41 protein-coding genes and 3 tRNA genes are annotated in these 47,680 nt (G+C 33.1%); 34 read left to right on the top strand and 10 right to left on the bottom strand.

What is annotated here, in order from left to right; genetic code table 11:
- The 3 genes from ACWIUX_RS00700 to fbp form a co-directional block, all read left to right on the top strand.
- Positions 1-879, top strand: an 879-nt coding sequence (locus tag ACWIUX_RS00700; protein WP_448588797.1) for a polymer-forming cytoskeletal protein, incomplete at its 5' end; no start/stop codon positions are given.
- Positions 880-956: 77 nt separating this feature from the next.
- Entirely contained in the window at positions 957-2,372 is a 1,416-nt protein-coding gene (locus ACWIUX_RS00695; protein ID WP_448588796.1) for a class II fructose-bisphosphate aldolase, read from the top strand.
- Positions 2,373-2,383: 11 nt separating this feature from the next.
- Positions 2,384-3,349, top strand: coding sequence for a class 1 fructose-bisphosphatase (fbp, locus tag ACWIUX_RS00690; RefSeq protein ID WP_448588799.1), 966 nt, complete (start codon positions 2,384-2,386; stop codon positions 3,347-3,349).
- Positions 3,350-3,437: 88 nt separating this feature from the next.
- On the opposite strand, the gene fsa is transcribed toward fbp, so the two are convergent.
- Complete coding sequence (gene fsa, locus ACWIUX_RS00685) at positions 3,438-4,091, bottom strand: fructose-6-phosphate aldolase (protein ID WP_448588795.1); 654 nt, start codon at positions 4,089-4,091, stop codon at positions 3,438-3,440.
- A gap of 146 nt (positions 4,092-4,237) precedes the next feature.
- Between fsa and ACWIUX_RS00680 the strand changes: the two genes are divergently transcribed.
- On the top strand, positions 4,238-5,185 hold the full coding sequence (locus tag ACWIUX_RS00680) for a PfkB family carbohydrate kinase (protein ID WP_448588794.1): 948 nt from the start codon (positions 4,238-4,240) through the stop codon (positions 5,183-5,185).
- Here ACWIUX_RS00680 and ACWIUX_RS00675 read toward each other — a convergent pair.
- Positions 5,163-5,603, bottom strand: a complete 441-nt coding sequence (locus tag ACWIUX_RS00675; protein ID WP_448588793.1) for a hypothetical protein — start codon at positions 5,601-5,603, stop codon at positions 5,163-5,165. The two genes, ACWIUX_RS00680 and ACWIUX_RS00675, sit on opposite strands and share 23 nt — an antisense overlap.
- Positions 5,604-5,732: 129 nt before the next feature.
- Between ACWIUX_RS00675 and aroF the strand changes: the two genes are divergently transcribed.
- From aroF to aroA, 3 genes are read left to right on the top strand one after another with little or no spacing between them, the layout of a single operon-like run.
- Complete coding sequence (gene aroF, locus ACWIUX_RS00670) at positions 5,733-6,743, top strand: 3-deoxy-7-phosphoheptulonate synthase (protein WP_448588792.1); 1,011 nt, start codon at positions 5,733-5,735, stop codon at positions 6,741-6,743.
- Between the two features lie 5 nt (positions 6,744-6,748).
- Positions 6,749-7,597 (top strand): prephenate dehydrogenase, encoded by an 849-nt coding sequence (locus ACWIUX_RS00665; RefSeq protein ID WP_448588791.1) that lies wholly within the window; start codon positions 6,749-6,751, stop codon positions 7,595-7,597.
- A 3-nt stretch (positions 7,598-7,600) separates the two neighbouring features.
- Positions 7,601-8,887 (top strand): 3-phosphoshikimate 1-carboxyvinyltransferase, encoded by a 1,287-nt coding sequence (gene aroA / locus ACWIUX_RS00660; protein WP_448588790.1) that lies wholly within the window; start codon positions 7,601-7,603, stop codon positions 8,885-8,887.
- A 6-nt stretch (positions 8,888-8,893) separates the two neighbouring features.
- Here the strand turns inward: aroA and ACWIUX_RS00655 are convergent, their stop codons facing one another.
- The 3 genes from ACWIUX_RS00655 to ACWIUX_RS00645 form a co-directional block, all read right to left on the bottom strand.
- On the bottom strand, positions 8,894-10,246 hold the full coding sequence (locus ACWIUX_RS00655; RefSeq protein ID WP_448588789.1) for a CCA tRNA nucleotidyltransferase: 1,353 nt from the start codon (positions 10,244-10,246) through the stop codon (positions 8,894-8,896).
- Between the two features lie 166 nt (positions 10,247-10,412).
- Positions 10,413-10,781, bottom strand: coding sequence for a helix-turn-helix domain-containing protein (locus ACWIUX_RS00650; protein WP_448588788.1), 369 nt, complete (start codon positions 10,779-10,781; stop codon positions 10,413-10,415).
- 19 nt (positions 10,782-10,800) lie between these two features.
- Positions 10,801-12,498, bottom strand: coding sequence for an FAD-dependent oxidoreductase (locus ACWIUX_RS00645; protein ID WP_448588787.1), 1,698 nt, complete (start codon positions 12,496-12,498; stop codon positions 10,801-10,803).
- 133 nt (positions 12,499-12,631) lie between these two features.
- Between ACWIUX_RS00645 and ACWIUX_RS00640 the strand changes: the two genes are divergently transcribed.
- From ACWIUX_RS00640 to ACWIUX_RS00595, 10 genes are all read left to right on the top strand, one after another.
- Positions 12,632-14,956 carry an endonuclease MutS2 gene (locus ACWIUX_RS00640; protein WP_448588786.1) on the top strand — a complete coding sequence of 775 codons (2,325 nt, stop codon included), beginning with the start codon at positions 12,632-12,634 and terminating at the stop codon, positions 14,954-14,956.
- The gene (locus ACWIUX_RS00635) at positions 14,940-15,584 is read left to right on the top strand and encodes a hypothetical protein (protein WP_448588785.1); all 645 of its coding nucleotides are present in this window, start codon (positions 14,940-14,942) and stop codon (positions 15,582-15,584) included. Before ACWIUX_RS00640 ends, ACWIUX_RS00635 begins: the two co-directional genes overlap by 17 nt.
- Positions 15,585-15,650: 66 nt before the next feature.
- Positions 15,651-16,130 (top strand): transcription elongation factor GreA, encoded by a 480-nt coding sequence (gene greA / locus ACWIUX_RS00630; RefSeq protein ID WP_448588784.1) that lies wholly within the window; start codon positions 15,651-15,653, stop codon positions 16,128-16,130.
- The gene (gene lysS, locus ACWIUX_RS00625; RefSeq protein ID WP_448588783.1) at positions 16,117-17,619 is read left to right on the top strand and encodes a lysine--tRNA ligase; all 1,503 of its coding nucleotides are present in this window, start codon (positions 16,117-16,119) and stop codon (positions 17,617-17,619) included. Before greA ends, lysS begins: the two co-directional genes overlap by 14 nt.
- A gap of 20 nt (positions 17,620-17,639) precedes the next feature.
- Complete coding sequence (locus tag ACWIUX_RS00620; RefSeq protein ID WP_448588782.1) at positions 17,640-19,202, top strand: R3H domain-containing nucleic acid-binding protein; 1,563 nt, start codon at positions 17,640-17,642, stop codon at positions 19,200-19,202.
- The gene (gene tmk, locus ACWIUX_RS00615; RefSeq protein WP_448588781.1) at positions 19,192-19,812 is read left to right on the top strand and encodes a dTMP kinase; all 621 of its coding nucleotides are present in this window, start codon (positions 19,192-19,194) and stop codon (positions 19,810-19,812) included. Before ACWIUX_RS00620 ends, tmk begins: the two co-directional genes overlap by 11 nt.
- A 4-nt stretch (positions 19,813-19,816) precedes the next feature.
- The gene (locus tag ACWIUX_RS00610; RefSeq protein ID WP_448588780.1) at positions 19,817-20,707 is read left to right on the top strand and encodes a hypothetical protein; all 891 of its coding nucleotides are present in this window, start codon (positions 19,817-19,819) and stop codon (positions 20,705-20,707) included.
- Positions 20,704-21,510, top strand: coding sequence for a PSP1 domain-containing protein (locus ACWIUX_RS00605; protein WP_448588779.1), 807 nt, complete (start codon positions 20,704-20,706; stop codon positions 21,508-21,510). The genes ACWIUX_RS00610 and ACWIUX_RS00605 overlap by 4 nt, the downstream gene beginning before the upstream one ends.
- The gene (locus ACWIUX_RS00600; protein ID WP_448588778.1) at positions 21,497-22,234 is read left to right on the top strand and encodes a M48 family metallopeptidase; all 738 of its coding nucleotides are present in this window, start codon (positions 21,497-21,499) and stop codon (positions 22,232-22,234) included. Before ACWIUX_RS00605 ends, ACWIUX_RS00600 begins: the two co-directional genes overlap by 14 nt.
- A gap of 32 nt (positions 22,235-22,266) precedes the next feature.
- A complete protein-coding gene (locus ACWIUX_RS00595; RefSeq protein ID WP_448588777.1) occupies positions 22,267-23,316 on the top strand; it encodes an SIS domain-containing protein in 1,050 nt (349 codons plus the stop codon).
- Here ACWIUX_RS00595 and ACWIUX_RS00590 read toward each other — a convergent pair.
- Entirely contained in the window at positions 23,282-23,941 is a 660-nt protein-coding gene (locus ACWIUX_RS00590) for an endonuclease III domain-containing protein (RefSeq protein ID WP_448588776.1), read from the bottom strand. The two genes, ACWIUX_RS00595 and ACWIUX_RS00590, sit on opposite strands and share 35 nt — an antisense overlap.
- Positions 23,942-24,003: 62 nt before the next feature.
- On the opposite strand from ACWIUX_RS00590, the gene ACWIUX_RS00585 reads away from it, so the two are divergent.
- From ACWIUX_RS00585 to ACWIUX_RS00530, 12 genes are all read left to right on the top strand, one after another.
- A tRNA-Ser gene (locus ACWIUX_RS00585) sits at positions 24,004-24,094 on the top strand.
- A gap of 114 nt (positions 24,095-24,208) precedes the next feature.
- A tRNA-Leu gene (locus ACWIUX_RS00580) sits at positions 24,209-24,295 on the top strand.
- 147 nt (positions 24,296-24,442) lie between these two features.
- Positions 24,443-24,649 carry a cold-shock protein gene (locus tag ACWIUX_RS00575; protein WP_013756123.1) on the top strand — a complete coding sequence of 69 codons (207 nt, stop codon included), beginning with the start codon at positions 24,443-24,445 and terminating at the stop codon, positions 24,647-24,649.
- A gap of 174 nt (positions 24,650-24,823) precedes the next feature.
- Positions 24,824-25,372, top strand: a complete 549-nt coding sequence (gene hpf / locus ACWIUX_RS00570; RefSeq protein WP_448588775.1) for a ribosome hibernation-promoting factor, HPF/YfiA family — start codon at positions 24,824-24,826, stop codon at positions 25,370-25,372.
- Positions 25,373-25,387: 15 nt separating this feature from the next.
- Positions 25,388-27,904 (top strand): preprotein translocase subunit SecA, encoded by a 2,517-nt coding sequence (secA, locus tag ACWIUX_RS00565; protein WP_448588774.1) that lies wholly within the window; start codon positions 25,388-25,390, stop codon positions 27,902-27,904.
- Positions 27,901-28,993, top strand: a protein-coding gene (gene prfB / locus ACWIUX_RS00560) for a peptide chain release factor 2 (protein ID WP_448588773.1) whose coding sequence is annotated in 2 segments (ribosomal slippage) — positions 27,901-27,960 and positions 27,962-28,993 — 1,092 coding nt in all. Because the reading frame shifts where the segments join, the coding sequence is not laid out codon by codon here. The genes secA and prfB overlap by 4 nt, the downstream gene beginning before the upstream one ends.
- Positions 28,994-30,919, top strand: coding sequence for a DUF5693 family protein (locus ACWIUX_RS00555; protein WP_448588772.1), 1,926 nt, complete (start codon positions 28,994-28,996; stop codon positions 30,917-30,919).
- Positions 30,916-31,578: a (d)CMP kinase gene (gene cmk / locus ACWIUX_RS00550; protein ID WP_448588771.1), complete on the top strand. Its 663-nt coding sequence runs from the start codon at positions 30,916-30,918 to the stop codon at positions 31,576-31,578. The genes ACWIUX_RS00555 and cmk overlap by 4 nt, the downstream gene beginning before the upstream one ends.
- 38 nt (positions 31,579-31,616) lie before the next feature.
- A complete protein-coding gene (locus ACWIUX_RS00545) occupies positions 31,617-32,447 on the top strand; it encodes a transketolase (RefSeq protein ID WP_448588770.1) in 831 nt (276 codons plus the stop codon).
- Positions 32,444-33,364 carry a transketolase family protein gene (locus ACWIUX_RS00540; protein ID WP_448588769.1) on the top strand — a complete coding sequence of 307 codons (921 nt, stop codon included), beginning with the start codon at positions 32,444-32,446 and terminating at the stop codon, positions 33,362-33,364. The genes ACWIUX_RS00545 and ACWIUX_RS00540 overlap by 4 nt, the downstream gene beginning before the upstream one ends.
- A 1-nt stretch (position 33,365) precedes the next feature.
- Positions 33,366-34,061 (top strand): cell division ATP-binding protein FtsE, encoded by a 696-nt coding sequence (gene ftsE / locus ACWIUX_RS00535; protein WP_448588768.1) that lies wholly within the window; start codon positions 33,366-33,368, stop codon positions 34,059-34,061.
- A gap of 52 nt (positions 34,062-34,113) precedes the next feature.
- Complete coding sequence (locus ACWIUX_RS00530) at positions 34,114-34,950, top strand: cell division protein FtsX (RefSeq protein ID WP_448588767.1); 837 nt, start codon at positions 34,114-34,116, stop codon at positions 34,948-34,950.
- On the opposite strand, the gene ACWIUX_RS00525 is transcribed toward ACWIUX_RS00530, so the two are convergent.
- Complete coding sequence (locus tag ACWIUX_RS00525) at positions 34,947-35,582, bottom strand: uracil-DNA glycosylase (RefSeq protein WP_448588766.1); 636 nt, start codon at positions 35,580-35,582, stop codon at positions 34,947-34,949. The two genes, ACWIUX_RS00530 and ACWIUX_RS00525, sit on opposite strands and share 4 nt — an antisense overlap.
- 135 nt (positions 35,583-35,717) lie before the next feature.
- Here ACWIUX_RS00525 and ACWIUX_RS00520 point away from each other — a divergent pair, with 135 nt between their 5' ends.
- Together ACWIUX_RS00520 and rfbB are read left to right on the top strand one after the other, a co-directional pair.
- The gene (locus ACWIUX_RS00520) at positions 35,718-36,200 is read left to right on the top strand and encodes a methyltransferase family protein (protein WP_448588765.1); all 483 of its coding nucleotides are present in this window, start codon (positions 35,718-35,720) and stop codon (positions 36,198-36,200) included.
- Positions 36,201-36,217: 17 nt separating this feature from the next.
- Positions 36,218-37,213 (top strand): dTDP-glucose 4,6-dehydratase, encoded by a 996-nt coding sequence (gene rfbB, locus ACWIUX_RS00515; RefSeq protein WP_448588764.1) that lies wholly within the window; start codon positions 36,218-36,220, stop codon positions 37,211-37,213.
- Here the strand turns inward: rfbB and ACWIUX_RS00510 are convergent.
- From ACWIUX_RS00510 to ACWIUX_RS00500, 3 genes are all read right to left on the bottom strand, one after another.
- Complete coding sequence (locus ACWIUX_RS00510) at positions 37,195-38,142, bottom strand: RluA family pseudouridine synthase (protein ID WP_448588763.1); 948 nt, start codon at positions 38,140-38,142, stop codon at positions 37,195-37,197. The two genes, rfbB and ACWIUX_RS00510, sit on opposite strands and share 19 nt — an antisense overlap.
- Before the next feature lie 11 nt (positions 38,143-38,153).
- On the bottom strand, positions 38,154-39,614 hold the full coding sequence (locus ACWIUX_RS00505) for an NFACT RNA binding domain-containing protein (protein WP_448588798.1): 1,461 nt from the start codon (positions 39,612-39,614) through the stop codon (positions 38,154-38,156).
- Between the two features lie 67 nt (positions 39,615-39,681).
- Positions 39,682-40,461 (bottom strand): sulfide-dependent adenosine diphosphate thiazole synthase, encoded by a 780-nt coding sequence (locus tag ACWIUX_RS00500; protein WP_448588762.1) that lies wholly within the window; start codon positions 40,459-40,461, stop codon positions 39,682-39,684.
- Between the two features lie 130 nt (positions 40,462-40,591).
- Between ACWIUX_RS00500 and ACWIUX_RS00495 the strand changes: the two genes are divergently transcribed.
- From ACWIUX_RS00495 to ACWIUX_RS00485, 3 genes are all read left to right on the top strand, one after another.
- Positions 40,592-40,667 (top strand) — tRNA-Ala (locus ACWIUX_RS00495).
- A 298-nt stretch (positions 40,668-40,965) separates the two neighbouring features.
- Positions 40,966-44,319 carry a helicase-related protein gene (locus ACWIUX_RS00490; protein WP_448588761.1) on the top strand — a complete coding sequence of 1,118 codons (3,354 nt, stop codon included), beginning with the start codon at positions 40,966-40,968 and terminating at the stop codon, positions 44,317-44,319.
- 3 nt (positions 44,320-44,322) lie between these two features.
- The gene (locus tag ACWIUX_RS00485; protein ID WP_448588760.1) at positions 44,323-47,559 is read left to right on the top strand and encodes an Eco57I restriction-modification methylase domain-containing protein; all 3,237 of its coding nucleotides are present in this window, start codon (positions 44,323-44,325) and stop codon (positions 47,557-47,559) included.
- Positions 47,560-47,680: the final 121 nt, after the last annotated feature.

Here is a 47,680-nt window from a genome sequence, read left to right as displayed (position 1 = left end):
ACACTATTTTTTTTGTTAAATTCTTATCTTTATGTAAAGAACCAAAATTTTGTATGGTCACAGTCAAGAGAAGGATTTGGTCATTCTTATAAAGGTGAAAAATCTTTAAAAAATTATGACATAAAAAAAGAAATAACTATTGAGCAAGGACAAGTAATAAACGGCGATTTTATAGTACATGATACGTTACTAACTGTTAGTGGTACGATAAACGGCGATCTAATTGCTTATCGATCTGATGTAATTTTGAAAGATTCTGCTGTAATAACAGGAAAGGTAATCATACACAATGGTTCTTTGAAAAAAGATAGTGGAGCTCAAACAGGTGAAATAGTTGAAATTTTATCAAAGAAAACTCCTCCGCCATTTTTAAATGTGAGGCCGTTATTTGGCAAAAATGTTGACGGCGCATTAGTGGTTGATTTTAGAACTCTTATAAACAATTTTGAAGCTAAAATATTCTTTTCAGTATTGATATTTTTCATGTGTTTTATTTATTTTCTGCTTTTTAAAAATGTTGTAATAGAAAAATATAATCTTGTTTACAAATTCTCTTTAAAGGCAATATTTTTTGCATTTTTTATATTCTTATCTGTTCCAAGCATATTTTGGTTTTCAAGGGAAGAGCCATTAATTGCGATAATCATATTAACTATTATGTCAATTTTTAGTATACCAGGTACATCATTCTTTATATTTTCAATTTTTAAAAATTTATTCTATTTGATTTTAAAAAGGGATGTACCCTACTTTCTTTATGTCTTGCTTTCCTGCATGTTTCTATCTTTAACAGTTCTAGTTTTTAATGGAAGTCTGTTTTATTTGATTTGGTTATCTCTTGGGCTTTCTTATACTGTTTTGCTATACAAGAACTCTTAAAGATTTGATATTTTTATGCTTTTGTTATATATTTGTTAAAAATGTAATTTGATAATGTTAAGGAAGGGGAGATTAGGTTGTTTAGGACAAAAGAAGAAATTACAAAGATTTTTAGAGAAAATGGGTTATTAGTTAACGGAGAGATAACTTTAAACAAAGATAAACTTAGAAAGAATGTTATTGATAATCTTATTAGAACTGCTGTTTTTACTCAAGATTCTGAAATAAAAAATTATTGCTATTTTCTTATAAGAAAATTTGCAAATATGATGGGCGTTATTTCTTCTTCAATTCATGATTTATATATTGCAAAGGGAAGAGGAGAAGCGCTAGAATTTACTGTTCCAGCGATAAATATTAGGTGTTTGACATATGACTTTGCAAGAAGGATTTTTAAAGTTGCTCTAAAGAAAAATGTGGGAGCTATGATATTTGAAATAGCGAAATCTGAGATTGAATATACATTTCAAAGGCCTATTGAGTATATTTCCTGCGTCTTAGCTGCAGCCATTAAGGAAGGTTATGAAGGAGCTGTTTTTGTTCAGGGGGATCACTTTCAGTTCAGTTCAAAAAATTATTTCTCAAATCAAGAATTAGAATTAGAGAATATAAAAAATATTACAAAAGAGGCAATAGAAGCAGGTTTTTATAATATAGATATTGACCCGTCAACTTTGGTGGACTATACAAAGCCAACTTTAATTGAGCAACAATATCATAATTATATAAACACTGCAAAAATGACTGATTTTATAAGATCGATTCAGCCAGATGGAATAAACATTTCGGTTGGAGCAGAGATCGGACATATAGGTGGTAAAAATTCAACTGTTGAAGAATTTGAGGCCTTTATGGGTGGATTTTTATCAAATTTAAAATCAAATCCTGGGATTTCTAAAATAAGTGTCCAAACAGGTACTGCCCACGGGGGCATTCCTTTACCTGATGGTAGAGTAGCTAGCGTGAAGCTAGATTTTAACGTTTTGGATTCTATTGGAAAATGTGCAAGGGAAAAGTATCATATAGCAGGTGCTGTTCAACATGGGGCTTCAACACTACCTGATGAATTGTTTAACAACTTTCCAAAACATAAAACTGCTGAAATACATTTGGCTACAGGATTTCAAAATATTATGTTTGATTATGCGCCTGAAGAATTCAGGGAATATAATTTTAAATTCATTGAGGATAACTTTAAATCAGAATGGAAAGAAAATATGACTAGAGAACAGTTTATCTATAAAACAAGAAAAAAGGTATTTGGACCATTAAAAGAAAAATGGTGGAATTTGTCAGAAAGTGATAAAAATAGAATTCTTGATGCTTTAGAAGCAAAAATTGAATTTCTCTTCTCTCAGTTAAACGTTTTTGAAACCAAATCTTACATTGATAAGTATATTAATTTGGTAAAGGTAGAATATAAAAATAATATTGTTTTAAATAATAAAAATGTAGATTTCCGCTCTTTGAAGTTTGAAGAAGGAGCTGATTAATAGTGTCTAAGATTGAAATTGGAATAGATCTTAACCGCTTCATTCTTGAAGAAGAAAGACAATTTCCTCAGGCTACGGGGTCATTGAGTCTTGCATTGATGTCTATTGAAAATGCTACAAAAATAATATCATCAAGAATTAGAAAGGCTGGACTTGCAGATGTATTGGGTAAAGTAGGAAAGATAAATATTCAGGGGGAAGAAGTTCAAAAACTAGATCAACTGTCAAATAATTGGTTAATTGAACACCTTTCTGATTCTGGACAATTTTATGCTTTAGCTTCGGAAGAACTTGATGATGCTATTTTTCCTGAAAAAGGAAAAGATGGTAAATACGTAATTGCTTTGGATCCCCTGGATGGTTCATCAAACATAGATGTAAATGTAAATGTAGGGACAATATTTTCTATATACAGAAAGTGTTGTGAGGGTGTAGAAAATTTCTTCCAGGAAGGTTATAAGCAGGTTGCTGCTGGATATGTAGTTTATGGTTCTTCTACTATGCTAATGTATACTACAAAAAACGGTACTCACGGATTTACTCTAGACCCATCAATAGGCTCATATCTTTTGTCTCATCCCAATCTGAAGATGCCCTCAAGAGGAAAGATCTATTCTATTAATGAGGGATATTCTCAAAAATGGGATGAATCACTTAAAAAATACATTGAAAATATAAAGTCCAAGAATTATTCTTCGAGGTATATTGGTTCTATGGTAGCTGATGTTCACAGAACCTTACTTAAAGGGGGTATTTTTGCATATCCTGGAGACAAAAAAAATCCTCAGGGGAAGTTGAGGCTCCTTTACGAAGTTGCCCCAATGAGTTTGCTCATAGAACAAGCAGGAGGTAGGGCAACTGATGGCAAAAATGAAATATTGAACATAAAGGCTACCAATCTACACCAAAGGACTCCAGTCTTTATGGGGAGTAAAGAAGATATAGACGAACTTATGGAATATATCAATTTAACCTGAGGGTCTTCAAAGTAACGCGTGCATCCTGTTCGAGAATAGTGCTTTTAAATTCCAAAAATTCCCCACTCCTCTTGGGGGGGATTTTATGTTATTTTACTATAGATAAACCCTTTGAATCTTTGAGGAATTTTTCTAGTCCAATGTCGGTCAAAGGATGTTGTACGAGCTGTTTTAATGTTTTAAATGGAACGGTTGCAATATGAGCCCCCGCTTTTGCTGCTTCTACAACGTGTAGCGGATGCCTTATGCTTGCTGCAATTATTTTTGACTTTGAACCAGTTATCTTCAGAATTTCAGATATTGATCTGACTAGGTTCATCCCATTATATGAAATGTCATCTAATCTGCCTATAAATGGGCTTATATATACTGCCCCAACAATAGATGCTAAAATGGCTTGAGATTCTGAAAATACAAGTGTCATATTAACAGGGATATTTTCCTTGGATAATATCTTTGTAGCTTTTAGACCATCTTCGGTTATAGGAATCTTGATAACTATATTCTCTGCAATTTTAGCTATTTTTAGGCCTTCTGAAACCATATCCTTAAAATTTGTTGATACTACTTCCGCACTTACTGGGCCATTTACAATACTGCAAATCTTTTTTAAGTGATCAATAGGAGCTGATGGATTTGCTTTTGCAAGTAGCGATGGATTGGTTGTTACACCTGAAATTATACCGAGTTCTACTCCTTCTTCTATTTCTTCAATCTTTGCAGTATCTAAATATAATTCCAAGATTTACACTCTCCTTGATTTTTTCATCTATTATAAATTAATTGCTTTCAAAAATCTATAGTACAGCTTTATCATGTAAATTTGATAGTTATCTATCTAATGATATAATCTAAGCTTGGTTGTATATTTTTTAAACTGGAGGAAGAATGATTTTTTGTGTTGGAACAATAGTATTTGATACCATTCTTGTTGTAAAAAAACTAGCCATGGTAAACGATGCGGTTTTGGCTGAGGAATATAAAAGAACTTTTGGTGGAGCTGCTGCGAATTGTGCTGTTACTATAAAAAAGCTCTCTGTTGAATCAGGTCTTATTTCAGCTGTAGGAGATAATGATTTTCACCATGGATACGAAAAATATCTTAAGGATTTAATGATAGATACAAGATTTATATTTAAAATACCAAATGGGTATTCTCCAAGAAGTATTTTAATTACAAGAGTGCCTGACGGTGCTCAACAAATTTATTTTTACGAAGATAAAATAAATTATGAAAAAATTTTAGAATCGAATATTCAGCACATTTTAAATAGTTTAAGTCTTTGTAAAATACTTCACTTTACTACTGGGTATTATGATTTTTATAAAAAATTACTTATGCAACTGAAAGAGACTAACAAAGATATAAAAATAAGCTTTGATCCAGGACAACAGACGTTAACTCAGCCAGAAAAAGTAATTGAAATATTACCTTATGTTGATTTCTTATTTATGAACGAGTTTGAAAATAAAAAATTGTGTGAAACTTTAAATGTAAAAAATATTATGGAATATAAGGAATTTGAGCTTTTATGTGTCACTTATGGCGAAAAAGGTTCTAAAATCTTTTATGATGGCTTTAATTATAAGATTCCAGCTATTCCACCTGAAAGGTTTATTGATTCCACTGGTGCTGGAGATAGTCACAGAGGTGCATTTTTAGCTTCATATCTTCTGGGGTTTGAATTTATTGATTGTGCCTATATAGGCGCCTCGGTGGCTTCTTTTGTATTAGAAAAGGATGGCGCTCAAACCAACTTGCCTAATCTCGATATGGCTATTGAAAGAGCTAAAAAGTATGTAAACTCAAATTTCACAGTTTCACGTCAATCATAGCTGAGACGCCAACTCCCAAAACTCTGCTAAATTTCAATGGATTAAGGGAGTCAGACGGTATTAAAGCCTTAATTCTAAATTTGTTATCACTGAAATTAAGCTCTAACTGCATAACAGCTTGTACAGTTTGAACTCTTTCGGCTGGTCCTGAAACTTGAGCTGCGCCCACATATGTTCCATTACCTATTGAGATGATAGGCACGACCTTTGTCATTTCTTGAGTTGATATATTTCTGTTCATCAGGGCAGTATTAATAAAATCATTTATTTGTCTACCAAAAATTTTAACTGCTATTGCTATTCCTCCACCTTCTAAGATACTACCGAGATTGAAAGCATAAAGCTTTGCAGGCGATAGAAAAAATAGACTGCAAATAAGAAGCGCTACAGTAACCCTTTGAAAAATAAATTTTTTCATAGATTAATACCTCCTTCTATTTTTCTAAAGATTATAACTTAAGTTAGTTATAAATAAATTAAATTTTTGACAAAACTATAAATTTTTTATACTATTTTCTAAATTAGTTTTATATTGGAGGTACCTTTGATGATTATTGTGATGAAACCGTCAGCAAGTGAAGAAGAGATTAATAGGGTAGTTGAGAAGTTGAAAAGCTTAGGTTTTGGAGTTCATCTTTCAAAGGGAGAGGTTCATACTATAATAGGTGCAATTGGAGACAAAAGATTACTAGTCGAGCCCCTTGAAGTTTTGCCAGGAGTTTCTGAGGTTATTCCAGTAAGAAAACCGTATAAAAGAGCAAGCAGGGAATTTCATCCTTTGGATACTGTAATAGATATGAAGGATTTAAAAATTGGCAGCAGGCAACTAGTAATTATGGCTGGACCATGTGCTGTTGAAAGCAGGGAACTATCTTTTGAGGTCGCAAAAGCTATTAAAAATCTGGGAGCGAGTATTTTAAGGGGTGGAGCTTTTAAACCAAGATCTAGTCCTTATTCTTTTCAGGGACTAGGCGAAGAGGGATTAAAGTATCTTAGAGAAGCCGCTGATGAATATAAATTGAAGGTTGTTACAGAAGTAATGGATACTAGAGATGTAGAGTTAGTCGCTTCTTATGCTGATATACTTCAAATTGGGACAAGAAATATGCAAAATTTCCCCTTACTAAGGGAAGTAGGCAGTTGCTCTAAACCTGTTTTGTTAAAGAGAGGTCTTTCCTCATCGATTGAAGAATGGCTGTTGGCTGCTGAGTATATCTTAGCTGAGGGTAACGAAAATGTTATTCTTTGTGAAAGGGGAATAAGAACTTTTGAGAAATATACAAGAAATACCCTTGATCTAAGCGCGGTGCCTTTAATAAAGCAGCTTAGTCATCTTCCTATAGTTGTTGATCCTAGCCATGCTACTGGCAAAAGGTCTCTCGTGGCACCAATGGCAAGAGCGGCTATAGCTTCTGGGGCTGATGGATTGATGATAGAGGTCCATCCAAGACCAGAGGAAGCTTTATCGGATGGTCCTCAATCTCTAAATTTAACTGAATTTGAAATTCTAATGAAAGAAATTCGTCCTATTGCAGAAGTTTTAAATAGAACGCTATAAACACAATGAATTTTAAAAATATTTGTATTGTAGGGCTTGGTCTGATAGGTGGGTCGCTTTCTAAGGCCTTTGCTTCCAAGGGATATAGCGTTTATGGATTTGATTACGATATAGAAACTATTAATATTGCCAAATCTGAAGGGATTTTTTCGCATTTAAGTAATGAAATTGATTCTAACGTTTCTAATTGTGATCTTGTATTTGTTTGTGTAAGTATTGAGAAAACTTTAGATGCCTTTAAGGCAATTATTCCATATCTTAAAGAAAATTGCATAGTATGTGACGTGGCGAGTGTAAAATCGCACTTTTTTAATGAAGTTATTAAGATAATCCCTAAAAAGGTTAATTTTATAAGTACTCACCCAATGGCTGGTACTCAGTATAGTGGATACAAAAATTCGTTTAAAGAAATTTTTATCGACAGGCCATTTCTAATAATTAAAAATGAAAAGGCTAGGCATTTAGTTGATGAACTTTCTAATTTTTTGAAAACAAATCTTTGTGTTAATGTTTACTTAATTAATAGTGTCCATGAACACGATACTCTTGTATCATTGATTAGTCATTTACCCATGTTTATAGCAGTATCCCTATCAAATACATTAAAGAAATACAATCAAGACTTTCCTTATCTAAATTTGGTTGCTGGTCCTGGTTTTAAAGATACCTCTAGACTAGCCCTCCAAAATCCAAATTTCACTTATTCCATATTTAAATTAAATAAAGAAGAAATTTCAAAAGTTGTTGACTCATATTTTGATACCTTAGCCTCTCTTAGAGAGTTTCTTGAGGAAGACTTAGAAGCATTAAGATCAGAAATTGTAGCAGCTAGAGAATTTAGAGGGAGGTTTTAAATTATGAAAATTTCGGGAAAAATTAAAAGTTTTTCTTCAGAGATTTATGTTCCTTCTGATAAGTCTATTACTCATAGACTTTTTATTTTTGCACTATCAAGCAAAGGTACCTCTATTATTAGAAATCCCTTGTTAGGAGCTGATACCTTATCTACTCTATCAATTGTAGAGCAACTAGGAGGAAGAATAGAAAGACTTGAAAATTCAATTGTAATTAAGGGAAAAGGACTAAGGGATTTGGATGAACCATCAGATGTGTTAAATTGTGGAAATTCTGGTACAACAATAAGACTTTTTTCTGGGTTGCTTGCTGCTGAAAAAAGGGGTTTCTATGTTTTGACGGGTGACAGTTCCCTAAGAAATAGGCCTATGGGAAGAATAGTTAAGCCCTTATCCATTATGGGCGCAAATATATTTTCAAGACAAAATTTTCTTGCTCCATTAGCAATTGTTGGGAATAAAAATGGTCTTGATGGAATCAATTATAATATGCCAATTTCAAGTGCACAACTAAAGTCTTGTTTGATTTTAGCAGGTCTTAAGGCAAATTCAAATAGTATTATTACCGAACCATTTCCTTCAAGAGATCACACTGAACTTATTCTTTCTTTTTTGGGAATAAACATAAAAAAAATTGAGAATTCAGTTTATGTTTATCCTTCACAGGAATTGGCACCATTCGAACTAACTGTTCCTGGAGATCCTTCATCTGCGGCATTTTTTGTAGTCCTTGCGACATTAGTATCAAAGTCTAGGCTAATAGTAAAGGACGTATGCCTTAATCCATTAAGGATAGGATATATTGATGTTCTCAAAAGAATGGGTGCAAAAATAGCTCTTGAATATATTTCTTCTGATCCTGAACCAATTGGCAATATTCTTGTAGAAGGGGTAGAGAAGTTGGTGGCTACAGACATCGTTCCCGCGGAAGTTCCTAAAATTATAGATGAAATACCTATAATTTCGATTGCAATGGCTTTAGCTGAAGGTAAAAGTGAAATATCCGGTGCCTTTGATTTAAGAAAGAAGGAAAGCGATAGAATAAGTGCAATTTGTTTTAATTTAAAAAATATGGGTGTAGATATTATAGAGAAAGAGGATGGCTTTATTTTAAATGGTATAAATGAGCTTAAATCTACAAATATTAAAACTTTTGATGATCACCGAATAGCAATGGCTTTTAGTATTGCTGCACTTTTAGCAAAAGGAGAAAGCACAATAGACAACCCTTCTTGTTGTTCAATTTCTTTTCCAGATTTTTATGATAGACTTTTCAGGTTATGCACGTAAAGGGCTTTATTTTTTTATTTTTAGGTTATTGAATTTCTCAAGGAGGAAAGCCTTTGCGTCTTCTTCGTCTTTAACTTCTCCTCTAATCATAGCTCCTTTGAGCATTTTTAAGGCTATACCTACAGCTGGACCTGGTTCTAGGTTTAGCAGATTCATTATTTCTTTTCCGTTCAATGGAAGCCTTTTTGGAGGTTCATAATATAAAGCTGTTTTAATTATTTTTTTGTATAGTCTGTATCGCTCTAATATGTAAGATAAAGTAATTTTTTGGCCTCTACTTGATAATCTATCTGCTAGGCTAAGAAGAGTGATATTAACGGTATAAGGATAAGTTTTGCTCAAGAATTTTAATATATGTGCTTCAGGATTTTCTATAGGTATGAAAATTGGTTGCATATGATTCTTAACAAGGTGTTTTAGTTCCTTTATTTCTGATTTTGAAAGTCTCATCCTTCTTGCAATTTTTTCAACAATTATTGCTCCTTCATGATCGTGATTTAGATAACTTATCTTATTTGAGTCAAATTTCATAGTTATTGGTTTTCCAACGTCATGTAAAAGAGTAGCCAATTTCAACAGCTGTATATTTTTCCTTCCTCCACCAATTATATGATTTAGATAGAAGGTAAGTTTTTCTGAAATGTCTTGCCAAATAGGTGATTTTAAAAGCAAAATTCTTTCAAGGCATCTTAAGGCTTCAAAGGAGTGTTCAAGTCCGTTTAAGTGATGAAATCTTTGAGGTTCTGCACTTACTCTTTCTAGCAATGTCAATTCTGGAAAAATTACTTTTAAAATTCCTACTTTATATAGATTATAAAGAACGTTGCTTGAGTTTTTTAAGTTTAATATCTTAAAAATTTCATCTCGCACCCTTTCTGACGGAACCTGAGAAATTAAAGGTGCTTGTTCCATAATTAAAATACTTGTTCTTTCATCCAACTGGAAATTCATTTCGGCTACAAATCTATAAGCTCTAATTAATCTGACAGGATCTTTAATAAAAGCAAGGTCACTAGTTAATCTAATTTTTTTATTGATTAAATCTCTGATTCCTTCGGCAGAATCAAAGAGAGCTCCGTCACTCATTCTGATGGCCATCGAGTTTATTGTGAAATCCCTTTCTAAGAGATCTTCTTGTAAATTGCTTCCTTTTGGTTCAGAAATATCTATTTGTAAACCCTCTTTTATTATACGAATAGTTTTGGCAGTGTAATTAGCACCTTTTAGAAAAAAGAACTTGCCACCTAAATTGTTTACTAATAACTTTGCTACATCCGCTACCGAGCCCTCAGAGACAAGGAAATCATAATCGCTTATTTCTCTGCCGACTAGTAGGTCCCTAACTGCTCCTCCTACCAAAAAAACATCCTCAAACGCATTTTCATCTAAAAGGATGTGAATTTTGTTGAGCAAATCATTTTTTTCTATTAATTCTTTTAAAGAAGTTATTTTTGCTCCCCCTCTTTTATCAAAATTATTTTAAGATCAATCAATAGGTTAATTATAAATCATCATGATGAAAAAATCAATTTTTCTCTTTATCTGCCTTTTCCCAATTTTCTAGTTTAAGTTTTACAAAATCTAGTATGTTTTTTTGCTCCTCTTTTGATAAAACTTTTAAGGCATAAAACATCATGCTAAATTCTGGCTCTTCGGAAAACTTCTTTGTTAGGTCTTCAGTAATATAACCTGCTCTTAAATATAACTCCAACTCATCTAATCCGAGTACAGCAGCTATATTTTTTAAAACCTTCGGAGATGGAGGAGGCATTTTGCCTGATTCAAGTTTATTGACATAACCAGGATCTATACCCGATAACAAAGCAAGCCTTCTTTGATTTATACCCTTTTTTATTCTTGCCTCTTTTAAAAATTTACCGAATTCATTTTCCAAATTCGTTCACCTCTTAGTTTTAATAAAAACCACTCAAACCTGCTTCTAAGTTGTACACTTCTTCAAATCCTTTGCTTTTAAGCATAATTGATGCCTGGTATGATCTTGAACCAGTTCCGCAAAATATAATAATTTTTTTATTTTTAATATATTCTAAATCAGAACTATATAAAAAATCAATAGGAATATTGATAGCATTCTTGAAGGGCGAAGGAACTCTTTTAAATTCATCTTTCGATCTTACGTCCAATAATACTATGTCCTCGCTTTCTTTGTTTCTTTCTAAAATTTCTTTTACTTCTTCAAAGGAAATGGCTTTGTACATCTTGTTCTTTTTATTTTCATATATTTGAAAGCCTTGAACTAGGATGTCTACGGAATTTGAAAAAGGTGGTGAATAAGATAAATCTAGAGTTAGTGCTTTATAGTATGGAATTTTATTCTGAATTATTGTTGCAGCAACATCAATTGTTTTGTCAACACTAGCCTTGTTGCCAATACATTGAGCGCCAATTAAATTATCAGTTTTTTTGTCGAAAATCAACTTAATATTCATTTTATTACTTCCAGGCATATAGTGTGGCTTGTCAAAGCCAGAGTAATATATCGTTTCAAAGTCTATACCCGATTCCTTGGCCTCTCTTTCACTTAAGCCAGTCCTTGCAACGTTTATTTCCAATATTTTAACAATAGCAGTGCCAATTGCTCCCTCAAAGGCTTGAGAGTTGTTTTGCATTATATTGTTAGCTACAAGCCTGCCCAATCTATTAGCATAAGTCGCCATGGGGGAGTAGAAAGTTTTATTTGTAATTAAATTTTTTATTTCAATACAATCTCCAACTGCATAAATATCTGGATTTGAAGTTTGTAAAAACTCATTTGTAATTATTGATCCTCTCGGAGACAACTTAAGCCCAGCTCTTTTTGCTATTTCGGTATTTGGTTTTACGCCAGAACATATCAAAAACATATCTGCTTCTACTTCTCTTTTGTTAGAAACAGCTTTGATTGTTTTGTTGTTTTCTGAGATAAATTTTATTATTTTTTCGCTTGTATATACTTCCATTCCATTATTAAACATCTGTTTTTTTAAATATAACCCTATCTCTTTATCAATAAGCGCAGCAAGTGGCCAATCAAAAATTTCAAAAATTGAAACGTCTATATTTAAGTTAAATAAGGATGACGCAATTTCACAACCTATTAAACCTGCGCCTAAAATACAGACTTTATTAACCTCATTTTTATCTAAATATGATTTGACTTTTATAGAATCTGTGGGATCTTTTAAGGTAAATACATTTTCATCTTCAATTGAAAGTCCTTCTATAGGGGGAATAATAGCTTTTGAACCAGTAGCTATTACTAATTTATCGTATTGAAATCTGGTTTCTTTGTTATCTAACATGTTTAAGGTTGAGATAGTTTTTGAATCAGGATTAATTTCAGTAACTAAATAATTTAGCAATAAATCTATATTTCCATAATTTTTAAAATAATTTTCGTTTCTTAACGATTCAAATGACGTTTTTCGTAAATCGTCGAAGTCTTTGACTAAACCTTCTAAGTAAAATGGCATTCCGCATGCTGCAAAGGATGGATATGAACTTTTATCTATGACCAGGATCTTTTGTTTGAAGTCTAATCTCCTTAATCTCATTGCGGTTTTAAGACCCGCTGGTCCTGCTCCGATTATAATTACGTTAAACTTGTCCAAGATTGTGCCTCCTAATCTCAATTTTACATATCAGTTTAAATATTTTATTACAATTTTTTAATTCTATTACAATTTTTTTAATTTTGCAAATTATTTTCTTTCCTTAAGCAAATTATAATTTATAATATATTTTATGTCCTTTAAATTTGATACAAATGATCTAGATTATAAGGAAATTTTAAAAAAAATTGGTAAACATGCTTTTTTACCTTATATTAGGGATAAGATTTTAGCTATTGCACCGCTTGAAAGTCAAGAAATAAAAGTAAGACAAGCGTATATCGCTGATGCAATTGAAATCTTGTGGAAATATTGTGATCCTAGAGAAAAATTGTCTGAAGTCGCTATTGAGTCTCTTATCAATTACAAAAATCACTATTCTTTTTCTTTTAGGAATTATTTTGGTTTTTTGCAATTTTTAAAGGCAGTTAAGGTTTCTAAGGAGTTTTTTTTGAAAACAGGACTTGATTATAACTTCTTTTATAAATACTCTTTAGAATTAAACTTTCCAAAAAACCTCTTTAATATTCTTGAAGGTGTTTTTGATGATGAGGGCAACATAAAAGATAATGCGAGCGAAAAGCTATATGAAATAAGAAGAAGCATAAAGAAACTTGAAATAGAACTCAGTAACTTATTGGATAATTATGTTAAGGGAGAGAATAGAAAATATTTTCAAGAAAGTATTGTTCTTGAAAGAAATGGATTTTATTTGCTTCCTGTAAAAATTGAATATTTAGATAAAATTCCAGGTACGATTAGAGATACCTCAGCTTCAGGACTAACAGCTTATGTTGAACCGAATATTTCTGCACAAATGGTTAGTAAAATTAGGCTGAAAAAAGAAGAAGAAATGAATGAATTAAAACAGATATTAAAAAATTTAGATAAAAATTTCTATAATAATAAGGAAGTAATTCAAGAAAGTATTAATTATTATGAAACTGTGGATTTTTTGTTCTCTATAGGCAATTATTCAAAAGAAAATAATTGTATAAGACCTGAATTTGTTGATGAATTGATACTAGATTTTAAAAATGCAAAGCACCCACTTTTGAATAATGCTGTAGGACAAGACTTTTTCTTTAATAAAAATTCAAGAGGTTTTATATTAACAGGAGCAAACGGTGGTGGTAAATCTGTTGCGCTAAAGAATTTACAGTTAAACGTGTTTTTGGCTTTTTGTGGTCTTTTTGTTCATGCAAGTGACGCTAAAATTGGTGCTTTTAAAGGTTTGTATTCAGATTTGTGTGATATTCAAGATTTAAATTTGGGATTAAGCTCCTTTACTTATCATGTAAACAGGTTAAAGTTTTTTTTAAAGAATGATCTAGCAGATTCAATAATTTTAATAGATGAATTGGGAAGTGGAACAGATCCCAAAGAAGGTTTTGCTCTGGCAAAATCAATTATTAAATATTTTTTGAAGAAGGGTGCTTTTGTTGGTATTACTACACATATTTCTGAGTTAAAATTAACTAATATCAATGGATTTAAAATAACTTTGGGAGCGATGGAATATGACAAAAATTCAAATCTCCCTACTTATAGACTTTTATGGAATTCAGTTGGGAATAGTCACGCTTTAGATGTTGCGAAACAAATGGGTTTACCTTCTGAAATTATTAATGATGCAATGGAATATCTTCTTAACGATAAGGTTTACAATGAAATGGTGAAATTACAAGAACTTACCGACTTTTATAATAAAAAGATTGAAGAGTTAAAGATTAAGGAAATAAAATTATTAGAGGAAAGAAATGCTTTAAAAAATGAATTTATTCAACTTAAAAGTAATTTGAAAAACCAATATGAAGAAAAGATTTCTCAGCTAGAGAAAATGATATTATCTGCAGACTTGATTGTTAAAGATCTAAAGAAAAGTTTAAACCAATCAAAAAGAGAATCTATATTAGAGAGTATAAAGAGGTGGGAAGACCTAAAGACCTTAATTAAGGAGAAGATATCTAAGAAAGAAGAAAATCTTAAAGATCATATTAAGATAAATATTGGCGATTATGTTAGTATATCAACAATGAATATCTCTGGTAGGGTTATAAAAAAACAAGGCAATAGAAGTTTAGTTCAGACAGGACAATCTAAAGTCTGGGTTGAAGATTCTGTATTAGTCCCTGACGAAGAAAAGAGTGATATGAAGATGATAAGGGATCGCTCAAATACATATAAAATTTTAAGCGATCTTAAAGGTAAAGGCCCTAATTTTGAAATAAGCGTAAGAGGCTTGAGGGCAGAAGAGGCAATACAAAAGGTTGAAAAATTCATTGATAAGTCTTTAGTATCTAATGTGCCTTATGTGAGAATCGTTCACGGTAAAGGTGAGGGTATCTTAAGGAAAATTATTCATGAAATATTAGAAAAGCACCCGCAAGTAGAAAGTTTTAGCTTGGCTGATCCTAATGAAGGAGGTGCTGGAGTAACAATTGTATATTTTAAATAGATCTTTTTTGAAAGAATTTTTTGTTATTTCTTTGTTTTTATTTTTTGTTGCTATATTTTCTGGAACTGCTTGTGCGCAAGATCTAATTTTTACTCCTTCTCCATGGCAGCTAGCAAAACTTCCTTTAAATAGCAGCCTTAATTTAGACTTTTCTTCGGGTGAATTTATTCCAGGACAGCAAAATTCGATTCAAAGAGTGTCAATTATAGTATTGAGCAATGATAACCCTTTTTGGGATTCCGATAAGGCATCTGTCTACTTGACTGAAGAAGAGAGGGAGAAATACTATTCTCCTATTCCGGGCAGTTTTTTTGGCCCTCCTCAGTCGAGATGGTTTTTTATTACATTTTCTAGATTAGCCTCCTTTTCTAGTTGTACAATAAAGGTAATTTTGAAAGGTGCGATTGTGCCAACTGCTAATTTGTATTTTTATACCAGCAATGGAATTTACAAAAACACTAAAATAGGATTTGGATATTATGATACAGTTAGTTATACTTTCAATTTAGGGCAGCCTGGAGATAGTGTTACATTAGTAATATTAAATTCACCATCCGATTCTGGCCCCAATATGGTATCTAATTGGAGAAGTTTAGACTATAAAATAGAGGTTTCAGGGAACCCTTAGTGTTTACAATATTCATTCTAGTAACTATAATACATAGGAATTTTAGTACAGGAGTAGGAGGGTCATATGAAGGAAATAATTAATTTGACTCAAGAGGGCTACGATAAATTAAAAAATGAGCTTGAATATCTTAGAGATATTAAACTAAAAGAAATATCCGAAAGAATTCAAGAAGCAAAAGATTTTGCAGAGGACTTTGGCAATCTTGAATATGAAGAGGCAAAAAATGAACAGGCTATGGTTCTTGCAAGGATCAATGAGCTAGAAGCTCAACTTTCAAATGCAAGGATAATAGATAAAGACAAGATAGAACTATCAAGAGTAGGTATTGGGTGTAAAGTTGTTGTAAAGGATCTTAACAAAAAAACAATAAAGGAATATACTATTTTAGAACCTATTGAGGCGGATCCTATAAATGGAAAAATATCATTTCAGTCTCCTGTTGGTAAGGCTTTGTATGGGAAACAGGTTGGAGATGAAGTAAACGTTCATACGCCAGGAGGTCAGACTTTAAGATTAAAGGTGATAAGCATTGAAAGAGCATGAAGAAGAGCCTTTTTTAAGTGATAAAGCTTTAGAAGATGAATATTATAAGCAAAGGCTTTTGAAAGTAAATGCCCTAAGGGAAATGAAGGTTGATCCATATCCTGTTAAGTCAAATTTCGTTGATTATATTTCTAATATAAAACGTAATTTTGAAGATAACAAGATAACCGATAAAGAGGATATAGTCGTAGTAGGTCGTCTTTTTTCTAAGAGACTTCATGGGAAAATGAGTTTTGCAGATATAATTGATTTTACTGGAAAAATTCAGATACAACTAAAGAAAGATATTTTAGGTGAGCAATATGATTTTTTCAAAAATTATATTGATATTGGAGATTTTATTCAAGTTTCTGGGAACATCTTTAGAACTAAAACAGGTGAAATTACAGTTCTAGTTAAAGAGTTAAAGATATTATCGAAGGCGTTAAGATCGCTACCTGAAAAATGGCACGGTTTAAAAAATGTAGAACTCAGATATAGGTTTAGGTATTTAGATCTTATATCAAATCAAAAAACAAGAGATATATTTGTTAAGAGGAGTAAAATAATAAGTTTTATTAGAAAGTTTTTTGAAAGTAAAGGGTTTTTAGAAGTTGAAACACCTATGTTACATTTGATCCCAGGTGGAGCTTCTGCAAAACCATTTGTAACTTATCATAATGTTTTGGAAAAAAGTTTATTTTTAAGAATTGCACCGGAGTTGTATTTAAAAAGACTTTTAATTGGTAATTTTCATAAAATTTTTGAAATAAACAGGTCTTTTAGAAACGAAGGAGTTTCAGTAAAACACAATCCAGAATTCACAATGCTTGAAGCTTATCAAGCTTATTCTGACTTAGACGGTATGATGCTTCTTACAGAAGAGCTTTTAGTTTACCTTTGTGAGAACGTTTTAGGAACTACCGATGTGGTTTATCAAGGAAAGACGTATAGTTTTAAGCCTCCTTTAAGAAGAATTGATTTTGATGAATCTATAAAGGAATACGTTGGCCTAACTGACGAACAACTCAAAAACAAAGCTTTTTTGCAGTCTTTTGTAAAGGATTTAGGATGTCAGTTTAGCAGTGAGTGGGGAATTGGAAGATTAAAGCTTGAAATATTTGAGCATCTTGTAGAAAAAAAGATTGAAGAGCCTACCTTTGTATTTGGTTATCCTGCAGAAGTTTCACCATTGGCAAAAAGAGATCCTTCAAATCCTGAAAAGGCACATAGATTTGAACTAATTGTGGCTGGTAGGGAGATAGGGAATGCACATAGCGAATTAAATGATCCTGTTTATCAGAGAAATATGTTTTTAGAACAAGCAAAGCTTAAAGAAAGTGGCGATGAAGAGGCTCAGATGATGGATGACGATTTTATTTTTGCACTTGAACACGGAATGCCACCAGCCGGTGGATTAGGTTTAGGGATTGATAGAATAGTTATGCTCCTGACTGATTCTCCTTCGATAAGAGATGTTATATTCTTTCCTCATTTAAAGCCAAATTAAATTATGGAAGGTGAATTTATTTGGGACTAAATGAAACTATTGATGATTTAAGATGTCTTATTGACATTTTGCCCGATGATTTTAAATGTTGTGTATTAGAACTTAAAGATCTTAATGATATTGTTGAAATTGTCTTAGATCTTGGCAGATATCCTGAAGTTAGATTTCCTGACGATGTGTTTGAAGTAAATACCAGACAGGTAACAAGAGAAGATCTACAGAATGTTACGAAAAAAGTTGGCGCTTTTTCGGGCGATAACAGGGCTGGAATAGAAAGAACATTACACAGAATTTCTTGTATAAGAAATAGATCTGGCGAAATTGTCGGTTTAACTCTTAGAGTTGGCAGAGCTGTTTTTGGCACTATTGATATAATAAAGGATATAGTTGAAAGTAAAGAGAACATCCTTTTAATGGGTCCTCCTGGCATAGGAAAGACTACTAAATTGAGAGAGATTGCTAGAGTTTTATCTGTAGACATGAAAAGAAGAGTTATTGTAATAGACACTTCTAACGAAATAGGCGGGGATGGTGATATCCCTCACCCTGCAATAGGAAAATCAAGGAGGATGCAAGTTCCTACTCCTGAAAAACAACATGCTGTTATGATTGAAGCTGTTGAAAACCATATGCCACAAGTTATAATCGTTGATGAGATTGGGACAGAATTGGAAGCTCAAGCAGCAAGAACTATTGCAGAAAGAGGGGTTCAACTTATTGCAACTGCCCATGGTAATAGTTTAGTAAATCTAATTATGAACCCAACCCTGAGCGATCTTGTGGGAGGTGTTCAAGTTGTTACTTTGTCAGATGAAGAAGCTAAGAGAAGAAGAACTCAAAAAACAATTCAAGAAAGAAAAACCCAACCAACTTTTAATGTAGTTATAGAACTTTTAGACAGAGAAAAGATGGTTATACACAAAAACGTAGATAAAGTTGTTGATCAGTTGCTAAGGGGAGAACAAATAAGGCCAGAAGTACGCTCAAAATCTAGTGACGGTAAAGTAATAATTGAAGAGCAACGTATGGAACTAAAAAAAGAAAGGCTTCCTAATAGAGATTCTTATGGCAACTTTGAAACAAAAAAGAATCTTGATGTAAATGTTTCTAAAGAATTTTTAAATATCTTTTCTTTTGGTGTAAGTAAAGATATTTTGGAAAGGGTTTCAAATGAGTTAAGGATTTCAATAAATATAGTTAAAGATCTAGACATTGCGGATGTTGTTATAACATTAAAGGGTTTTTTGAAGGCAAGAGGCAAGTTTTTTGATGAGGTTGAAGAAAAAAATCTTCCGATATATGTTATGAGAAGTAACACTATAACACAAGCAAGAAAGATTTTGTCTGAAATTGCTCAGCTTAGATCTGTTAATTTTGAAGATATAGATTTTGAGAAATTTGAAGCCTTAAGGGAAGCAGAAGAAGCTATCCAAAAGGTTTTAAGAGATAAAGTTTCAGTCGAGCTTAGTCCGAGAAATGCCTATTTTAGAAGGTTACAGCATCAATTGGCTGAAAAATACAATTTGTTCTCTGAAAGTTTGGATGAAGAACCTAGAAGAAGAGTGAAAATATTTGCAAAATAAAAAGAAGGGTCTTTTTATTACTTTCGAAGGAATTGAAAAAAGTGGTAAAACAACTCAATCAAGATTGCTTTACGATAAATTAATAGCCTTAGGGAAGGATGCAATTTATTTAAAGGATCCTGGGATCACTGAGCTTGGAGAACATATCAGAAAAGCATTGTTATTTGGAAAAAATATTTCTGTCGAAGCTGAGGTATTTTTATTTGCCGCTTGTAGGGCTCAATTAGTTAACGAGTACATTTTTCCAGCATTGAAAGAGGACAAAATTGTTATTTGTGATAGATTTTCTGATTCAACCTTTGCTTATCAAGGGTATGGAAGAAGTGTTAATCTTTCATTTTTAAAAAAGATTGACGAGTTTGCAACAAAAGGGATTAAACCTGATTTGACTTTTCTCTTTGACTTTTCCTTTTTGGAAGCAAGCGAGAGGTTTTCGGAGGATAAAGATAGGATGGAAAACGAGAATATAAATTTTCACAATAGGGTAAGAGCAGGCTATCTTTATCTTGCATCTATGGAACCCAATAGATTTTTTTTATTGCATCCAAAATTTGATAAAGATAAACTTCATAAAATTGTTTTACAAAAGGTCTTAGAGAGAAATATTTAATAAAATGTTTGAAAAAAGATTTGAATTTTTTGATAGGTTGTTTGAAAATATTGAAGAACTAAATATAAAGTCATTTATGATATGGGGTCAAAAAGGGTGTTTGAAAAAACAAATAGTAAGAAGTCTTTTAGAAAGGATTTATGGTTATAAGTTTGACTCTCTATACCAGAACAAACCAAACTTTTTCTCATTTGTTTTTGGTAAACAAGTTCAAAATGAGCAATTATCTGATAGAAGTTTTTTGAGGGAGCTTTTAAACGACATCTTGTGGCAGAAGAGGATTAACGATGAAATTGTTACTGTATATGTTGAATTTGGGAATGATCCTCAAAGAATGAGAGATGTTGTTGAAGTTCCTGATTTCTTTTTAAAAATAGTAGAGGAGCCACCAGCTAATACATATTTTATATTTTTATCTGATTTCCAGTTGATGTCTACTTTGAAATCAAGATGTATTGAAATTTATGTTCCTTTATTTTCAGACAAAGAAAGTACAAAGCTACTTATTGATATGAATAGATATTTTCAAGATAACAAAGAATTTGGCGATCTCATCTATGGATGTCCTGGCTTGCTAGATGGCAAAGACGAAGTAATATTGGAAAATATGAGAGAAAGATTTCAGTTAATGGTAAATTTTATTAAATCTGAAAGATCTAATAAACAAAATTATTCGTTCGATGATGTCTATAAAGATCCAGAACCTTATCTTTCTCTGTTTTTTTTTAAATCTCAACTGTTAAAACTATTTAAAAATAGAGAGATAACTGCTGTCAAATATCTTGAAGCTTTAGGTAAAATAAAGTTAGCGAACGAATTTTATTTAAACAGAGTTAATCCTTCATCAATATTTTTAATTACAAATTTCTTGTTAGATTCAAAGGAGCTAGAATGAACTATTATTTTGTAAAGGTTTTGCCATTAAGAAGATTTGGATATTTTTCGTCTGAGGAAATTTTTTCAAAGGGCGATTGCGTTGTTGTTGAAGGTAATTTCGGAATAGAAATGGGAATTATTGATTCGATTGTAGATGGAACACCTGATAATATTGAAAAGGTTAAAAAGATTATTAAACTAGCAAGCAAAGAAGATATTAGTGGAATTCAAGAAAGAGAAGAAAAAGCGAAAGAAATTCTTTTACTCTCGAAAGAACTGGCTAGAGAACTAAATCTTGAAATGAAATTTCTCAAAGCTGTGTATAACTCAGATGGTTCTAAAATTACAATTTACTTTACAGCTGATGGGCGAGTTGACTTTAGAGAATTAATTAAAGAGATCACAAAAAGAGTAAAAAAAACTAGGGTTGAATTATTTCAAGTTGGCTCAAGAGATGCTGTAAAGTTATTGGGTGCAATAGGAAGCTGCGGAAGAGAGGTTTGTTGTGCCACATTTTTAGATGAAATTGACACAATATCAGTGAAAATGGTTAAGGATCAGGGTTTGCAATTGAACCCTACAAAGATATCAGGCGTATGTGGAAGACTTTTATGCTGTATGTCATATGAGTATCCATTTTATAGCTGCTGCAAATCTTTGTTTCCAAACATAGATGATTTAGTTAGAACTTCAAGGGGTATAGGAAGGGTTATTGAAAATAGATATCTGAAAAACTCATTTGTTATAATGTATGAGGATGGATTAAAGGAAGAAATTTCTATAGATCAGTGGCACAGAGAAAATGGTGATGAAACGGCGTAGTTTTTTGGTGCTTTTTTTTACATTAACTTCTTCTATGATTTTGCCTAAAAGTGCTAGTGCATCTTTAATTTCTACACAAGAAGAGATAAAAATAGGTCGAGACGCCTCTAAAAGTTTTGAAAAGAAATATGGATTGTATTATGATCAGTATTGGAACGAAAAGGTTTCAAGTATCGGTGCAAGATTGGTGTCAGTTTGCGATAGAAAAGATTTACCTTATAGCTTTAAGATCGTTAACATAAATCAGATCAACGCTGTCTCATTTCCGGGGGGATTCATTTATGTATACAAGGGATTGTTAAATTTTGTTAAGTCGGATGATGAGCTTGCATGTGTCTTGGGACACGAAATTGGTCATGTATGTAGAAGACATGTTGTAAAAAATATTGAAAGGGAATTCTATGCAAATTTATTGCTACAGCTCTTTTTAGCAAGAAGTTCAACTTTAATTCAATATGCGGCTGGAATAACAGAGAATCTAGTGATGTTAGGTTATAGCCGTGAGGAAGAATACGAAGCAGATCACTATGGTACAATCTATGCTTATAGGGCTGGTTATAATCCCTGTGCAATGATCACCTTTATGGAAAGGCTCAAAACTGTAGACAAGGAAAATTTTGGTAAAGCATATGAAATATTTTCTGATCATCCTTCTACAGACAACAGAATAAAACGTCTTCAGGAGTTAGACCAAGAATTAGGGGTTCAATGTAACGTAACTTAATAAATTATTGTTTATAAGGAGGAAAAGGGACAATGGACAAAAAACTAATGGACGTATATGTTTCTGATATTGCTCACCATATGAAAGACTTTTACCAAGATCTAACTTTTTATAAAGATGGCAAAGTAGACATGCTTGATATAGAAAATATAATCTTTCTTGGAATAGGTGGTTCTGCCATATCACCTAAAATATTTACTGAAATTATGAACGTTAATAAAAAAGTCTATTTCTTTTCTATTTTGAATGGAAGTGAAAATTTGCCAGATCCTGCTAAGAGCTTTGTTTTTGCTTTTAGTTATTCTGGTAATACTGTTGAAACATTAAAGAGTGTTGAGATGATATCCAAAAATGGTTTTAAAGGCGTGGGCATCTCATCTGGGGGGAAAATGATTGAGTTGTGTGAAAATCTAAATTGGCAACACATTAGTGTGCCTTCTGGTAGAGCACCAAGAGCTGCCATGCCTTTTACCCTTTCTATTTTATTTAAATATGCGTTAGTAAATAATTGGACTGAATATGATGAAAGCGATATTTGGGGCGAAATAGTTAGGCGTTCGAATATTAAAAATAAATACTTGCCTGAAGTTGATTTTGAAGATAACATTTCAAAAAGAATTGCATTTAAGCTTGCTAATAAGAAAAATATTATACTTTGGGGGGTAGAGTCGATTAGTAAAAACATTGCTTATAGATTTAAATCTCAACTTGAAGAGAATGCAAAACAACTATCTTATTATTCCTTTTTACCAGAGGCTTCGCATAATCAAATTGTTCCAATTTCTCTAGTTGATAATAAAGAGGATTATATTGTTTTGATTTTTAGGATTCCAGAAAGGGAATCGGTTTTATTATCTACTATCATAAGTACCGTAAAGACATTTTTAAATTCTGAGGGGATTGAAGTAATGGACGTATTTGGTTTTGGGGAAAATCATGTTTTGGCAGGGCTTGACCTTATATATGCAACTGATTTTGCTAGTTATTACCTTGCATTGCTTAAAGGGATTGAACCTGAGCCAATTGAACCAATTGGCAGGATGAAAGTTATTTTGAACGATAATCTTCGCAAAGTTCTCTGATAGGACATACTTGGCAATCTTGTTTTCTTGATCCACAAATATTTCTACCTAATTCGATTAAATATAAATGAAGGGCTTTTAGTTTCTCTCGATCTTTAATAGAGTTTTCTATTTCCAACTGAATGTTTTTTTTGCTTATTTTTTTATTTCTAATCTTCTGAACAATTCTAGAAATATGGGTGTCAACAGGAAAGGAACTCTTTTTTAAACCAAATAATATTGCACAGGAAATAGTCTTTAAACCTATTCCGTCAATGGCAAGAAATGTATTGATAATTTCAGAAACTTCTAATTTTCTGATTCTTTTTTCTGCTTCTAAGTATTCTTGATTTAAAAAAAATTTTTTACCAAGAGCAAATAATGTTTTGGTTTTTTGATTGGTAAGTCCAGCGATCTTAATAGATTCTTTGACTTTGGTGTAGTATTTATCATTTGATAGGTTTTTCAAATCATAATTTATGATTTTTATAAGATTGTTGTAAGCTTGTATGGAGTTTTTATCCGTAGTGTTTTGCGAAAGTACTGCTTTGATTAGTTCGTGGAAGAAGTCTTCATCTATCCTATTAATATTGCCAAAATAATCTTTTAATTTATTCAATATATTTTCATAATAATTTTTATTCATTTTCGCTCCATTAATTTTTTTCTTAAAAATATGATACAATATTTAATGCTTGAATTAATGTTGGAGGGGTGTCCGAGCGGTTTAAGGAGCCGGTCTTGAAAATCGGTGTCCCCTTTATTGGGGCCGTGGGTTCGAATCCCACCCCCTCCGCCATTTATTTAAAACGCAAAGATGAAGAATTAAATAATCTAAAAAGTCAGCTTGAGTTTGTTTTGGTTAAATAAAAGGTTGACTTTATAAAATTTTATATTTATACTAATTAAAAGTGCCGAGGTGGCGGAATGGCAGACGCGCTAGTTTGAGGGGCTAGTGAACGCATAGTTCGTCAGGGTTCAAGTCCCTGCCTCGGCACCAAAGGCTTACCTGCAATGTGCTGTTGGGTGGGTTCTTAAAAGGGAGGTGAACTTTGCTCTAGGTTTTGTTTTTGTAATTAGAGGAGATAGAAAAGGTTAGATGAGATAATTTAAATTTATGAAAAAGGTCTTAGGAGGTTATTTATTTATGTTTTTGGGTAAAGTAAAGTGGTTTAACAATGAAAAGGGCTATGGATTTATTTCAAAGGATGACGGGAGTGGCGACGTCTTTGTGCACTATAGTGCAATCCAGGGTAAAGGATTTAGAACCCTAGAGCAAGGTCAAGCTGTCCAATTTGAAATTGTAGATGGCCCAAAGGGACCACAGGCATCAAACGTTACTAAGGTATCATAAATAAGATATTATTATCTTTAAAATAATAATTTTTTAGTATTTGAACATTTCAAAAGCCCCCGGGGAGGGGCTTTTGTTTTCTTAGTTTAATAAGTGGTAGGATATATAAGAATAATTGTGAAGTGGTTTTACAATTATAACTATTATAAAGTTTAATCTCAAAGGAGGATAAATATGCAAATAATCGTGAAAGATAAAGGTGTAAATTTATCGGAAGATCTAAAAAATTATACTTCCAACAAATTTTCAAAATTAGAGAAATTCTTTAAAAAAATAATTGAAGTTCAAGTTGTCCTATCTAAAAGCTGCGCTAAAAAAACTAAACAAATCTTTTCGGCTGAGGTTACTATCTTTGCAGCAGGTTCCACGATTAGGGCTCAGGAAAGTTCAGAGGATTTGAGGACTGCGATTGATTTAGTTTATGATAAACTTGAAAGACAAATCTCAAAATATAAGGAAAAGTTAGTGCAAAGACACAGGAATTTAATAAGCGAGAACTTCTTAGTACAAAAAGGTGATGAAGTAGTTCATGAAAATAATGAAAATAAGATAGTCAGGACAAAAAGATTTCCTTTAAAGCCAATTACTCCAGAAGAGGCTATAATAGATATGGAGCTTTTAGGGCACAACTTTTATGTTTTTATCAACTCTCAAACTATGGATGTTAACGTAGTTTATAAGAGAAACGAAGGTGGATACGGTTTAATTGAACCTGAAAAATAAATATGAGGAATATAAATGTTTAAAAAGCTTTTAAGTAAAATTTTAGGCTCAAATAGGGAAAACGAACTAAAAAAATACTACGAAATAGTTGCCGCAATTAATAACAAAGAAGAAGAGATAAAGAAGTTAACAAGGGAAGACTTTTTACAAATAACCAACAACTACAGAAACTTCTTAAAGGATTATAAAGAAAAAGAATTTCCAAGTGAGATTCTTATTAACGCCTTTGCAATGGCAAGAGAGGCCTCTTTGAGGACATTAGGCCTCAGGCACTTTGATGTTCAACTTATCGGCGGACTTGTGCTCAATGATGGTAAAATTGCAGAAATGGCTACTGGCGAAGGCAAAACTCTTGCTGCAACTACGGCTGCTTACCTTAATGCGCTAAGTGGTAAAGGTGTACATATTGTTACTGTAAACGACTATCTTGCAAAAAGAGACGCCGAATGGATGAGACCTGTTTACGAGTATCTTGGCGTTTCTGTAGGATATTTACAGAACAATTTCAATAATGAAGAGAGAAAAGCAGCGTACAATTGCGATATTACATATGGTGTGAATCATGAATTTGGTTTTGATTATTTAAGAGATAATATGGCTTTATCTATAGCAGAGCAGGTCCAGAGAGGCTTGAATTACGCAATTGTAGACGAAGTTGACAGTATTTTAATTGATGAGGCTAGAACTCCTTTGATTATCTCTGGAAGAGCTGCCCAAAAAACAGAATTATACAATAGGCTTAACCCAATAGCACTTAGATTAAAACCTGAAGAAGATTTTACACCCGATGAAAAGACTAAAACGCTTTCCTTGACTGAAGTTGGAGTTGCTAAGGCAGAGAAATTACTAGGTATTGAGAACCTTTATGACGTTAAATATATTGATGTCCTTCATGTTCTTATCCAATTGTTAAGAGCTCATCACCTTTTTAGAAAAGAAAAAGATTATGTAGTTAAGGATGGCGAGGTAATTATCGTAGATGAATTTACAGGAAGATTAATGCATGGGAGAAGATATTCTGATGGTTTGCACCAAGCAATTGAAGCGAAGGAGCATGTGAGAGTCAGAGAAGAAACGCAAACTATAGCAACGATTACTATTCAAAATTATTTTAGATCTTATGCTAAATTGGCAGGTATGACGGGTACTGCAAAAACTGATGAAGCTGAATTTATAAAAATTTATAACTTAATGGTAGTAGAAATACCCACAAATAAACCTGTAATAAGAGTTGATTTTCCTGATGTAATATACAAAAACGAAGAAGCCAAATTTAGAGCTGTAATAAGGGAAATTCAGGAATGCTTCGAAAGAGGTCAACCAGTTTTAGTTGGGACCGTATCTATTGAGAAATCAGAAAAGCTTAGTTTACTTTTAAAGAAAAAAGGGATCCCTCATCATGTTTTAAATGCAAAATATCATGAAAAAGAGGCTGAAATAATTTCTCATGCTGGTGAGAAGAAGTCGGTAACTATTGCTACCAATATGGCTGGTAGAGGAGTGGATATTGTAATTGACGATGAGGTGAAACAACTTGGTGGGCTTCACATAATTGGCACTTCAAGGCATGAGAGTAGAAGAATAGATAATCAGTTGAGAGGACGTGCAGGAAGACAGGGAGATCCTGGTTCATCAAGATTTTATCTATCCTTAGACGATGATCTTCTAAGACTATTCGGTTCTGATAGACTTGTAGCCCTGATGAACAAGTTGAATATTGATGAAAATGAACCAATTGAACACAGTTGGGTTACAAAAGCCGTTGAAAACGCACAGAAAAAAGTAGAAGAAAACAATTTTGCAATAAGAAAGCAGCTTATAGAATATGATGACGTTTTGAATAGGCAGCGAGAGTATATCTATTCTGAAAGGCAAAAATTACTAACTCATGAAGATTGTAAGGATATAGTTGTTGGCTGGATCGAAGACCTTGTGGATAGACTGGTGGATGATGCGTGTCCCAAAAAGACAATTAATGAAGAAAATTTATCAGTTCTTAAAGAATCTTTCCAAGAAATTGTAAAGATAGACGAAGAAGTTTTTGATAACTGTAAGGATGTATCAGACTTAAAGACAAAGCTTAAGTCTTTCTTAAAAGAAAAATACGATATTAGGGAGTCAGAGTTAGGTTCGGAGTTGTTGAGAACATTAGAAAAGTATATATCTCTAAGAGTTATAGATGAAAAGTGGATGGAGTATTTACAGGACAACGATTCTCTTAGAGAGGGAATAGGTCTTAGGGCTTATGGACAAAAAGATCCTCTTGTGGAATATAAAATAGAAGCATCAAAGCTATTTCAGGAAACAGTTACCCTTATTAAAAAAGATACTTTAAAATTTTTATTCAATGTAGTTGTTGAAAAAAGGGAAGATTTGGCTGAAAAGCAACAAAATGTTCAAACTAAAACCAATATAAATGGGGCTAATAACAATCAAAGGAATACTAAAAAGAAAAAAATAGGCAGAAATGACCCATGCCCTTGTGGTAGCGGTAAAAAGTATAAACATTGTTGTGGAAGGAACGAAAAATGATAGAATACGATATTAATTCTTTGAATGAAAGAATTATAAAAATTCGTGACTGTCTTTGACCTGGATAATAAAGCAAAAAAACTAGAAAATATAAGAAATGAATTGGCGAATCCAGAAATTTGGGAAGACGTACAGAGGGCTTCAAATTTAACTCGGCTTGCTGATAGTCTTCAAAAAAGCATTGACGAATGGAATAATCTAAATTCTATTTTTGAAGATTTTTTATTTTGGACAGAATTTCAAGGTGAAGATGTAGAGTCTGAGCTTACAGAAAGCTATAATAATTTGATAAAGATTCTAGAAGAAATGGAATTTAAGGCTCTTTTATCTGATAAATACGATAGCTATGATGCCGTGCTCACGATAAGCGCTGGGGCAGGTGGGGTTGATGCACAAGACTTTGCAGAAATGCTTCTTAGGATGTATATTAGATGGGGTGAAAAGAATAATTATACTGTGGAATTGGTAGATCAAAGCCCAGGTGATGAAGCTGGAATAAGATCAGCTACCGTCTTCTTTAGAGGAAGATATTCTTATGGTTTTTTGAAATCTGAACAAGGCGTTCATAGATTAATTAGACTTTCTCCCTTTGATTTTAATAACAGAAGACATACATCTTTTGTTTTGGTTGAGGTCACACCCTTAATAGAGGATGTAAAAGAGGTAAATATAAATAGCCTAGATTTAAAGATAGAAACCTTTAGGGCTTCTGGTGCCGGTGGTCAGCATGTAAACAAAACTGATTCTGCAGTAAGGATTACTCATTTGCCAACTGGAATTGTTGTTACATGTAGGAATGAAAGAAGTCAATTTCAAAACAAAGAAGCAGCAATGAAGATCCTTATTTCAAAACTAAGCAGTCTCTATGAAGAAAAACAGAGGGATAAGCTAAATGAATTTAAAGGCGATACAGATGCTTCATGGGGAAAACAGATTAGAACTTATGTATTGCATCCCTATACAATGGTAAAAGATCATAGAACAAATTTAGAAATTGGTGATGTGTACGGAGTTTTGGATGGAAATATTGACGAATTTCAAAAAGCGTATTTATTAAAACAATCAAAAGAGAAGAGTAAGGGTGATTAAATGATAAATAAAAGATTTCTTTTTTATTTGGGAGTATTGATGCTTTTTTCTTCAGCTTTCTTTTCTTTTATTATCTCTTCAATTAGATCTGACGTGGAAATAAAAGCCGATAAACATATATCAATTGTAATTGACTATGAAGGTTTTAGAGATCTCGCCGAGCTAACAAATTATCCCTTTGATAAATTTTTAACTGAACTTAGGGAAGAAGGCGTTACTGCAGTTGCTCTTAAAGAGTCAAATCTTAAATCACTTGTAGAACGTGGAGAAGTTTTTTTAGTTCATCCTGATGAAAAGTCAATTAAAGATGGAATAATATGGGTAGCAGAATTTAGAAGTCCTGATTTAGCAAAAGAAGTATATAGTAAACTAACAAATAAATATCGTGGTCTAATTAAAAAAACCTTTCTGAAAGGCTCATCTATATATTCTTCTGATGAGGACTTGCCATCTTTGTATTTTGGTTTTCTTGATAGGGAAATAAACTTTTGCAAGAAATTAGGTTTTGACATTGTGTTGAGACCAATTAATGATTTTCGATTTTATGGTAATAAAGAGGATTTTGAAAGATGGGTCAATCAGTATCCAAAAAATGTATGGATGATAATATTTGGAGAAAGAGAAGTATTGGGTTATCCGAAGTTTATTGATGTTTATGCTAAAATCTTAGAGAAAAATGACATACGTTTTGGTTATGTAGAATTTGCCAAGCAAAAGGGCATAGACGAATTGGCTAGGATGATTCCATATCAGGTGTTAAGGGTACATGCAATTACAAATAATGAAATACCTGGGGCTAATGTTATTTATTCTGATAGCAGGTTTGAATCTGGAAAGAAGATAAAATATTCAGATGCTATTCCTAGGTGGGGTCGAGCGATCAAAGAGAGAAATATAAAGGTGTTATACGTTAACCCGTGGGGCGAACCGTTGAAGGGCGATCTCATTAACACAAATCTTGAATACATAAAAAATATTGTTCAAGAAATAAGACTTCAAGGATATGTACCTGGTAAGGCTCTTTGGACTGCACATGACGAGTTTTATTTTAAACCAGTAAGGCTTATCTGGATATTTGGTATATTTTTCTCTCTTGGATGTTTATTATTACTTATGTGTTCTGCAAATTTAAATACAAGAAAGATGCTATTCTTTTTTACTACTCTTGCGCTTGTAAATATTTTGTTATTTATTCTAGGAAAGTTTAATTTTATAGCATGGGAAACGGCACTCTTTAGTTCTACTTTTGCACCAATTTATTTGTATAATAAGGTTAAAAATTCTAATTGGTTGTTATTTTTTCTTAATTTTGCTATTGTTTTTGTCATTTCAATTTTGGGAGCACTGTTAACTAATAATATATATTTATCTGCAACATCTGTTATTGGGATTAATATCTTTCCATTGATAAAGCTACTTTTGATACTGCCTATTGTACTTTTGGGATTAAGAATATTTTTCAGAACTATCAACATAAAGGACTACGTTAATGAAATTATGAAACCGATGAAAAGAGTTGAATTCGTCGCCTTTTTGATATTTTTGATAGTTTTGGCTATTTATGTTTTAAGATCTGGAAATCAAAATCCTATTGGTCTATTTCCTGACGAGGAGCATATAAGGATATTTCTGGAAAAAACTCTTTTTGTAAGGCCAAGGTTTAAAGAATTAATTGGATATTCAATGCTTGTTTTTTCCTTTTATTTGTACAAATTAAATAGCGTTAATTTCTTTAAATTTTTCTTCTTGATTTCTTCAGTGGCCTTTATATCGCTAACAGATACTTTTTTACACATTCACATTCCAATATATATCAGTATAATTAGAAGTCTGGAAGGAGTTTTCTTTGGTACACTTATTGGAATTATATCTTGTATAATTGTGAATATTTTAATAAAAGTCTATAAAACGAGGTTTGATACATGATCGTAGCGATTGATGGTCCTGCTGGAGCTGGTAAGAGTACAGTAGCTCGCGAATTAGCCAAAAAGCTTAATTTTAAGTATATAGATACTGGTTCAATGTATAGAGCTATAACTTTTGAGTTGATAAAAAGAAATCTTGAAAATTCTAAAGATCTAGAAATGGTTTTTAAGGAAATAATAAATTCAATTGAGCTTGATTTTATTGATGGCAATGTTGTTTTAAATGGTGATGTATTGACGAAAGAAATAAGAACGCCGCTGGTAGATAAAAATGTTTCTAAGGCAGCTTCTAGTGAAGTTGTCAGGTCTTTTCTTTCTTCTGAACAAAGAAAGTTGGCAATTAATTCGACCAATACAATTTTGGAGGGTCGTGACACTACTACTGTAGTATGTCCAGATGCCCAGGTAAAGATATTTTTAACCGCTTCGCTTGAAGAAAGGGCGAAAAGAAGATACAAAGAACTAATTGAAAAAAATATTAAAGTCAATTTTGAAGATGTATTAAAGCAAATTGAAGAAAGGGACAAGTCTGATTTGACCAGAAAAATTGGTCCCCTTAAAGTAGCTGAAGATGCAATAGTAATTGATTCAACAGAAAAAGACGTACAATGGGTTGTTGATAAAATACTTTCAATTGTAATAAGTAAAAGGAATGGTTAGTATATAATCCGATTAAGATTTGAAAGGAGAAAAGAAGTTTGGATGATTTGCATTTGAGAGAACGTGCAGTAAATATAAGGGAATCTATAATTAAAATGATTACTGCTGCGAAATCGGGACATCCTGGTGGATCACTTTCTGGTGTGGAAATTTTAGTTTCTCTATTTTTTGGTGGAGTTATGAATTATGATCCAAAAAATCCTCAACTTGAAACAAGAGATAGATTTTTCCTTTCAAAGGGGCATGCTGCACCGCTTTTGTATTCTACTCTTGCAGAGGCAGGTTATTTTGATAAGTCAGGGCTAGTTACTTTAAGGCAGTTAAATAGCCCATTTCAAGGCCATCCAGATATGAGGAAATTGCCTGGGATAGAGGCCTCTACAGGTTCTTTGGGGCAGGGTTTATCAATTTCTGTTGGTTGTGCTCTTGGTTTAAGACTAAAAGGCTTTAATTCCCATGTTTTTACGTTATTGGGAGACGGAGAGTTAGAAGAAGGTCAAATTTGGGAGGCAGCAATGGCAGCGAGCCACTTCAAGCTCGATAATCTTACTGCAATTGTTGATAGAAACAAACTTCAAATAGATGGTTTTACAGAAGAGGTAATGTCTATAGAACCATTAAATGAAAAATGGCTTTCTTTTGGGTGGAATGTAGTAGAGTTAAACGGACATAGCTTTGAAGAGCTGATACCTGCACTTCAAAGGGCAAAAGGAAGAAGTGACAAAAAACCTTTAGTAATTATTGCACATACTATAAAAGGAAGAGGGGTTTCGTTTATGGAAAATGTGTGCGATTTTCATGGGAAAGCCCCGAGTGAAGAGCAGGCAAAAGTGGCATATTCCGAAATAAGAGAGTGTGATGTGCATTGAAAGCTACAAGGGAAGCTTATGGGGAAGCACTATTGGAATTAGGTAGAATTAACAATCAAGTAGTAGCCCTTGATGCCGATCTTTCAAAATCTACTAAAACCTCGCTTTTTGCAAAAGAATTTCCAGAGAGGTTTTTCAATGTTGGAATAGCAGAGCAAAATTTGATTGGTATAGCTGCAGGGCTATCTCTTGCAGGATTTGTTCCATATGCGAGTACATTTGCAATATTCGCAACTGGTAGAGCGTGGGAGCAAATAAGGAATACGGTAGCCTACCCGTCTTTAAACGTTAAAATTTGCGCGTCTCATGCTGGAATTACAGTAGGTGAAGATGGCGCATCTCACCAATCTATAGAGGATATTGCGTTGATGTCGGTGATACCAAACATGACTGTATTGGTTCCAGCTGATCCTATAGAAACAAAATCTATGGTTAATTGGGCTTTTAAGCACAAAGGTCCTGTGTATATTAGGTTGGGTAGGATGGGAGTTCCAGATGTATTGCCAAAAGACTATTCTTTTGACACAAAGCCATATGTTATCAAAAAGGGAAAAAAGATTGTAATTTTTGCTACGGGAATAATGTTGTGGAAATGTCTTGAGGCAATTGAGCTTTTAAAGGGTTATAATATTGAACCCACTTTGGTAAATGTTTCATGTATAAAACCGTTTCCTGAAGATTTAATAGTAAAGATTGCAAAGGAACACGATATAGTCTTTACCGCTGAAGAACACAATGTTATAAATGGACTTGGTTCGATGGTTGCATCTACTCTTTCAAGGAATTATCCTATGAAGATTTCCTTTATTGGAATCAATGACAGATTTGGGACTTCTGGTAAGCCAAATGATTTGTTAAGCTATTATGGTTTGGATCCAAATAGTATAAAAGAGAGATTACTATCGTGGGGTGTGTAAAATGAATCCCGCTATAATTTTCAAAAACGTTTCAAAGATTTATCATGGCCAAATTTTTGGCTTAAAGGATGTAAATTTAGAAGTAAATAAGGGGGATTTTGTTTTCGTTACTGGTCACAGTGGGGCTGGTAAAACGACTTTGTTAAAGCTTTTATACAGGGCATTGCTTCCTTCTTCAGGGGAAGTTTATGTTAACAACATGAATTTATTGAAGTTGAAGGAGAAGGACATCCCTTTATTTAGAAGAACTCTTGGCGTAGTTTTTCAAGATGTTAAGCTTTTACCAAGAAAAACTGCAATTGAAAACATCTCACTATGTCTTGAAATGTTGGGCTTATCGGACAGAGAGGTTAAGAAAAGAGCATATAAATCGCTAGAGCTTGTTAGACTAAGTGGAAAGGCAAGAGCCTTTCCACATGAACTTTCAGGAGGAGAGCAGCAAAGGTTAGCCATTGCTAGGGCTATATCTTATTATCCGACCCTTTTAATTGCTGATGAGCCAACGGGGAATATAGATCTTAAGACTTCATGGGAAATAATGTCCATTTTTGAAAACCTGAACAGGATGGGCATGACTATTTTAATAACAACTCACAATCCGATAATTGTAAGTAAGATGAACAAGAGAGTTATTCAATTGAAAAATGGTCAAATAGAGTCTGACAGCCTAGAGCCCACACCAATAAGATATGAGTAAATTCAGGATATATTTAAGAGAGGCGCTCGTATCTTTAAGCAGGGGTGGGGGAATGGCAATAGCTTCTATTATTTCTATATCCTTTACAATGATAATTTTTGGGTTAATTTTAATGCTTTTTTTGTCATTATATCAAGCTTCTATAAAAATAGGAGATCAAGTGGAGCTGCTTGTATTCTTAAAGGACAATGTGTCTGCTCAAGACATAAACGGTTTGGTAGGGACAATTTCCAATATGGAGGGAGTCTCATCTGTAGAATATATCTCAAAGCATGATGCGTGGGAAAAATTTAAAAAGTATTTCCAGAATAAGATCAATATTTCTGATATAAAAAATCCGTTGCCAGACACTATCAAGGTTAGAGTGAAGAGCCCAGAATATATAGCTGGACTAAGCCAAGTAATCTCGCAATTTCCTCAAGTGGATGAAACAAGATATCCTCAACAACTTTTAAATGCACTTAATGCTTTGGTTCAAAAAATTACTTTTATAGGCTCGCTTTTATTAGTCGGCTTTGCACTTGCATCGCTTGTTGTTATTTCAAGTACTATTAGAGTATCCGTGCTTGCAAGAAGAGATGAACTTGAGATTTTAGAATTGGTTGGTGCTGAACCGAATTTTATTAGAATGCCATATATTCTTGAGGGGAGCATTATAGGGTTGCTTTCATCTCTTTTAGCGATTTTCTTCTTTATTGTTCTGTCTATTTTTTTAAGCTTTTTAATCGTAAACGTTACTCCACCTTGGTCATTTTTTTGGCCACTTAATGCCTCATTATGGATTTTAATGTGTTTTATAATACTTTTAACAGGAACATTTATTGGTTTTATAGGTAGTTTTATTTCTTTAAGAAACGTTGGTAGGTTTTCTGTTAACAAAGATTTTTAATTCTCTTTTTCAATAAACTTTTTTACTTTTTGCATATCTTTCCACGTAAGCCATCTTGGAGAACCGACACTCCTGCTTGCATTTCTTAACAGGTATGAGGGGTGAAACATGGGTATGTAATATCTACCATCCTGAAATATTATTTCTCCTCTAATTTTCGTGATCGAGGAAAAATTTTTTAAAATAGTTTTGCAGGCAATAGCACCTAATAAGATTATTATTTTCGGTTTTAAAATTTGCAACTGGACATCTAAAAATGGTCTGCATGCCTCAATTTCTTCTGGTAAAGGGTTTCTGTTACCAGGGGGTCTACATTTTACAACGTTTGTGATGTATATGTCTTTTCTGTTTAGTTCGACTGATTCAAAGATCTTCGTGAGGAGTTGCCCAGCCTTTCCTACAAACGGCAAGCCTTGTATGTCTTCTGTTTCACCTGGTCCCTCTCCAATTACCATGATTTCAGGGTTTGTTGGTCCTTCCCCGAATACCACGTTTTTACGAGTACGGCTTAATTGACATTTTTTGCAAGATTTGGCTGTTAATATAATTTCGTCAAGTTTTAATTCTAGTAGATCATTTTTTGGATCTTCTTCCTGGTTATCTAAGTTGTCAAATAAACTGGGTATGTACAAATTTCCCTCCTAGATAAAAGGTTACAAATAAAACTTAAATAAATTATATGGTAAAATGACAAACCATGTAATTGATGAAAGGACTGATCTAAAATTATAAACTTTCTTGTAAAAAAGAGAACTAAACTTTTATATTTGCTTTTTATTCTTATAATTTTCTTTTCTCATCCTACAAAAGTTTCTTTGTTTTCAGGGGCAATTTTTTCTATTTTAGGTCTGTTATTAAGGGCTTGGGCTGCTGCTACAATTGTAAAGGTGAAGGTTTTATCTACAGAAGGTCCGTATTCAATAGTCAGAAATCCGCTTTATTTAGGAAGTTTTTTAGCTGGTCTTGGCGTAATGATGGCGTGCGGAAGTCTATTTTTGCTTGTTGTCTTTTCTGTAGGTTTTTTGTTTATACACTTTCATAAGATGAAAGAAGAGGAGGAGGAACTTTACAAAGAACACAAAGAGAAATTTCTTGAATATAAAGAGAAGGTTCCGGCATTTGTTCCAAATTTCTTAAATTTTAAGATGGCTCCTTTTTCTTTTGAGAGATATAAGGCAAACAACGAATATAGAGCTCTCTTAACAGTTATTATTATATATATCTTTCTAGTTTTAAAATACATTTTTTAATAGAGGGAGAGAGGTTAATGAACTTACTTGTTACTGGAGGAGCGGGTTTTATAGGTAGTGAATTTGTAAGGCAGGCTGTAGAAAAGGGCTACAGAGTTAGTGTAATTGATAAGCTTACCTATGCAGGATCTTTGGATCGAATAAGCTCAGTAAAGGATGATATTGTTTTTTATAAAGATGATATTAGAAATGAAGAGTGTATTAAAAAAATTATTAAGGCAGATAATATTGAGGCCGTTGTAAATTTTGCAGCCGAGACTCACGTGGATAGATCTATCCTTGAACCGAATGAATTTATCAATACAAACATCTACGGTACTGTTAGCATACTAAATTCTTTAAGGAATTCTGATGTTCTATTGGTTCACATATCAACTGATGAGGTATACGGTGAACTTGGTAAAGAGGGAAAGTTTTCTGAAGATTCCCCTTTAAGGCCAAATTCACCTTATTCAGCTAGCAAGGCAAGTGCCGATCTTTTAGTAAATGCTTACGCGAGGACTTTTTCTTTAAAAACCAGGATAGTAAGGCCATCAAATAATTATGGTATGTGGCAATTCCCTGAAAAATTAATTCCTGTAGTGATATATAAGGCTCTGAACAATCAAAGAATTCCAGTATATGGCGATGGAAGTAATATTAGAGAGTGGACATATGTAAAAGATTGCTGCAATGCTATCTTTAAGGTCCTGATTGAAGGAGAAGACGCTAACGTTTATAACGTTGGTAGTGGAGATGAGATGACAAACCTAAATCTCGTTAAGAAGATACTATCATTTCTAAATAAACCTGAAGACCTAATTGAGTTTGTAAAGGATAGACCAGGACACGATTTTCGTTATTCTTTGAATACTGAAAAGATTTCGAAGAATTTGGGTTGGAAACCTTCCTTTACACTTGAGCAAGGTTTAAGAGAGACTGTAGCCTGGTACGTACAAAATTATGAATGGCTAGAAAAAGAAGTAGCAAACTTAAAGGATTACTGGAGCAGGGTTTATAGGTCAAAATCATAGTTGATATTGCACTTAATTAAGAATTGTTTGAGATCTTCTGGCAAAGGTGCACTAAAACTTACTGTTTTATCATAGATTGGGTGTAAGAACTCTATTTTTAAAGCATGAAGTGCAATTTCCGGGCAGTTTTTGCAGCTTCTTGTTGAATATTTTTTATCGCCCACAATAGGATGGCCTATATATGACATGTGTACTCTTATTTGATGGGTTCTTCCTGTGTGAATGTTTATTTTTAATAAAGAGACGACTTGTTTATCAAACATTCCTTCACTTAGAACCGAATATTCAGTAATAGCTGTTTTGCCAGAGAAATTTACTTCCATCTTTTGTCTGTGAATCTTTGATCGTTTTATGGGCATTGATATAAGGCCGTTTCTTTGGTCTAGGTGGCCATAAACCAGAGCAATGTAAGTTTTTTTTACGGTGCGATTTTTAAATTGTTCAGATAGTTTTCTCATTATTTTTTCTGATTTTGCTATTATTAAGACGCCTGTTGTCTCTTTATCAAGTCTATGAACTATTCCTGGTCTTTCCTGATCTGCAAATTCATCTTTGTTAATAGAATCTATGAGTGCATTTAATATAGTGTTTCTAGCGTTTCCTGCTCCAGGGTGAACTACCATATTTCTAGCTTTATTAATGACAATAATATAATCGTCTTCATATAAAATATCTATTTCAAGATTATCTTGTTCAATAACAAAGGGTGCTTTGAATTTTTTTTGTAAAACTATTTTGTCGTGCGGTTTTACGTTGTAGGAAGGCTTTTTGATAACATTGTCATTTACCTTTACATATCCATCTTTGATTAATCTCGAATAATAGCTTCTTGATTCATCCTTCATAGTCATGAATAGAAATTGGTCTAACCTTTCTTTTTTAAACGTTGGTATTGCAAATAGCTCAATTTGGTCGTTTTCTTCAAACATCTCTTGAAAGATTATAGCTCTCTCTCTTTTTGTGGTGATACAAAGATTGTCTTTTCATTTCTGTAAAAAACCATACCATTGGTTTTTCCCTTTGATTTTGTAAGATACTTTACTTGGGTATAGACTACTTCTACTTCTTTCTCTTTTTTCCCTTTGGAAAAGTATGCGCATATTTGTGCAGCCCTTTTGATATCTGATTGTTGCAGCTCCTTTTTAGTGGTTTTTAAAATCAAATAGCTGCTAGGATAGTTTCTAACGTGAAACCACCAATCGTTTGGATTTGAGATCTTTAGCAAATTTATATTTGAATTGGCATTCTTTCCGACAAGGGCAACTGTATAGTCATCAAAGTCTATTTTTATGTAATCCTTTGTCTTTTCTCTTTCTCTTTTCTTTTTTTTCTCAGATCTTTTTTCAGATTTAGAAATACTTAAGGGTTCTAGTTTAGCTTTTTCTATTTCGGATTCTAAAAATGAGATTGTTTCATTAATCTTTGAAACTGCTCTTTTCATTCTCTTTGCCCTTTCAAAGAGTTCGTTTGCGATTTTGCCTGGAGTAGTAAAAGAACTTCCAATTATTTTTCCCCCGAGGTAATATTGATTGTTTATTATTTCGATTTTGTCTAGATTACTTAAGATTTCTTTTGCCCTTGATTCGAGATCTGGCCAGTTGAGGTTCTTTTCGAGATCCTTTTTTACGTTATCAAGTTTTTTTTGTAGATAAAAGATCTTCTTTTTTCTTTCTGATTCTATTTCCCTTCTTCTTTTCCCTTCTTCTAGAATAGCTATTCTTTTTATACCAAGAGTATAGGTAGTTTCAAGAAAGGAGCTCTCTTCAAAATTTAAAAATAGAACTAATTCATCATCAATTATTTTTGGATAAAGACCCTTAAAATCGCTATCTATCCACTGAAGGACCTTTTCTACATCCCAATCCTTTACTTCTTCTATAACGTTTCTTGGAAATCCAAAAGATTTTTCTGAAAGGGTTCTTTCAACGCCGTATTCTAATAACATCTCTCGTGTTATCTCTTTTGGTTCTATCCTTTTTGACCTCTCTGGATATTGATATTGAATTCCAGGGATGATCTTTCTTTTTAGAGGATCGTCTGGAATTATCTCTTTGTATGAAATCTTGATAATATCATCTAATAGTGCAATTGCATTAGTTTTGTTTGTAATTAGCTCAAAGACTAAATCTAACTTTGCAAACTTCCCAACGGGAAAGTCATTTGAAAAAGAAATCCTTAATACCTTGTCAAATCTATTGATTACAACTTCGGTTATCTCAGATCCTGGCAGGTGCTTGTTTAAAAAGTCATAAAATGGGTGTTTGTACGGCTCTAAATTTATATTCTTATCTTTTGAAAGTCCTATGAATGGAATATTGTTTATTAGTGAAACAAGAAAGAAGGTAGAGCCCTCTTTCTTGTCCCAGAGATTTAGTGTAAAGCTATCCTTATAGAAAAACAGCTTGCTAACCTGTTTTCCAATTAATCTATTTTTTGCCTCTAGAAAATTCAGATAAAAAGTTAGGGTGTTAAACAGTTTTTATATACTCCATTATCAATTTAGAAGCCTTTAGTCCAGATTTTAACATTCCACCAAATATTGGCCCCATTCTGCTGCCACCGTCTACGTTGTTGGCTGCCATTCCTGAGACGAAAAGTCCGTTTGCTATCATCTTGGTATTGTTTACTGTATCCTCTTCTCCCTGAACTGCATTCATAAAGTGCTCCTTTTTAAGCGGTAGCTGTACTCTCTTTGAATAAAGATTTGCAGCTACGGCATCATGGCCTGTGGAATCAAGCACCGCTTTTGTTTTAAATACCATAGGATCGACGTGAAGCCCTGCTATTTCTATGCCAGTATTGTTTACTACCACGCCTGTAACTGCATCGTTTGTGTACTGGAGATCTACTACTGTCATCAGGTTGAAGAGCTTTACGTTTGGAGTCTTTAGCGCCTTAGAAATTAGTTGACTTGCAAAAAGACAGGAGTCTACTACTAGTGCATCCTCATCTTCTATAAATGGCAATTCTATATCATTTAGATAGTCCTTTAGGTCCTTTTGTATAACAACTTTGTTAAAGGACATTGAGCCGCCCCAAGTGCCTCCACCAGGGGAGAGCTTTCTTTCCATAATTACTACCTTAAAGCCTGAATTGCCAAGCTCTCTAGCAGCAGTCAGTCCAGATGGACCAGCTCCTACTATGATAACGTCAGAATTAAGGGAATCAATAATGCTTTCGTAATAATGTTTTAAGATTAGTTTGCTGACTTTTACATCTGTTACAGGGTTAAGAAAGTGTTTTGCCATCATTTCCTCCTTTAAAATTTTTTATTCTAAAGTATAGATAATACAATATATTTGAGATTTTTTCATGTTTAAAGAACTTTACTTTTTAGGTTGCAAAAAATCTATAAGTCCTTTATAATGTAACTGCAGTGGGCCTGTGGCGCAGTTGGGAGCGCGCCTCAATGGCATTGAGGAGGTCAGGGGTTCGAATCCCCTCAGGTCCACCATTTGGCTTCATTTGAAGAGCTTGACAATGAATTGCGCGATGACGCTTGATAAATGGTGTTGATAAATGGTGTAAGAATTATTTTCTTTACTGTAAAAAGGGAGGGGGAAAATTTAGCAGGCAATTTCCTCATTTGAGTATATACACAAATAGTCAATTTCACATAAATATTCTTATTTGAAATAAGTTTGTAGGATTAATCTCTTAACTATTTTTAGACTTTTTTGAGACAATATTATATTATATTGTGTTAAATTCAAATTTTTAGGGGTTAAGGATAAAGAATATGGTGGCTATATATGGGTAACTTTATTACTAATTCAAAAGATAGGTCTTTAAAAGAAAGAGTTTCAAAATTGGTACTAAATAGCTACGAACTAAAATTTCTTGTAGGTTTTTTCTATTTTTCTGGGTTAAGAGAGCTTTATCAGAGCATATCTAAAAACGAAGAAGTAATCTTAAATGTATTAGTCGGGTTAAATGTGGACAATTTAAATTATGGTCTGATCGAGTATGCGATTGAACGAGGTAATCTTAGCAGGAAGGACATATTTGAGGGATTTTTAGATTCTTTAAAGAAATCAATTAATACGGATTACTTTGACACAAAAGAATTTTACGAACAGTCAAATTTCTTTTTGCACTTAATAAAATCTGGTAGGTTAAATTTACGAAAAACCCTTGAACCAAATCACTCAAAACTCTATCTTTTCAAGTTAAAAGACAATCAAATTGGCAGGGATAAGCTCTTTATCACTGGAAGCAGTAATCTTACTGCCTCTGGATTGTTACATCAGCATGAGTTCAACGTGGAGATCTCGGATTATGGCTTTAACGATGCAGAAGAGTACTTTGATAATTTATGGAAAGATTCAGTAAAAATTACTGAAAGTGACGACTATAAAGAAAGATTTTTAAAAGTTGTTGAAAAGGAGACTCTAATTAGAAAAATTACGCCTTTTGAGGCATATGCTCTGGTTCTGAAGAGCTATCTGGATATATTCAGAGGAAAGGATATCAGCCAGAGGTTGACTGAAATATTTAAAGAGAACAATTATACGCCATATACATATCAGATTGACGCAATCAAGCAGGCACTAGGAATAGTAGAACAAAACAACGGAGTATTAATTGCCGATGTTGTAGGACTTGGAAAAACTATTGTAGCCTGTGCCTTAGCTTACGAGCTTAAACAAAGAGGCATTGTTATTGCCCCTCCTGGAATAATAGGTGACAGAAGTAAAAGTTATGGGTGGAATAGATATCTAGAAGAGTTTGGATTGGCAAAATTAGGGTGGCAGGCTTTTTCGTCAGGAGATCTGAAAACTGTTTTAGATGTTGTATCAGCTGCAAGAGACATTGAAGTAGTGATAGTGGATGAAGCCCATAGATTTAGGAATCAGAACACCAAAGACTACGAACTTCTGAAAAATATATGTATGGGCAAGAAGGTAATACTTCTTACTGCTACACCCTTCAACAACAAGCCAGATGATATATTTTCTCTATTGAAACTATTTGTTGTGCCGAAAAAATCAAGTATAACCCTTTCAGATAACCTTGAGGCGAAGTTTTATGGCTTTTCAAATATCTTTGACAGGCTTTCTTATGTAAAGAAGAACTTTAATTCACAAGATCAAAAGAAAAGAAACAAAGCTATTAGCTATTATAGTTCTACTTTTGGCGAAAGCTTTGTGGATATAAAAACAGTTGATTTGCACCTGCGCCTTATTGCTAAAGAGATAAGAGATGTAATAGAACCCGTTATCATCAGAAGAAATAGAATAGACCTAGTAGAAAATGACCAATATCGTAATGATGTGAAAGAGCTCTCGTATATAGATGACCCGATGGAGTGGTTTTTTGAGTTAACACAGGAGCAGTCTAAGTTTTACGATAAGGTTATAAGTAAATATTTTGCCCTGCCAGAAGATGGCGGCAAATTCAAGGGAGCTATATATAAACCATATCTTTATGAACAGGGGAAAACTCCTGGTGATCTTGAAGAGAAGTCTAGCAAAGAAGGCAACTTTTATTTTATACAGCAGCTAAACCTCTATGACTTTATGAGAAGGTTACTTGTGAAAAGGTTTGAGAGCTCATTTGGGGCATTTGAGCAGAGTATAAAAAATTTTAAAAAGATAACTGAAGATGTCTTAAAATTTGTTAGAAAAACTGGTAAATATATATTGGATAGGGATCTTCTTGAGAAGATATTTGAGTTAGATATAGATGAAATAGAAGAACATCTAAATGAGTATGCCAAAAAGTTGGAAAGTGAAGAGCATAAAAAAAATTACAAGATATATGAACTTGAAAAATTTAAAAAGAGAGATGAGTTTGTTAGTGACATTGAAAGCGATCTAAATCTATTTAATAAGATTTTACGTGAGCTAGAAGACCTAAATATTGTTAAGGATGATCCTAAAGTAAAGTCCCTTACTGAGAAATTGAAAGATATAATTAACCAACCTCCTTTTGATGGCGAGCCAAAAAGAAAGGCGGTAATATTTACAGAGTACCGCGACACGGTAAGGTATCTTAAAAACATACTAACGAAGGCTTTTGACAATCGGGTGTTGGTAGTAGAGGGCGTTTTAAACGCTTCGATATTAAGAGAGATAAGAAAGAACTTCGATGCATCATACAAGGATCAGGAAGATATGTATGACATACTCCTTACTACCGATATGGTTTCTGAAGGATTTAACCTGAATAGGGCTGGCATTGTGGTAAATTACGATATACCCTGGAATCCTGTAAGGGTAATTCAGAGGGTTGGCAGAATAAATAGGATATCTAAGAAGGTATTTAATAAACTATATATTGCAAATTTCTTTCCCACAGAAAAGGGGTCTGGCCTAGTAAAATCAAGAGATATAGCAGCCAGCAAGATGTTGATGATTCACAAATCACTTGGCGAAGATTCAAAGATTTTTGATCCAGATGAAGAGCCTACAGCGTCAAATCTTTATAAAAAGATTCAGCAAAATCCAGACAAAAGTGAAAGGGAGAGCTTTTATACAACAGTATATAAGGAATTCGAGAAGATAAAAAAGCAGTTTCCTGATATACTAGAGAGATTAAAGGATTTTCCCACAAGGGTAAAGGTAGCAAAATCTGGTGATAAGGATGAACTTTTCGTTGTTATAAAAAAGGGCAAGTTGTATATAAATCACAAGATATATGACGATGAAGAGAAAAATACAAGAGCGCTTGATGAGGTCATTGACAGCATTCGAGCAAAACCTGAAGAGAAAGCCCTTAGCTTGAGTGAAAGATTTTGGGATGTCTATACAGAGTTAAAAAGTCTAGAAGATATATCTAAAAATAAGAGGGGAAATATATCTAATAGCAACGAAGAGAAGGCAAAAGCCTTCTTAAACAGTCTTTTGCGAAACGATTCATTTTCAGAGCTAAAAGGCTTTATAAATACCCTGATAGAGGATATAGTTGATTTTGGAACGCTATCAGAATATACGATCAGAAGGATAGTGGATATGGAGAAATTAAAGGGTGCTGACAAAATTTTTAAAGAGATGAAAATTCTTAAGAGAGAGCTAAAAGAAGATTATCTAGAGAAAGAAAAGGAAAGATTGAAGTTGTTAAAAAGAGAGATAATTATCGCAATAGAAAATAGAAAGGAATCTTAAAATATGGAAATTGTAGAGTCTTTAATAGAGGGCTTTAGCAATGATAAACTAAGAAAATTATTAGACAGAAATGACTTGTTTAGGCCTAATGATGAGGATCTAGAATACTTTGAATTTAAAGAATTTGAAAATATAAAAAATCTGGGGAATATAGACTTTGAAGATGGTTACAGATTTGGACTTTTTTCTGCTAAAGTAAAAGCTAATCTTAGCGAAAGATCTGGGAAAAAAGAGCAGTTTAAATTAGCAAAGAAGATTATCATAGATAGAAATTTAGAAGTAGCCATATTTGCATTTTATGATGATGATAGTAAGTTTAGGCTCTCTCTTATATACAGGGAATACTTAGGTACAAAAAGCGAATATAGTCCCTATAAAAGATTTACATTCTATGTGGATAAATCCCGAACAAACAAGACCTTTAAAAGTCAGATCGGAAAATGCAATTTTAAAAGCTTTCAAGAGATAAAGGATGCATTTTCTGTAGAGCCAGTTACAAAGGAATTTTACAACGAGATTCAGAGTTGGTATTTCTGGGCTATTGACAAGGTCTACTTTCCAGATGATGCTAAAATTTCTGATAATCCTGAAAAGGACAAAGAAATAAGAAATTCCGAAAATCTTATAAGATTAATAACAAGGGTTATATTTATCTGGTTTTTGAAAGAGAAGGATTTAGTACCTGAAATTCTCTTTTCAAAGGATAAATTGAAAGAGATTGTCAAAGACTTTTTGCAGGGTGGTTCGTGTAACTATTACAACGCAATCTTACAAAATCTATTTTTCGCAACGTTAAACTGCGAGATATCTAAAAGAGGTTTTGCCAGCAATGAAGGATTTATAAAAGATAGATCTACTTACGGAGTAAAGACTCTTTATAGATATTCAGATAAGTTCCTTGTAGACAATGATAAAGTGTTAGAACTCTTCAAATCTGTGCCATTCTTAAACGGTGGCTTATTTGACTGTCTGGATAAAGAAGATGAAAATAATAGGGTTGTTTATGTTGATGGGTTTTCCAGAAATGAAAAAAAGACTGCAAAGATACCAGATTATCTTTTCTTTCACGAAGAAGAGAAAATAGACATTACAAAATATTTGCCATCTGGCAAGAAAAATGTAAGAGGGCTTCTTGACATATTGAGCACATATAACTTTACGGTAGATGAAAATACCCCATTCGATCAGGAGATAGCGCTTGACCCAGAACTTCTGGGAAAGGTATTTGAAAATCTTCTAGCAGCGTATAACCCTGAGACCTCTACTACTGCAAGAAAGGCTACAGGAAGCTATTATACCCCCAGAGAAATAGTAGACTATATGGTAGAAGAAAGCCTTGTTCAGCTAATGAGTTCAAGGTTTTCAGATATAGGAGAGGATAAGTTAAGATCTATTTTCTCATATTCAGATGAGTCCATTGACATCAGTGAAGAAGAAAAAGAGAGATTGGTACGTGCGATCTTTAATTTGAAAATATTAGATCCTGCCTGCGGTTCTGGAGCCTTCCCTATGGGGATACTTCACAAATTAGTCTTTGCATTGAATAAACTGGACCAAGACAATAATTATTGGTATGAGCTTCAGTTAGAAAAGGCTAGAAGAGATTGGAACAGTGAATTAAATAGGGGTGATGGTAAAGAAATTCAGGATAGGCTTTCAGATATAGATAAAGACTTTGATGAAGCTCTGACATATCCAGATTATGCAAGAAAGCTATATCTAATAGAAAACTGCATTTATGGAGTGGACATTCAACCAATTGCCATTCAGATAAGCAAGCTAAGATTTTTTATATCCCTTGTAATAGACCAAAAGGTTGATAAGTCTAAAGAGAATTTTGGCATACAACCACTTCCAAATCTTGAAACTAAGTTTGTGGCTGCAAATACTTTGATTGGGCTTAAAAATCCTGGCTATCTCTATCGTATCGGAAGAATTGCAGAACTAGAAAATGAGTTAAAAGAACTTAAGCATAGATATTTTCGGCCAAGCGATAGAGCTACGAAGCTAAGATACAGGAAAAAGGATAAGGAATTGAGAAAACGGTTATTGGATGAGCTTACAAAAAATCATTATTCCATCGAAGATTCTGAAAGAATAGCTAACTTTGATATGTTTGACCAAAATGCATCCGCTGATTGGTTTGACCCAGAATGGATGTTTGGACTGGTAGATGGATTTGACATAGTAATTGGCAATCCTCCGTATATACAGCTTCAAAAAAATCACGGCGAGCTTGCAAATAGATACAAAGAACTGGGTTATGAAGTACTTGATAGGATGGGCGATATTTATACTTTATTTTACGAAAAGGGCATCAAGATATTAAAGGATGGCGGCCATTTGTGTTTTATTACGTCCAACAAGTGGATGAGGGCAGGCTACGGCGAGAAGTTAAGGGAATTTTTTTCTAAATACAACCCAAAAATCTTGATAGATTTGGGACCTGGAGTTTTTGAGAGCGCAACAGTTGACACCAATATACTCCTAATTCAAAAATCAGAGAACAAAAATTTACTAAAAGCCATAACTTTGCAAAAAGATGACAAAGAAGATATAAAAAAGGCTTTAGATAAAAGGTGCGTAATTTTAAGAAAGCTCAGTAAAGATGCTTGGTTTATTGGCTCTGATGCTGAACAAAGGCTTAAGGAAAAGATAGAGAGAATAGGTAAAAGGCTAAAGGATTGGGATGTAAAGATTTATCGTGGCATATTAACTGGCTTAAATGAAGCGTTTATTATCACTACAGAAAAAAGGAATGAAATTTTAGATAATTGTAAAGATGAAGAAGAAAGAAAACGCACTGAAGCAATTATTAAACCTATACTGCGAGGTCGTGATATAAAACGCTACTCTTACGAATGGGCAAATTTGTGGGTGATTGGTACCTTTCCAGCTTTGCATTTGGATATAGATTATTATCCAGCATTGAAAAATTATTTCCTTGATAATTTTAATATATTGCAATTAGAACAATCCGGGAAACAATATTCTGAACTTGGTTTTAATGCACGCAAAAAAACAGGCAATAAATGGTTTGAAACACAAGACCAAATTGCATACTATCCTGAATTTGAAAAGGAAAAGATTGTAAACAAAAATATTGGCGAAAATTTAGCATTTACAGTATTAGAACCTGGTATTTATACCAGCGCATCCTCCTTTATTATGACATCTTCTAGAAATAAGTATATATGTGGAGTTATAAATAGCAAAGTAATCGACATTCCTCAAAAATAATCTATTCGAAATACCCTTGTTTCCTCATAATTGACAAAGGGAGCAACCATCCCTTTAACATATATAGTTATAAACCAAAAACTATAAAAGGAGGTTATAAGGGATGGTTGCATCTATTCCT

The sequence above is a fragment of the Thermodesulfobium sp. genome (genome assembly GCF_053498235.1).
This window is presented reverse-complemented; position numbering and strand designations above follow the sequence as displayed.

What these genes read in the sequence shown, in the direction of transcription:
- ACWIUX_RS00665 (WP_448588791.1), top strand. Translation starts at nt 6,749, where the DNA reads ATGAATTTTAAAAATATTTGTATTGTAGGGCTTGGTCTGATAGGTGGG.
- ACWIUX_RS00675 (WP_448588793.1), bottom strand. Translation starts at nt 5,603, where the DNA reads ATGAAAAAATTTATTTTTCAAAGGGTTACTGTAGCGCTTCTTATTTGC.
- ACWIUX_RS00510 (WP_448588763.1), bottom strand. Translation starts at nt 38,142, where the DNA reads ATGTTTGAAGAAAACGACCAAATTGAGCTATTTGCAATACCAACGTTT.
- ACWIUX_RS00640 (WP_448588786.1), top strand. Translation starts at nt 12,632, where the DNA reads ATGTCCTTTAAATTTGATACAAATGATCTAGATTATAAGGAAATTTTA.
- ACWIUX_RS00600 (WP_448588778.1), top strand. Translation starts at nt 21,497, where the DNA reads ATGAAACGGCGTAGTTTTTTGGTGCTTTTTTTTACATTAACTTCTTCT.
- secA (WP_448588774.1), top strand. Translation starts at nt 25,388, where the DNA reads ATGTTTAAAAAGCTTTTAAGTAAAATTTTAGGCTCAAATAGGGAAAAC.
- ACWIUX_RS00595 (WP_448588777.1), top strand. Translation starts at nt 22,267, where the DNA reads ATGGACAAAAAACTAATGGACGTATATGTTTCTGATATTGCTCACCAT.
- ACWIUX_RS00555 (WP_448588772.1), top strand. Translation starts at nt 28,994, where the DNA reads ATGATAAATAAAAGATTTCTTTTTTATTTGGGAGTATTGATGCTTTTT.
- ACWIUX_RS00590 (WP_448588776.1), bottom strand. Translation starts at nt 23,941, where the DNA reads ATGAATAAAAATTATTATGAAAATATATTGAATAAATTAAAAGATTAT.
- ACWIUX_RS00680 (WP_448588794.1), top strand. Translation starts at nt 4,238, where the DNA reads ATGATTTTTTGTGTTGGAACAATAGTATTTGATACCATTCTTGTTGTA.
- cmk (WP_448588771.1), top strand. Translation starts at nt 30,916, where the DNA reads ATGATCGTAGCGATTGATGGTCCTGCTGGAGCTGGTAAGAGTACAGTA.
- aroA (WP_448588790.1), top strand. Translation starts at nt 7,601, where the DNA reads ATGAAAATTTCGGGAAAAATTAAAAGTTTTTCTTCAGAGATTTATGTT.
- ACWIUX_RS00605 (WP_448588779.1), top strand. Translation starts at nt 20,704, where the DNA reads ATGAACTATTATTTTGTAAAGGTTTTGCCATTAAGAAGATTTGGATAT.
- ACWIUX_RS00485 (WP_448588760.1), top strand. Translation starts at nt 44,323, where the DNA reads ATGGAAATTGTAGAGTCTTTAATAGAGGGCTTTAGCAATGATAAACTA.
- ACWIUX_RS00610 (WP_448588780.1), top strand. Translation starts at nt 19,817, where the DNA reads ATGTTTGAAAAAAGATTTGAATTTTTTGATAGGTTGTTTGAAAATATT.
- ftsE (WP_448588768.1), top strand. Translation starts at nt 33,366, where the DNA reads ATGAATCCCGCTATAATTTTCAAAAACGTTTCAAAGATTTATCATGGC.
- ACWIUX_RS00530 (WP_448588767.1), top strand. Translation starts at nt 34,114, where the DNA reads ATGGCAATAGCTTCTATTATTTCTATATCCTTTACAATGATAATTTTT.
- ACWIUX_RS00500 (WP_448588762.1), bottom strand. Translation starts at nt 40,461, where the DNA reads ATGGCAAAACACTTTCTTAACCCTGTAACAGATGTAAAAGTCAGCAAA.
- ACWIUX_RS00575 (WP_013756123.1), top strand. Translation starts at nt 24,443, where the DNA reads ATGTTTTTGGGTAAAGTAAAGTGGTTTAACAATGAAAAGGGCTATGGA.
- ACWIUX_RS00490 (WP_448588761.1), top strand. Translation starts at nt 40,966, where the DNA reads ATGGGTAACTTTATTACTAATTCAAAAGATAGGTCTTTAAAAGAAAGA.
- rfbB (WP_448588764.1), top strand. Translation starts at nt 36,218, where the DNA reads ATGAACTTACTTGTTACTGGAGGAGCGGGTTTTATAGGTAGTGAATTT.
- greA (WP_448588784.1), top strand. Translation starts at nt 15,651, where the DNA reads ATGAAGGAAATAATTAATTTGACTCAAGAGGGCTACGATAAATTAAAA.
- aroF (WP_448588792.1), top strand. Translation starts at nt 5,733, where the DNA reads ATGATTATTGTGATGAAACCGTCAGCAAGTGAAGAAGAGATTAATAGG.
- hpf (WP_448588775.1), top strand. Translation starts at nt 24,824, where the DNA reads ATGCAAATAATCGTGAAAGATAAAGGTGTAAATTTATCGGAAGATCTA.